Source organism: Nonomuraea sp. NPDC049152 (genome assembly GCF_040648355.1).
GTDB lineage: Bacteria > Actinomycetota > Actinomycetes > Streptosporangiales > Streptosporangiaceae > Nonomuraea.
The window spans coordinates 113,207-169,219 of record NZ_JBEZDO010000017.1 but is presented as its reverse complement, the minus strand read 5'-3'; the positions used below and the strand labels follow the sequence as shown (position 1 = coordinate 169,219).

At 69.1% G+C, this 56,013-nt stretch carries 56 protein-coding genes (2 of these 56 only partly in view); 28 read left to right on the top strand and 28 right to left on the bottom strand.

The annotated features are described in order from the left end of the window. Together AB0B45_RS28885 and AB0B45_RS28880 are read right to left on the bottom strand one after the other, a co-directional pair. On the bottom strand, positions 1-746 hold the 5' portion of the coding sequence (locus AB0B45_RS28885) for a hypothetical protein (RefSeq protein WP_358136663.1). It extends 97 nt beyond the left edge of the window; the window shows 746 of its 843 coding nt (coding positions 1-746); its start codon is at positions 744-746; its stop codon lies beyond the left edge, outside the window. A gap of 6 nt (positions 747-752) precedes the next feature. Further along, complete coding sequence (locus tag AB0B45_RS28880) at positions 753-1,847, bottom strand: hypothetical protein (RefSeq protein WP_358136661.1); 1,095 nt, start codon at positions 1,845-1,847, stop codon at positions 753-755. Between the two features lie 180 nt (positions 1,848-2,027). Here AB0B45_RS28880 and AB0B45_RS28875 point away from each other — a divergent pair, with 180 nt between their 5' ends. From AB0B45_RS28875 to AB0B45_RS28850, 6 genes are read left to right on the top strand one after another with little or no spacing between them, the layout of a single operon-like run. Then, the gene (locus AB0B45_RS28875) at positions 2,028-2,375 is read left to right on the top strand and encodes a WXG100 family type VII secretion target (protein WP_358136658.1); all 348 of its coding nucleotides are present in this window, start codon (positions 2,028-2,030) and stop codon (positions 2,373-2,375) included. 6 nt (positions 2,376-2,381) lie between these two features. Beyond that, entirely contained in the window at positions 2,382-2,693 is a 312-nt protein-coding gene (locus AB0B45_RS28870; protein ID WP_358136656.1) for a WXG100 family type VII secretion target, read from the top strand. A 3-nt stretch (positions 2,694-2,696) separates the two neighbouring features. Next, positions 2,697-3,059: a hypothetical protein gene (locus AB0B45_RS28865; RefSeq protein WP_358136653.1), complete on the top strand. Its 363-nt coding sequence runs from the start codon at positions 2,697-2,699 to the stop codon at positions 3,057-3,059. A gap of 1 nt (position 3,060) precedes the next feature. Continuing rightward, positions 3,061-4,476 (top strand): hypothetical protein, encoded by a 1,416-nt coding sequence (locus tag AB0B45_RS28860; protein WP_358136652.1) that lies wholly within the window; start codon positions 3,061-3,063, stop codon positions 4,474-4,476. Beyond that, positions 4,473-4,883 (top strand): hypothetical protein, encoded by a 411-nt coding sequence (locus AB0B45_RS28855; protein WP_358136649.1) that lies wholly within the window; start codon positions 4,473-4,475, stop codon positions 4,881-4,883. The genes AB0B45_RS28860 and AB0B45_RS28855 overlap by 4 nt, the downstream gene beginning before the upstream one ends. A gap of 10 nt (positions 4,884-4,893) precedes the next feature. Beyond that, positions 4,894-6,342, top strand: coding sequence for a WXG100 family type VII secretion target (locus AB0B45_RS28850; RefSeq protein ID WP_358136647.1), 1,449 nt, complete (start codon positions 4,894-4,896; stop codon positions 6,340-6,342). 34 nt (positions 6,343-6,376) lie between these two features. On the opposite strand, the gene AB0B45_RS28845 is transcribed toward AB0B45_RS28850, so the two are convergent. The 3 genes from AB0B45_RS28845 to AB0B45_RS28835 form a co-directional block, all read right to left on the bottom strand. Then, on the bottom strand, positions 6,377-6,814 hold the full coding sequence (locus AB0B45_RS28845) for a YbaB/EbfC family nucleoid-associated protein (RefSeq protein ID WP_358136644.1): 438 nt from the start codon (positions 6,812-6,814) through the stop codon (positions 6,377-6,379). A gap of 156 nt (positions 6,815-6,970) precedes the next feature. Then, positions 6,971-7,816, bottom strand: coding sequence for a hypothetical protein (locus AB0B45_RS28840; protein ID WP_358136641.1), 846 nt, complete (start codon positions 7,814-7,816; stop codon positions 6,971-6,973). After that, positions 7,816-8,121 (bottom strand): hypothetical protein, encoded by a 306-nt coding sequence (locus AB0B45_RS28835; protein ID WP_358136638.1) that lies wholly within the window; start codon positions 8,119-8,121, stop codon positions 7,816-7,818. Before AB0B45_RS28835 ends, AB0B45_RS28840 begins: the two co-directional genes overlap by 1 nt. A 114-nt stretch (positions 8,122-8,235) precedes the next feature. On the opposite strand from AB0B45_RS28835, the gene AB0B45_RS28830 reads away from it, so the two are divergent. Then, a complete protein-coding gene (locus AB0B45_RS28830; protein ID WP_358136636.1) occupies positions 8,236-8,640 on the top strand; it encodes a YbaB/EbfC family nucleoid-associated protein in 405 nt (134 codons plus the stop codon). Here AB0B45_RS28830 and eccD read toward each other — a convergent pair. Continuing rightward, positions 8,632-10,050 (bottom strand): type VII secretion integral membrane protein EccD, encoded by a 1,419-nt coding sequence (gene eccD, locus AB0B45_RS28825; RefSeq protein WP_358136634.1) that lies wholly within the window; start codon positions 10,048-10,050, stop codon positions 8,632-8,634. The genes AB0B45_RS28830 and eccD overlap by 9 nt on opposite strands. A 63-nt stretch (positions 10,051-10,113) precedes the next feature. Between eccD and eccCa the strand changes: the two genes are divergently transcribed. Genes eccCa through AB0B45_RS28810 form a run of 3 tightly spaced genes read left to right on the top strand, consistent with a single transcriptional unit; the run spans position 10,114 to position 15,448 of the window. After that, positions 10,114-14,094 (top strand): type VII secretion protein EccCa, encoded by a 3,981-nt coding sequence (gene eccCa, locus AB0B45_RS28820; RefSeq protein WP_358136632.1) that lies wholly within the window; start codon positions 10,114-10,116, stop codon positions 14,092-14,094. A 5-nt stretch (positions 14,095-14,099) separates the two neighbouring features. Next, positions 14,100-14,387, top strand: a complete 288-nt coding sequence (locus AB0B45_RS28815; RefSeq protein ID WP_358136630.1) for a hypothetical protein — start codon at positions 14,100-14,102, stop codon at positions 14,385-14,387. Then, positions 14,384-15,448, top strand: coding sequence for a WXG100 family type VII secretion target (locus AB0B45_RS28810; RefSeq protein ID WP_358136628.1), 1,065 nt, complete (start codon positions 14,384-14,386; stop codon positions 15,446-15,448). Before AB0B45_RS28815 ends, AB0B45_RS28810 begins: the two co-directional genes overlap by 4 nt. Here AB0B45_RS28810 and AB0B45_RS28805 read toward each other — a convergent pair whose 3' ends face one another. The 5 genes from AB0B45_RS28805 to AB0B45_RS28785 all read right to left on the bottom strand — a co-directional run bounded on the left by AB0B45_RS28805 (position 15,449) and on the right by AB0B45_RS28785 (position 20,750). Further along, entirely contained in the window at positions 15,449-16,462 is a 1,014-nt protein-coding gene (locus AB0B45_RS28805) for a hypothetical protein (RefSeq protein ID WP_358136626.1), read from the bottom strand. It abuts the gene before it with no gap. Further along, positions 16,462-16,821 carry a hypothetical protein gene (locus tag AB0B45_RS28800; protein WP_358136624.1) on the bottom strand — a complete coding sequence of 120 codons (360 nt, stop codon included), beginning with the start codon at positions 16,819-16,821 and terminating at the stop codon, positions 16,462-16,464. Before AB0B45_RS28800 ends, AB0B45_RS28805 begins: the two co-directional genes overlap by 1 nt. A gap of 86 nt (positions 16,822-16,907) precedes the next feature. After that, positions 16,908-19,019, bottom strand: a complete 2,112-nt coding sequence (locus tag AB0B45_RS28795) for a serine/threonine-protein kinase (protein WP_358136621.1) — start codon at positions 19,017-19,019, stop codon at positions 16,908-16,910. A gap of 102 nt (positions 19,020-19,121) precedes the next feature. Next, positions 19,122-20,273, bottom strand: coding sequence for a S8 family serine peptidase (locus AB0B45_RS28790; protein WP_358136618.1), 1,152 nt, complete (start codon positions 20,271-20,273; stop codon positions 19,122-19,124). 204 nt (positions 20,274-20,477) lie between these two features. Beyond that, the gene (locus AB0B45_RS28785; protein ID WP_358136615.1) at positions 20,478-20,750 is read right to left on the bottom strand and encodes a WXG100 family type VII secretion target; all 273 of its coding nucleotides are present in this window, start codon (positions 20,748-20,750) and stop codon (positions 20,478-20,480) included. A 121-nt stretch (positions 20,751-20,871) separates the two neighbouring features. On the opposite strand from AB0B45_RS28785, the gene AB0B45_RS28780 reads away from it, so the two are divergent. The 4 genes from AB0B45_RS28780 (at position 20,872) to AB0B45_RS28765 (ending at position 25,960) form a co-directional block, all read left to right on the top strand. Further along, positions 20,872-21,591, top strand: coding sequence for an SDR family oxidoreductase (locus AB0B45_RS28780; RefSeq protein WP_358136612.1), 720 nt, complete (start codon positions 20,872-20,874; stop codon positions 21,589-21,591). 47 nt (positions 21,592-21,638) lie between these two features. Beyond that, on the top strand, positions 21,639-23,384 hold the full coding sequence (locus tag AB0B45_RS28775) for a biotin carboxylase N-terminal domain-containing protein (protein WP_358136609.1): 1,746 nt from the start codon (positions 21,639-21,641) through the stop codon (positions 23,382-23,384). Between the two features lie 73 nt (positions 23,385-23,457). Further along, complete coding sequence (locus tag AB0B45_RS28770) at positions 23,458-24,822, top strand: hypothetical protein (protein ID WP_358136607.1); 1,365 nt, start codon at positions 23,458-23,460, stop codon at positions 24,820-24,822. 175 nt (positions 24,823-24,997) lie between these two features. After that, positions 24,998-25,960 carry a pentapeptide repeat-containing protein gene (locus AB0B45_RS28765; RefSeq protein ID WP_358136604.1) on the top strand — a complete coding sequence of 321 codons (963 nt, stop codon included), beginning with the start codon at positions 24,998-25,000 and terminating at the stop codon, positions 25,958-25,960. 6 nt (positions 25,961-25,966) lie between these two features. On the opposite strand, the gene AB0B45_RS28760 is transcribed toward AB0B45_RS28765, so the two are convergent. After that, the gene (locus tag AB0B45_RS28760) at positions 25,967-27,361 is read right to left on the bottom strand and encodes an NAD(P)H-quinone dehydrogenase (protein ID WP_358136602.1); all 1,395 of its coding nucleotides are present in this window, start codon (positions 27,359-27,361) and stop codon (positions 25,967-25,969) included. Between the two features lie 58 nt (positions 27,362-27,419). On the opposite strand from AB0B45_RS28760, the gene AB0B45_RS28755 reads away from it, so the two are divergent. Further along, positions 27,420-27,872, top strand: a complete 453-nt coding sequence (locus tag AB0B45_RS28755) for a gamma-glutamylcyclotransferase (RefSeq protein WP_358136599.1) — start codon at positions 27,420-27,422, stop codon at positions 27,870-27,872. On the opposite strand, the gene AB0B45_RS28750 is transcribed toward AB0B45_RS28755, so the two are convergent. Then, positions 27,869-29,170, bottom strand: coding sequence for an MFS transporter (locus tag AB0B45_RS28750; protein WP_358136596.1), 1,302 nt, complete (start codon positions 29,168-29,170; stop codon positions 27,869-27,871). The genes AB0B45_RS28755 and AB0B45_RS28750 overlap by 4 nt on opposite strands. A 109-nt stretch (positions 29,171-29,279) precedes the next feature. Between AB0B45_RS28750 and AB0B45_RS28745 the strand changes: the two genes are divergently transcribed. The 4 genes from AB0B45_RS28745 to AB0B45_RS28730 are packed head-to-tail and all read left to right on the top strand — an operon-like array spanning position 29,280 to position 33,973. Then, positions 29,280-30,245: an Lrp/AsnC family transcriptional regulator gene (locus AB0B45_RS28745; RefSeq protein WP_358136593.1), complete on the top strand. Its 966-nt coding sequence runs from the start codon at positions 29,280-29,282 to the stop codon at positions 30,243-30,245. Next, complete coding sequence (locus AB0B45_RS28740; protein ID WP_358136591.1) at positions 30,242-31,546, top strand: M20/M25/M40 family metallo-hydrolase; 1,305 nt, start codon at positions 30,242-30,244, stop codon at positions 31,544-31,546. The genes AB0B45_RS28745 and AB0B45_RS28740 overlap by 4 nt, the downstream gene beginning before the upstream one ends. Before the next feature lies 1 nt (position 31,547). Next, complete coding sequence (locus AB0B45_RS28735) at positions 31,548-32,342, top strand: purine-nucleoside phosphorylase (RefSeq protein ID WP_358136588.1); 795 nt, start codon at positions 31,548-31,550, stop codon at positions 32,340-32,342. Further along, positions 32,339-33,973, top strand: a complete 1,635-nt coding sequence (locus AB0B45_RS28730) for a phospho-sugar mutase (protein ID WP_358136586.1) — start codon at positions 32,339-32,341, stop codon at positions 33,971-33,973. Before AB0B45_RS28735 ends, AB0B45_RS28730 begins: the two co-directional genes overlap by 4 nt. Before the next feature lie 4 nt (positions 33,974-33,977). Here AB0B45_RS28730 and AB0B45_RS28725 read toward each other — a convergent pair whose 3' ends face one another. From AB0B45_RS28725 to AB0B45_RS28715, 3 genes are all read right to left on the bottom strand, one after another. Then, positions 33,978-34,796 (bottom strand): MerR family transcriptional regulator, encoded by an 819-nt coding sequence (locus tag AB0B45_RS28725; RefSeq protein ID WP_358136584.1) that lies wholly within the window; start codon positions 34,794-34,796, stop codon positions 33,978-33,980. A gap of 64 nt (positions 34,797-34,860) precedes the next feature. Then, on the bottom strand, positions 34,861-35,469 hold the full coding sequence (locus AB0B45_RS28720) for a PH domain-containing protein (protein ID WP_358136583.1): 609 nt from the start codon (positions 35,467-35,469) through the stop codon (positions 34,861-34,863). Beyond that, entirely contained in the window at positions 35,466-36,536 is a 1,071-nt protein-coding gene (locus AB0B45_RS28715) for an adenosine deaminase (protein WP_358136580.1), read from the bottom strand. Before AB0B45_RS28715 ends, AB0B45_RS28720 begins: the two co-directional genes overlap by 4 nt. A gap of 109 nt (positions 36,537-36,645) precedes the next feature. Between AB0B45_RS28715 and AB0B45_RS28710 the strand changes: the two genes are divergently transcribed. Together AB0B45_RS28710 and AB0B45_RS28705 are read left to right on the top strand one after the other, a co-directional pair. Next, positions 36,646-36,933 carry a winged helix-turn-helix domain-containing protein gene (locus tag AB0B45_RS28710; RefSeq protein ID WP_358136577.1) on the top strand — a complete coding sequence of 96 codons (288 nt, stop codon included), beginning with the start codon at positions 36,646-36,648 and terminating at the stop codon, positions 36,931-36,933. Then, a complete protein-coding gene (locus tag AB0B45_RS28705) occupies positions 36,930-37,166 on the top strand; it encodes a hypothetical protein (protein ID WP_358136575.1) in 237 nt (78 codons plus the stop codon). Before AB0B45_RS28710 ends, AB0B45_RS28705 begins: the two co-directional genes overlap by 4 nt. Here the strand turns inward: AB0B45_RS28705 and AB0B45_RS28700 are convergent. The 4 genes from AB0B45_RS28700 to AB0B45_RS28685 are packed head-to-tail and all read right to left on the bottom strand — an operon-like array spanning position 37,082 to position 39,681. Beyond that, positions 37,082-37,435, bottom strand: a complete 354-nt coding sequence (locus AB0B45_RS28700; protein WP_358136573.1) for a cupin — start codon at positions 37,433-37,435, stop codon at positions 37,082-37,084. The genes AB0B45_RS28705 and AB0B45_RS28700 overlap by 85 nt on opposite strands. Positions 37,436-37,440: 5 nt before the next feature. Continuing rightward, a complete protein-coding gene (locus AB0B45_RS28695) occupies positions 37,441-38,037 on the bottom strand; it encodes a hypothetical protein (protein WP_358136571.1) in 597 nt (198 codons plus the stop codon). A 19-nt stretch (positions 38,038-38,056) separates the two neighbouring features. After that, complete coding sequence (locus AB0B45_RS28690; RefSeq protein WP_358136569.1) at positions 38,057-39,082, bottom strand: nitronate monooxygenase; 1,026 nt, start codon at positions 39,080-39,082, stop codon at positions 38,057-38,059. Positions 39,083-39,084: 2 nt separating this feature from the next. Then, entirely contained in the window at positions 39,085-39,681 is a 597-nt protein-coding gene (locus AB0B45_RS28685; protein WP_358136566.1) for a flavodoxin family protein, read from the bottom strand. Positions 39,682-39,730: 49 nt separating this feature from the next. On the opposite strand from AB0B45_RS28685, the gene AB0B45_RS28680 reads away from it, so the two are divergent. Beyond that, positions 39,731-40,276, top strand: coding sequence for a TetR/AcrR family transcriptional regulator (locus tag AB0B45_RS28680; protein ID WP_358136563.1), 546 nt, complete (start codon positions 39,731-39,733; stop codon positions 40,274-40,276). 45 nt (positions 40,277-40,321) lie between these two features. Here the strand turns inward: AB0B45_RS28680 and AB0B45_RS28675 are convergent, their stop codons facing one another. Beyond that, positions 40,322-41,683, bottom strand: a complete 1,362-nt coding sequence (locus AB0B45_RS28675; RefSeq protein WP_358136560.1) for an MFS transporter — start codon at positions 41,681-41,683, stop codon at positions 40,322-40,324. 144 nt (positions 41,684-41,827) lie between these two features. Here AB0B45_RS28675 and AB0B45_RS28670 point away from each other — a divergent pair, with 144 nt between their 5' ends. The 3 genes from AB0B45_RS28670 (at position 41,828) to AB0B45_RS28660 (ending at position 44,024) form a co-directional block, all read left to right on the top strand. Next, the gene (locus tag AB0B45_RS28670; RefSeq protein WP_358136557.1) at positions 41,828-42,202 is read left to right on the top strand and encodes a MarR family transcriptional regulator; all 375 of its coding nucleotides are present in this window, start codon (positions 41,828-41,830) and stop codon (positions 42,200-42,202) included. Between the two features lie 86 nt (positions 42,203-42,288). Continuing rightward, on the top strand, positions 42,289-43,107 hold the full coding sequence (locus AB0B45_RS28665; protein WP_358136555.1) for an NAD(P)H-binding protein: 819 nt from the start codon (positions 42,289-42,291) through the stop codon (positions 43,105-43,107). A gap of 74 nt (positions 43,108-43,181) precedes the next feature. Beyond that, positions 43,182-44,024, top strand: coding sequence for an MOSC N-terminal beta barrel domain-containing protein (locus AB0B45_RS28660; RefSeq protein WP_358136553.1), 843 nt, complete (start codon positions 43,182-43,184; stop codon positions 44,022-44,024). On the opposite strand, the gene AB0B45_RS28655 is transcribed toward AB0B45_RS28660, so the two are convergent. The 6 genes from AB0B45_RS28655 to AB0B45_RS28630 all read right to left on the bottom strand — a co-directional run bounded on the left by AB0B45_RS28655 (position 44,014) and on the right by AB0B45_RS28630 (position 50,867). Further along, on the bottom strand, positions 44,014-45,291 hold the full coding sequence (locus AB0B45_RS28655; protein WP_358136551.1) for a thymidine phosphorylase: 1,278 nt from the start codon (positions 45,289-45,291) through the stop codon (positions 44,014-44,016). The genes AB0B45_RS28660 and AB0B45_RS28655 overlap by 11 nt on opposite strands. 2 nt (positions 45,292-45,293) lie before the next feature. After that, a complete protein-coding gene (locus AB0B45_RS28650; RefSeq protein WP_358136548.1) occupies positions 45,294-45,689 on the bottom strand; it encodes a cytidine deaminase in 396 nt (131 codons plus the stop codon). Then, positions 45,686-46,984 (bottom strand): ABC transporter permease, encoded by a 1,299-nt coding sequence (locus tag AB0B45_RS28645; RefSeq protein WP_358136545.1) that lies wholly within the window; start codon positions 46,982-46,984, stop codon positions 45,686-45,688. Before AB0B45_RS28645 ends, AB0B45_RS28650 begins: the two co-directional genes overlap by 4 nt. Further along, positions 46,981-48,123 (bottom strand): ABC transporter permease, encoded by a 1,143-nt coding sequence (locus tag AB0B45_RS28640; RefSeq protein WP_358136543.1) that lies wholly within the window; start codon positions 48,121-48,123, stop codon positions 46,981-46,983. Before AB0B45_RS28640 ends, AB0B45_RS28645 begins: the two co-directional genes overlap by 4 nt. After that, positions 48,120-49,712 carry an ABC transporter ATP-binding protein gene (locus AB0B45_RS28635; protein WP_358136540.1) on the bottom strand — a complete coding sequence of 531 codons (1,593 nt, stop codon included), beginning with the start codon at positions 49,710-49,712 and terminating at the stop codon, positions 48,120-48,122. Before AB0B45_RS28635 ends, AB0B45_RS28640 begins: the two co-directional genes overlap by 4 nt. An 81-nt stretch (positions 49,713-49,793) precedes the next feature. Next, on the bottom strand, positions 49,794-50,867 hold the full coding sequence (locus tag AB0B45_RS28630; RefSeq protein ID WP_358136537.1) for a BMP family ABC transporter substrate-binding protein: 1,074 nt from the start codon (positions 50,865-50,867) through the stop codon (positions 49,794-49,796). A 315-nt stretch (positions 50,868-51,182) separates the two neighbouring features. On the opposite strand from AB0B45_RS28630, the gene AB0B45_RS28625 reads away from it, so the two are divergent. Together AB0B45_RS28625 and AB0B45_RS28620 are read left to right on the top strand one after the other, a co-directional pair. After that, the gene (locus tag AB0B45_RS28625; protein ID WP_358136535.1) at positions 51,183-53,042 is read left to right on the top strand and encodes a Xaa-Pro dipeptidyl-peptidase; all 1,860 of its coding nucleotides are present in this window, start codon (positions 51,183-51,185) and stop codon (positions 53,040-53,042) included. Positions 53,043-53,242: 200 nt separating this feature from the next. Next, complete coding sequence (locus AB0B45_RS28620; RefSeq protein WP_358136818.1) at positions 53,243-53,845, top strand: disulfide bond formation protein DsbA; 603 nt, start codon at positions 53,243-53,245, stop codon at positions 53,843-53,845. Positions 53,846-53,934: 89 nt separating this feature from the next. Here the strand turns inward: AB0B45_RS28620 and AB0B45_RS28615 are convergent, their stop codons facing one another. Next, positions 53,935-55,170: a M20 family metallopeptidase gene (locus tag AB0B45_RS28615; protein WP_358136532.1), complete on the bottom strand. Its 1,236-nt coding sequence runs from the start codon at positions 55,168-55,170 to the stop codon at positions 53,935-53,937. Positions 55,171-55,631: 461 nt separating this feature from the next. Between AB0B45_RS28615 and AB0B45_RS28610 the strand changes: the two genes are divergently transcribed. Continuing rightward, positions 55,632-56,013, top strand: partial view of a peptide ligase PGM1-related protein gene (locus AB0B45_RS28610; RefSeq protein ID WP_358136529.1) — the beginning only. It continues 965 nt past the right edge of the window; the window shows 382 of its 1,347 coding nt (coding positions 1-382); the start codon lies at positions 55,632-55,634; its stop codon lies off the right edge, out of view.

Here is a 56,013-nt window from a genome sequence, read left to right as displayed (position 1 = left end):
GCCGGATCGAAGACGGCCTTCGCCTGGACGAAGGCGGGCGGTGTCCCCTTGAGGGGCTTCATGCCGGGGAACTGCGAGGTCAGCGCAATGGCCGTATAGCCCATGGCGGACATCATGAAAGTGATCTTCATGGTCAGCTTCGACATGAGCCCGATGATGTTGCCGACTTGCCGGTAGAGCATCTGCAGGATCTGCAGGGCACGAGCATGAGCGGTTATGAATGTCGGAGGTGTGACGCTCGACGCTGCGGTGAAGGCGGCCAGGGCCACGACGAAGCTGGCAATGGTAAGGAGCAGGTCGGAGAGGAAGTCGTAAGCGGTTTTCGCCGCCTCGAGGCTGCCGCTCACGCCGAGGCGCAGCTCCTGCAGATCCGCGAGCTTGCCGTCGAACTCCAGAGCGAGCTTCTTGAACGAGTCGAACGACATCCCCTGCCAGACCTGCTGCTTCTCCGCCTGCGTCAGCAACTGCTTCAGGGCATCGCGCAGGAGCTTGATGTCGTCCCCCGCCATCGGCGGGTGCCATTCCTCTTTCTTCTTGTCCTCGTTGGTCACCTGCACGAACGATGGCGTCGACTGGGTCGGAGCGTGAGCAGGAGTGGAATCCTTCCAGTGGTCGGCCCCTTCGCCCATCTTCTCGGGATAAGCCACGAGACCCCAGAACAACATGGCCAGCGGAATGACCGCAGGTATGACGGGGATGGTTGACGACACCATGGAGGCGGCGGTGACGAACTTGCCGGATCCCACTGCGATCTACTCCTTGCCGAGGACGGGCGGCGCGATGTCCTGGTCGTCCTCATAGTCGTCGGGGTTGCCCTTCAACAGCTTGGAGCCGTCGCGGTCCTTGTCCTGTTCGCCTGTTCCGCCACCCATACCCGGCGCCATCGGCGAGTACATGGGCATCCCGCCTCCGGTCATGCCACGGGCTCCGGCGCCGCCGAGCGCGCCCGTTCCGGCGCCTGCCCCTGCGCCCGCCCCTGCCCCGTAACTGACGCCGCTCCCGCCCCTCGGGTCGGTGAAGCTCGTTCCCGACTGCGGTGCGCTGGAGTTCGGCGTCCTTCCCAGGAGATCCTGCGCCGAGGGGTCGTATGACGCCAGCTTGCTCTCGATCGGGTTGGCCGGCCGCTGGTTCAGGCCGCTCGTGTCGATCCCCTTCGGATCGGGAATCTGCGGCTGCTGGGGCAGCTTGCTGTCAGGCATCTGCGGCTGGTCGGGCAACTTGTGGTCGGGCAGCTTCTGATCAGGCAGCTTCTGATCAGGCAGCTTCTGATCAGGCAGCTTCTGATCAGGCAACTTGTGGTCAGGCAACTTGTGGTCGGGCAGCTTCTGATCAGGCAACTTCTGATCAGGCAACTTGTGGTCGGGCAGCTTCTGATCAGGCAGCTTCGGGCCTTTGCCGCCGAGCCCGTCGAGGCCCAGGTCCTTGCCGGTGGGAATCTTGGGCCCGCCTCCGAGTTGGGACTTGAGCCCGGAAAGGTCCGGGCCCCCCTTCTCGTCGCCGCCCCTGGTCTTGCTTGCCTCGTCCGCCAGGTCCTTGTTGTCGGCCGCGCCGGCCAGCGCCGTTCGAAACGAGTCCAGGACGTCCTTGCCCTGCTTGAGCGCGTCCACGGTGTTGTCGCGCACGTTGTTGTGGGCGGTGACCAGGCCGTACCCGATCGCGCCGAAGGTTAGTGCGGGCAGATCGATGGACGAGGTCTTGGTGCTCATCGCGTCCAGGTCGTCGCTGTGACTGGAGTAGTCCTTGCCCAGCTGTCTGACGCCACTCGACTGCATCTTGAAGTTCGGGTCGCTCTTCTTGGGGCTCTGCGCGCCGCTCAGCGACGACCAGTCAACCGGATCACCACTCACAAGGTCACATTACGGGCGCCGACCTTCAGACGCCACCGAGACCCACAAATTCACCCCATGAGCTGCATGTATACGAAATTTCCCCAGAAATGTAACCAAACCTTAACCTGAAGTCAGGCCGTTTGTGCGACGCCTGATCATTACTGTGATGGGCGAGAAACCGGAGCACATGGAGGTGACATGGCCGATCAGGCACAAGCAAGTCGGGCGGACCTTGAGCAAGCGATCTCCTTGATCATGAAGTCCCAGGAGAACATCCTGGGGATCCAGCGCAAGCTCGACACCGCCAACGCGGACCTGGCAGCCCACTGGGTAGGCACATCGCGTGCGGCGTTCGTGAAGGTGACCATCGCGTGGCACGAGCGGATGGACGTCATCCTCCAGAGCCTCACCAAGCTCGCCGAGTCGGTCCAGTCGAACAACAAGAACTACGACCTCTTCAACCAGCAAGAGGAAGAGCGGTTCAACAAGATCGCGGCGATGATCGACGCCGACCTCGACGCCAACCTCAAGTCCACCGGGAAGTAGGCCCTGATGGCTGATCACGACATCTTTGACGTCACTAAGATCAACTTTGCCGGTCTCGAGGCCGGTGAGACGGCCTTCGGCGTCGCCTTCAAAGAGCTGGTCGCCGAGCTCGAGGACCTGGAGAACCAGCTCAGCGCCAAGACCGCGATCTGGGAGGGTGCCGCGAAGATCGCCTACCAGGAGGCCCGCGTCGTCTGGCAGACGGGTGCCAAGGACCTGGCCGACGTCGTCCAGCTGCTGTCCCAGAACATCAACATCACCAACATGAACATGCGGGACGTCGAGCGGATCAACACCGCCATGTTCGACGGAAAGTAAGCCATGGGCAGCGACGGCGGGGTCGACGTCAGCCGCCAAGCGGTTCGCAACGCCAGGAACGAGCTCGACGAGATATTCGATCTGTTCGTTCCCGGCGCGACCTCCTACGATGCGGAGGCCGTGGCCTTTCCCGAGAACGGCCCGGTCCGTGGCCTGGCGTCGAACTACGAGGCGTTCGGCGGGATCTGGACGGCCGCGCTCGGCATGCGCAGCAGCTTCACCAACGCGGAGGCGGCAGTGGCGGGCACCTACACGAGCATCTCGAGGACGCTCGGCGCCTCCATCGTGCTGCTCGGAGCGGCCTTGGCCAAGTTCGACGAGGGCGAGCAGAAGAGCACCGAGCACGCCAACACGGCCGAGGTCTGACGTGGCGACTCACACCTCGCCCATCAAAGCGGTGATCATCTGCCCCAAGGACGCCGAGGAAATACCCCTCGACATGCTGAGGGAAGCGCTCAAGAAGACCAGGCCCGATCTCCTCAGGTCCGCCGCCGAGGAGTTCGCGGCCGTCCGCATCAAGCTGGACACCCTGGTCGAGGCCATCGACAAGCATCTCAAGATCCTCGACACAGCCTGGACGGTCGGCGAGGACGCCAAGCAGGTGAAGACCCAGCTGCGCCGGATGCGCGACTCCGCCGTCTCGATCATGGACGCGATCGCCGACGACCCCCCGGGCAAGCCCTCGACCAAGGGCATCGCTCCCGCCCTCGCCGCCTACTCCGACACCGTGGCCGTCTTCCGAGGTGACACGCCAGGCGACGTGGGCAGCGACATCTCCACCCTCGAGGCGGCGGGCCAGTGGGGTATGGGCGGAGCGGGTATCGGATTCCTGGTCGGCGGCCCTCCGGGCGCGGTCATCGGTGGTGTCGTGGGCACGATCGCCGGTGGCATCACCTCTCTCTTCAGCGACGTCCCCTTCTTGAACCTGGTCGGGGAGAGCAAGCAGGAGAAGGAGATGAAGGCGGCCAGGGAGCACCTGACGAAGCTGACGGACGCCACCATGAAGGTGAACGATCTCTTTCCCGCCTCGCTGACCACCGACATCCCTCAGCTGACCGTGCCCCCGTTCAACACGAACAACGTCCCGCCGCCCGGTTCCAACATTCCAGGTGCGGTGCCGGCGACGACCACGAGCCCGTACGACTCGTCCATGCGATCCGGGCTCGACGAGCTCCGCGACGTCGATCTTCGCGGCGTGGATGATCCGGGCGGCGTCGGAGACCTCGGAGACGTCGGCGACGTCGGCGACGGACTCGGCGGCTCCGGAACAGGTGGTCACGACGTGGACGGCAGTGGGATCGACGACAAGATCCAATCGGTCGATCCGAGCGCGCTCGACATCGACGCGAACCCGGGGCGCGTGGACGGCTCTGTGCCCGGCGTCAACGGCGTGGGCAACGGCGCAGGCGAGGGCAACGGCAACGGCACCTCGCTGGGGAAGACCACCAGCCTCTCGGGCTACGACCCGAGTCTCGCCCAGACCGGCATCACCGACCCGACCTCCTTCGGCAACGGCAACTCCTCCGGCAGCGGCCACTCCTCCAATGGCGTAGGCGTGGGAGTGAGCGCCGGCGCTTCAGGGGGAGCCTCAGGTGCGGGAGGCGGCGGTGGAGGACGGGGCGGCATCACGCCCACGGTTCTCCCGCACGGCGGGTCCGGGTCGAAGACCGAGGAGGAAGAGCGGTGGCGCGACACCTGCTACCTGGAGGACGAGGACCTGTTCCAAAGTGACGCCAAGTTCACCATCGGCCGTATCGACCACGTGTCCAAGGACAAGGCATGAAAGAAGTCGAAGAAAACTGGCAACCGCCTGAGGTCCCCCTCCACCCGGACTGGGAGGGGCTCGACGAGAAGGCGCCCCGGTACATGCACCACGACTCGGTCAGGGACGCGGCCCGCAACCTGCGCAAGGACCTCCTGAGCGACTTCGAGGGCAGCGCGCCCGCCGGAGGCAGCGCCACCTGGTCGGGTCCCGGCACGTTCACCCAGGTCGAGGTGCTCGGCAATGTGGGGCCGAAGGACACCGGCACCTGGCCGACGGCCGACTACTTCGGCCAGAACGTCGCCAGAAGCTACGAGATCCTGTTCGGGAAGTACAAGGAACTGGTCGGCAAGATCGAGGCGATCGGCGTCGCCATCGAGAAGGCCGTGGACAACACCGACCAGGGCCACAAGGACAGCAGCGCCTGAGGAGTGCACTGTGGCTGAGTCCACCTGGGCCAATATCAAGATCTACTCGTTCCTCTACGAGCTCGGGGACGAGAAGGGGCTGACGCACGCCCAGATCAAGGCATTCCTGGACAACACAAACCCGGAGAGCCTGCGGCGTGCCGGCGAGGAGTTCGTCTTCGCGGCGGCGAAGCTCGATGACCAGAGCGGGCTGCAGGCCAGGGTCATGCGTACCCACAGGGCGCTGGTGACCTCGTGGCACGGCAAGGACGCCGCCCAGGCGCAGAAGACGCTCAGGGAGATTCACGGCACCGCCAAGGCGCTGCACGACGCGCTGAAGAGCACCGGCGAGCAGCTGAAGAAGTACGCCAAGGCACTGGAGCACTACAAGAGCAACGTGCCGGGCGGCACGATCTCGCTGAACGGCGGCAGCACCGGCTCCAGTCTCTACTCGGACTACGGGTTGAACCCGCCCGCCCCGAGCACCGGCTCCTCGTCGACGTATTCGGTTCCGGAGTGGTTGACGCCGCCCACCTCCGGCAACTCCAAGCCGAGCGTGGCGTCGAACCCGTTGGGTGACATCCTCGCCAGGGAGCACCTGCGCAAGCTCAACAATGAGATCGCCGAAATCAACATGGCGTTGCCCGAGGGCCTGGCGTTCGCACTGCCTGAGGTCAAGCCGCTCGACTTCTCCGGTCACAAGGCGGACAACGTCACCGTCAGAGACGACCGCGTGCCCGACAGCACCTCACGGACGTGGACGTCAGGCTCCGACTCACCGGGCGGCTCGGGCTCTTCCAACACCGGCGGCCCCGGATCCTCCTCCCCTGGTCCGGAACAGCCGGGGGGCGGTCAGGACCCAGGTCCAGGCGACCCCAAGCCGCAGGATCCGCAGCCTCAGGACCCCAAGCCGGAGGATCCCAAGCCGCAGGACCCGAAGCCGCAGGACCCGCAGCCTCAGGACCCGACGCCCGGGACTCCCGAGCCGTCGCCGCAGCCGCCGGGTCAACCGGGCGGTACGCCGGAGACTCCGGGCGGGCAGCCGACCACACCGCCTGTCATCGGCGGCGACGAGTCGCGGGGCACGGACCTGGCCGACGCGACGACCACCGCTCCCAACCCGGTGACGCCGACCACGACGACGACCCCGCCCGCCGACTACCTCGGCCCGAACCCGCCGCCGCGCACGACCACGACGCCGCTGGTGACCCCGAACATGATCGGCCCCGACGGCGTCATCGGCAGGGAAGGCGGCGTCATGGGGTACGGCACCTTCGGTTCGGGCAATCCGGCGGCCGCTCCCGGCGTGCTGCGCGGAACGGGAGGCATGGGCAGCTCGATGTACCCGTTCGCGCCCGGTGGCATGGGCGGCGCGGCGAGCGAAGGCTGTGACGAGCGCGACCGGCAGATCTACGACCCCGAAGGGGACGCCTTCGTGATCAAAACGGACGGGACCAGCCCCGGCCGCATCGGCTGCTGAGCCGGGGACCGGAAGGGGATGGGCGGGCGCGGCGTCAGAGGTCGAGTCTGCGGCTGATGCGATCGAGCTCGCCCATCACGTCCTCGAAGGTCCTGTCGAAGGCCGCGCGCGCCTGCCTGATGTCGTGCATGGATGCTTCGGGGTCGGTGAAGTTCCGCATGGGGTTGTCTTCGCCGAACACCTCGGCCATGAGCTCGCTCGCCTGACGCTGGAGATCGGCGGACGCCTCCTGGAACACCGTCTTGATGAGCTCGGCCAGCTCGCCCGAGCTCAGCCGCATCGCCTTGGGGTGGAGCGTCAGGTCGCGCATGCCTTCGCTGGCGTACTCCACGCTGACCAGGCCATCTTCGTCGGATGCCCGCCCGACCAACGTGGAGAGGCTCTGCTGCATCTCCTCCACGCGGGCCATCTGCGCGTCGGCGCCTTTGATGATTCTGTCCATGTCGATGGTGCCGAAATCCCCGTCCATCATGTCCACTCCATCCCGTTCACACCAAAGATCCAATCAACCTAGCCCTGCTGGCGAACCCACGCAATCACTTGAACCACACGCCGAAGACCGTCCCCGCGACCACAGCTCAGGTGTCGCGGGAACGGCGTTCGGAGGGATACCTAGCGTCTCGGGCGGTCACTTCTCGCGCTTGGGCTCGACCCAGTCGAAGTTCTGGGAACCGGGAGGAAGAGTGCCCTTGACGGCCGGCTCACGGAAGGAGGGGTACTTGCTGGTGTCGATGGTCACGCTGCGGAAGTTCACCGCGGCCGCGCCGCTCGGGGTCACGTAGCTGAACTGGTGCCCCTTCTTGACCACCGTCGACATGAGGCCCCCGGCCTCCTTCAGGACGGCCGACAGGGTCACGCTGAAGATGGCCGTCGCACTGACCACGCTCAGCGACACGGCCGTCTCCAGCAGCCTCCCGGCCACCTGGGCGGCCGGGAACGGCATGAACTGCAGGCGCTTGGCGAAGACAAGGGCCGCGATCACGCCGATACCGAGGTTGATCATTCTCAGCCAGAAGCTCCGGTAGCCGGCGGCCACCTCGTCGATCATCCCGCCCACATCGGACAGAACCGAGCGCAACGCGCCGATCTCCCGGTGGAACTCCCAGACGACGCGCTCGAACTCCAGGCGGTCCATGGCGATCCACCCCTCCTTCGAGGTGGCGATGAGCTGTGGCAGGAGCTGCTTGACGCCGTCGTCGAGGCGAGCGGCGATGCCGCTCTTCCAGTTGCTCGCCGCCTGAGCCATGCCCGGCTCGTTGGCGAGCATGGTGCTCGCGATCGCGATCGCGGGAAGGACACCCGCCGACACCCTGCCGAGCTTCTTCAGGAACTCCATGGCCTTCGGCCCCATCGGCTCGCCCACGGACGAGGCCGGCCAGGGGCCGCCGTGTCTCGGCGGAGCGTAGGGATTGCCGTACCGCGCGACCGTTCGCCGGCTCACCGGCTCGAGGCTGCGCGCCAGGGAGTCGACCATCAGCGGTACCTCACAGCGCTGGCGTCCTCGGCGGCGCGCCAGTTGCGCTGCGCCGTGGCCAACGTGGTCAACCAGCTCTCGGTGCAGCCCTCAGCTTCGGCCATCTTCTTCTCAGCCCACTGCCGCAGCTCCTCGTAGGGGCCCTCCAGGATCATGCCACCGGCGATGCCGAACCCGAGCCCGTCCACGTGGTTCGCTTCGCAAAGGTCGCCGACGAAGGCCAGCGCCCCCTGCAGCTCCTTGTCGATCCTGCTGCACAGATGGGCGATCGCCGTTGAGGTCACATAGATATCAGGACCAGCCATAAGTCCTGATTGTTACCTAAAGATCAGCTGATCCGAGGATCCTTCATGATCGGTTCAGCGAATGTACTGCGAGCGCTTTCCAATGGTTCACTCCGTCTCGATGACCATGGCTGCATGGACAACATCCACCATGAGGACCTCGACCGCGTCATCCTGGACACCGAGCGGCAGATGAGGGACGTCCTCGCGGCAATGAACGGCCTGTCCGAGATCACCGGAGCGGGTGAGAGCCGCAGCGGGCTCGTGCATGCCACCGTGGACGCCGAAGGCAAGCTCACCGACGTGAAGCTCAGCGGCAGGGCGATGCGCCTCGAGGGCCACGAGCTCGCCGAGGAGATCATCGAGGCGGTGCGTGCCGCCCAGGAGAACCACGACAGCAACGCCCGCAGCCTGTTCGCCATGCCCGTCGGCGGGAAATTCGACGCCGAGTCGCTCAACCGGATGGTCGAGGATCTGCAGGACTCCTTCCTCAAGGAGAGCGGGGACCGGATCGCCCGCATGCGCGACCGCCTAGCCTGACAACCCCCGTATCCAGGCGTAGACCTCCAGAACACCGAGCGCGAGCGGGAACAGCGCGACGAGCAGCATGACGTCCACGATGTCGCCGGCCCTCCCCCAGAACGGCGAGAGCCGGCCCGTGGGCAGCCACAGCCCCAGGCTGAGCATGATCATGGCCACCCACAGCAGGCCGATCACCACGGCGGCGGCTCCCACGGTCCCAGCGCCCACGCTCTGCGCCACCGCGAGCGAGATCAGTCCCGCGAGGCCGGAGGTGATCAGCCAAAGGCGCTGGCCGAGCCCGTGGAAGACGCGGGCGCGCAGCATGAGCGTCAGCGAGAGCGTCGCCGCCATGGCGACCGCCATCCAGCCGCCTTCGGCCACCAGGAAGGCCAGCGCGCCGAGCCCGGACAGCGCGACACCGATGACCAGGCCGGTGGCATACCCTCGGGCCTGCTGGGTGCGCTCGAGCACCGATGCGCTGTCGAGCAGCTGGTTGTCGGCCCGCAGTTCCTCGGCGTTGGTGGGCAGCGCGGGCAGCGGCACCCTCGCCATCCTGAACGACAGAGTGGGAATGAGCGGAGTGAACGCCATCAGTACGGTGGCCGTGATCGCCGCGGTGCCCGCGGCGTGAGCGTCGAAGATCATCACAACGGCGGCGGCTATCGCCCCCGCGACCGACGCGATCGCGACTCCGAGGTAGCCGGGCACGCCCTCGGCGATCGCCGCGGTGCCGATCGTGGCCGCCAGCGCCGTACAGGCGAGAGCGGCGAGCAGGTGCGGAGCGCCGAAGCCCCCGCCCAGCGCGTACAGGCCCGCCAGGAAGGCGTACGGCAGCGAGGCGTACCCGATCAACGCGCCCGCCCAGGCCTCACCGACCGCCCTGGACAGCGCTGCGCCCGCCATGACGAGCAGGAGCGCGAGCACGCCCGCGACCGCGGCGAGCCCGCCCACCGGCTCTCCCGCCAGCACCAGGCCGACCGAGCCCAGCGCGAGCAGCACGGTGGCGCCGCCAACGCCCATCAGCCTGGTGTGCTTCGGCTCCCATTTGCCCGAGCCGCCGTTGACGCCCGTGGCCACCACGTCGGCGACGTCGTCGAAGAGGGCGGGAGGCATGGCCGCCTCTCGCGGCCGCAGATACAGCACCTCGCCGTCGAGCACCCCGAGGGTGGCCAGGCTCTGTCCGAGGTCGAAGGGGGCACCGCCGAGGCGTTGCAGGACCCAGCCGGGAGCGGAGGCGGACTCGCCGCCGGCCTCCCCCACCGCGCGCAGAATGCCTGGCAGCACGTGCGGGAGAGGGATGTCGGTCGGCAGCGCCAGATCGGCCCGCCTGCGCGGCGCGACGATCGTGACGTGGCAGAGCGGGGGCACGGGCGCGTGGATTTGCGGGAGTGCGCCTTGCTGCATCGGCTGGTGCGCAATCGATGTCACGTTTCCGACGATAACGGCATCTGATAAGAAAGGGATTCCTGTGACAGGAGGGTTGTCCGGCCAGTGAGCATCGTTGTCGTGCGCCGCCCCGAGCGCCGCCCCAGCCCCAAACCGCCGCGCGGAGAGATCCTGCTGGAGTCTCCGCCGGAGATTCCCGAGGTCCAGCCCGCCGGCCTCATGGGTATCCTCACCTACGTGCCCATGCTGGCAGGGGCGGGTGCCATGGGCCTGATGTTCACCGCGGGCGGCCATTCCAGCCCGCTGATGTACGTCGCCAGCGGCCTGTTCGGCATCTCGATGCTGGGCATGACCATGGGACAGATGGGCCGCAATTCGGGCGAGCGCAAGAACCGGCTCAACGGCCTGCGCCGCGACTACTTCCGCTACCTCTCGCAGATCCGCAGAAAGGTGCGCAAGGCCGCCGTCCAGCAACGCGAGGCGCTGGAGTGGAGCGGCCCCGCTCCCGACACGCTGTGGTGGGTGGCCATGGGCCCGCGGCTCTGGGAGCGCAGGCCGCGGGACGAGGACTTCGGCACGGTACGGCTCGGCACCGGCGTGCAGAAGCTGGCCGTCCAGCTCATCCCGCCCGACTCCAAGCCCGTGGAAGACCTCGACGCCCTGTCGGCAGGCGCGTTGCGCAGGTTCGTCAGGGCGCATTCCACGGTCTCCGAACTGCCCGTCGCGGTGGCGCTCAACGCGTTCGCCAGGATCCACCTGAGCGGCGAGCCCGTCTCCGTCCGAGACCTGGTGCGGGCGATGATCGCCCAGCTCGTGGTATTCCACTCGCCGGAAGACATGCGGATCATGGTGTGCGCGTCCAAGGAGTGGATGCCGCACTGGGACTGGGTCAAATGGCTGCCGCACGCCCTGCATCCCGAGCAGACGGACGCGGCCGGCCAGGTCAGGTTGATGGGGGAGGACCTCGGCTGGCTCGACCATGTGGTCGGCGAGGAGCTGAGAGAGCGGGCCAGGTTCAAGCCGGGCGGGGCGGCCGACGCGCTGCCGTACTACGTGGTGATCGTCGATGGCGGGCACGTTCCGCACGACTCCCAGCTCGGCATGGACGCCATTCATGGCGTGACCGTAATCGACCTGTCGGAGTCGACCGGGGTGGTCGAGGAGCGAAGCACGCTGCGCATGGACATCCAGCCCGACGGCTTCCACATGGTCAAGATCGATCACGCGGGCAAGCGGTCGACCAACCGTCTCGGCGACCCCGACGCGCTCGACTTCCTGCGGGTGGAGGGGCTGGCCAGACAGCTCGCGCCGCTGCGCGCCTCCGCGGCCTCCGGCGGAGAGACGCAGGACGTGCTCGGCACGAACACCTCGCTGACCGATCTCCTCGGCGTGGGCGACCCGAGCCGGCTGAACCCTGCGGTGACGTGGCAGCCGCGCGCCGGCCGTAACAAGCTGCGCGTGCCCATCGGTCTGGGCTCCGACGGGCGCGTCGTCGAGCTCGACATCAAGGAGTCGGCGCAGGGCGGCATGGGCCCGCACGGCCTGGTGATCGGCGCCACGGGCTCCGGCAAGAGCGAGTTGCTGCGCACGCTGGTGCTGGGCCTCGCGATCACCCATTCCTCCGAGATCCTCAACTTCGTCCTGGTCGACTTCAAGGGCGGCGCGACCTTCCTGGGCCTGGACACGCTCTCTCACGTGTCCGCGGTCATCACCAACCTCGAGGACGAGCTGCCGCTGGTCGACCGCATGCACGACGCCCTGCACGGGGAGATGGTCCGCAGGCAGGAACTGCTCCGCGCGGCGGGCAACTACGCTTCCCTTCGCGACTACGAGCGCGCCAGGGAACAGGGGGCGGACCTCCAGCCGATGCCGACCCTCTTCGTGGTCCTCGACGAGTTCAGCGAGCTGCTCTCGGCCAAGCCCGAGTTCATCGAGCTGTTCGTGATGATCGGACGCCTGGGCCGCTCGCTCGGCGTCCACCTGCTGCTGGCCTCCCAGCGGCTGGAAGAGGGCAGGCTGCGCGGGCTGGACACCCACCTGTCCTACCGGATCGGTCTGCGCACGTTCTCGGCCATGGAGAGCAGGGCCGTGCTCGGCGTGGCCGACGCCTACGAGCTGCCCTCCGCACCCGGCAACGGGTATCTCAAGTTCGACACGACCGGCATGACCCGGTTCAAGGCCGCATACGTCTCGGGCGCCTACCAGGCCGACTTCTCCCAGGCGGCGGCCCAGGGCGGCCACGCGCCCGGATACCAGGTCGTCGAGTACGGCCCTGCCCACATGCCCGTTCCCGAGCAGGAGGAGCCGAAGGTCCTTCCTGTCGGCGACGAGGATCAGAGCACGAGCCAGCACAGCCTGCTCGACGTCGTGGTGGGAAGGCTGGAGGGTGCCGGGCCCGCCGCGCACCGCATCTGGCTGCCGCCGCTGGCCGAGCCGCCGACCCTCGCGCACCTGCTGCCCCCGCTCTCGGTGACGCCCGAGCTGGGCCTCTCGCCCACCGGGTGGGCGGGCAGGGGCCGGTTGCACGCCGTCGTCGGCATCATCGACAAGCCCTTCGAACAGCGCCGCGACCCTCTGTGGCTGGACCTGTCGGGCGCGGGCGGTCACGTGGGTATCGCGGGCGGCACGCAGAGCGGCAAGAGCACGACCATTCGTACGCTCGTCACCAGCATGGCGCTCATGCACACCCCGCGGGAGGCGCAGTTCTACTGCCTCGACTTCGGTGGTGGCGCGCTGGCCTCCCTGGACGCGCTGCCCCACGTGGGCGGCGTGGCCACCCGCCTGGACGGCGACCGCGTCCGCCGTACGGTGGCCGAGATCTCCGCCCTCCTCGAGCAGCGCGAACGGCACTTCGCCGAGCGGGGCATCGAGTCGATCGTCACCTACCGGCGGATGCTGGCGGAAGGCGCCATCGAAGGTGACGGCTGGGGCGACGTGTTCCTGATCGTCGACGGGTGGCTCACGCTCCGCCAGGAGTTCGAGAACCTCGAACCTGTCATCACGGACCTGGCCGCGCGCGGGCTCGGTTATGGCATCCACATCGTCGCCACCACCAACAAGTGGTCGGAGTTCCGGCCGAGTATCCGCGACCTGTTCGCCACCAGGGTCGAGCTCAAGCTCGGCGACGCCTACGAGTCCGAGGTCAACAGGAAGAAGGCGCTCGCCGTACCCGAGGGTGTGCCGGGTCGCGGCCTCACCAAGGACGGTCTGCACTTCCTGACGGCACTGCCCAGGATCGACGGTGTGCAGAGCGCGGAGGACCTCGCGGCTGGGGTGCGCGGGCTCGTCCACGCGATCAGGGACTCGTGGCAGGGCCCCCCTGCCCCGCCCATCAGGTTGCTGCCTCCCGTGCTCCCGGCCACCGTGCTGCCGGCACCCGAGCAGACCGGGCCGCGGGTGGTGCCGATCGGCATCGACGAGGCGACGCTGTCGCCCGTCGCCCTCGACTTCGAGGCCGACCCGCACTTCATCGTGGTGGGCGACACCGAGAGCGGGAAGTCGAACCTGCTGCGGCTCATCGCGGAGGGTCTGGTCGCCAGGCTGACCCCCGGCGAGGCCAGGATGATCGTGATTGACTACCGTAGGTCGCTGCTGGACTCGGCGGTGACGGACCACCGCATCGGGTACGCCGCGTCCAGCGCGGCCGCCGCCGAGTTGATCAAGGACACCCGCGACGCTCTGGTCAACCGGCTGCCTCCGGCCGACATCACTCCCGATCAGCTGCGCGAGCGGAGTTGGTGGAAGGGTGCCGACCTGTACATCTTCGTCGACGACTATGATCTCGTCGCGACCTCAGGCAACCCCCTCGGCCCCCTGGTCGAGTTGCTGCCTCAGGCTCGCGACATCGGCCTGCACCTGGTGATGTCACGCCAGATGGGCGGCGCGGGCAGAGCCCTGTTCGACCCTGTCATCCAGCGGTTGAAGGACATGGCCAGCCCCGCGTTGATCCTCTCGGGAAGCAAGGACGAAGGGTTCCTGTTCGGCAACGTGCGCCCGCACCCGCTGCCACCCGGCCGCGGTTACCACGTCGACCGCCGCCAGGGCGCTCGCCTCATCCAGACCGCCTACCTGACCGCTCAGGAGTGAACCCGGTGGACATGCACTTCCAGGCGCTCGACAAGTGCCGCTCCGACGCCAACAAGGCGGCTGGGCAGTACGAGAGCCTCGACCGCGCCATGCCGGAAAAGGCGAAGACCCCGACCGACTCCTCCATCTTCGGCCAGGTGGAGGCCAGGCAGTCCCTGACGACCGCGATCGACACCGCATGGAGCACGCTCTCGGGCGAGCTCGGCCAGGCGAGGAACAAGCTCAAGGGCGTCGAACGCGCGCTGGACAAGGTGCAGGACAACGTGCGCGAAGCGCACAAGGCGACCTCATGAGCTCCCGCGACACACTGCTGGGCTACGCCAAGGAGGTCAGCGGCAAGCCGGAGGAGATCCGCAACATCGTGGCCGACTGGCGTGCCGCGGCGGGCGACGTCAACGAGTTCGCGAGCGGCGTGGGCGCCGCGGTCCGCAACGTGGACTCGGCCTGGCAGGGCGACTCGGCCCAGAACTTCGTCAGTTACATGTCGGAGTACGGCAGGGCCGCCGACCACCTCCACGACGCCCTGGCCGCCTGCGCGACGGCCCTGGAGAGCGTGGCCACCGAACTGGCCGACGCCAAGCCCAAGATCGACGGCCTCGTCAGCGACGCGAGCGTCGAAGAGGCGACGTACAAGAAGGAGCACCCCAACGCCACCCCCGAGGAGACCTCCGCCAAGTCCGAGGAGATCTACAAGGAGAAGGCGAACACGGCCGCGGAGCACGTGGGCAAGGTCCGCACGGCCGTGTCCGAGGCGAACAAGGCCATGGGCAAGCTGGGGTCCGAATTCCTCAACAGCAAGACCACGTTCGCCGCCATCACGGAGGCCGAGGCGAAATCGTTCGTCCCTGTGCACGGCAAGAAGGTCGACTGGCAGCGCACTCCCGGCTATCGCCCCCCGAAGGTGACCAAGGGCGGAAACGGGGGCTCCGGCGGCGGCTTCGGCGGCTACGGCCCCAGCGGTCCCCCTCCGCCGGCGGGTGGCGGGCCCGCGCCCACCGGCAAGATCAAGGAGTGGATCGAGGAGGCGACGAAGATCCTCGCCGCTCAGGGCTATTCGGTCGCGAAGATGAACGCGAACGACATCTGGATGATCATCCAGAATGAGTCGGCCGGCAACCCGCACGCCATCAACAACTGGGACTCCAACGCCGAGGCCGGAACCCCGTCCAAAGGCTTGATGCAGACCATCGATCCGACCTTCAGCCAGTGGTCGCTGCCCGGCCACAAGGACATCTGGAACCCGGTGGACAACATCATCGCCGGCGTCCGTTACGCCATCGCAGAATACGGATCGGTCTCCAACGTGCCCGGCGTCGTCGCCGTGAAGAAGGGGCTCGACTACCGGGGCTACTGATCAGCGCACGAACCGCCAGCCGGGCGGGAAGATCACCGCCCGCAGCCCGTGGCCTTCCAGCTTGGCGGCCCACTGCTCGGGCGTCGTCCAGACCTCGTCCTCGCCCTTGATGACGTTCTCGGTCGGCGTGTATCCGACGCCGGAGCCGAAGAGCCTGGCGGCCATCTCGCTCCCCCGGCCGGCCGGCCCCGGCAGACCCAGTTTGGCTATGTCGTAGCCGACGATGTATCCGGTGTTGGCGCCGACGACCGTGCCGAACTCCTCGGCGTTCTCCTTCCAGCCCCCGACCGGCACGCCCCACGCCTTCTTCGAGAGCGCATGGGCGCCGACCGAGCCGGCCGCGTAGGCCGCGCCGTCGATCAACGCGTAGTTGATGGTGGTGAGCAGGTACTTCGGGAAGGCCATGCCCAGGATCCGCGCGGCGCTCTGCGCGAACATGATCTTCATCATCTGGGCCATCTTGGCCAGCTTGACGATCTGCCAGGCGGCCCACGCCCTGGCCACCGCGAACAGCGCCGTGGTGAGCGGCTGGAAGGCCACCATCCAGAGCACCTGCATGATGGCGTCGTCGATTTCAGCCAGTCGCTTGCGGACGTCTTCGACGAGGGAGGCGTAGGCGTCGCAGCCCACCGCGAGGACCCTGCAGTCCTTGGCGAACGCGACGGGGAACAGCGCGATGCTCGTCGTGTAGAGATCCTTGAACGCCTGCACGGACAGGCCCTCGTTGTGGGCCCAGACCGACGTCGCCGCCGCGTCGGCCCGGTCGGCGATCCCGCCCTCGGGTTTCGTGCCCCCGTCGAGGTCGTCGGCCAGCGTCCTGAAGACGTCGGCGGCCTGGCGCAGTTCGCCTGGATCGATCTCGGGCGCCACGACTCCCGCGTAGATCCTCAACAGGATCATGGAACCGGCGCCCGCCGCCATCGTGATCGCCAGGAGGCGGTAGGGCGCCATCGGGTTGGCCATCTTGAGCAGGCCGTTCTTCCTGATCGACGGCTCGAACTTCGGAACGGCCATCAGCGGGCCTCCTTGGGAGGCCAGGTGTAGACGGGAACCTCGTCGATCTTCATGTCGTCGGCGATGCCCCAGTCCACCGTGGAGACGTTGCGCTGGACCGCGCGCAGGCCGTCGCCGCAGTCCTCGTACACCTCGGCGAACTCACGGATGAGCCTGGGGATCTCCTCGCACTTCGGTTTGAACCATTCGAGGAACGCCCTGTCGACCTCTTCGTCGGTGGACCACTCCGCCACCTTGGGCAGCGCGCGCAAGGCTTTCGACACCGCGTTCCGCACGGCTGCCCCGGCCTCGTCGAAGGCAGGAGCCGCCCCCTTCTTCAGCTGCTGATGATTGATCCGCTGAGGAGGCGGCTGTGCCATCGATCGCTCCCGTCGTCCCGGTTGCGATCACGATCTACTCAGGACATTAAGTCAAATGCCGTGATCCGTTACGTTCGTGTATACGTTCAGCTGCAGTTACCCCAGTCGGAACCGGTGCTGCCGGAGCTCGTGCTACCCGAGTACTTCACGCACTTGCCCTTGGCGGGCAGCTTGACGGGACCCGCGTAGAACTCGAAGTTGCCGCTGTCTGTCTGGCTGCCGCCGCCCTGCACCTCGAGCGTGGCGCTGACAGGGGTGGCCTTGCCGATGTCGGTGGTCTTCATGGTGACCACGCAGTTCGTTCCCGTGCTGCTGTTGTACATCTGATAGGTGGTACCGCCGGTGAAGGAGCTCTGGCGCTGCACGTAGAAGCCCGGGCCGCACACCTGGCTCGCGGTGTGGGGGTTCTTCTCCACGGGGGGCGGCGTGGGGCTCTTGGTCGGGGACGGCGGAGGCGGCGGCGGGGTGGACTTCGTCGGGGATGGCGTCGGCTTGGCGCTCGTCTTGGTGGGAGTCGGTTTCGGCGAGGGCTCCGTCGGCTTCGGCGTCGGAGTCTGCTCCTCCGTCGGCTTCGGCTTCGGGGTAGGCGTGGGCGTGGGCTCCTCCGACGGCGTCGGCTTCGGGGTAGGCGTGGGCTCCTCCGACGGCGTCGGCTTCGGCGTCGGAGTCTGCTCCTCCGTCGGCTTCGGCTTCGGGGTAGGCGTGGGCGTGGGCTCCTCCGACGGCTTGGCCGACTCCTTCTCGGTCTGCTTCTCCGAGTGCTTGGGCGTGGCGGTCGCGGTGACGGTCACCGTGGGCGACGGCTGGGTCACCTGCGGCTGCACGGTGGGAACCGCCAGCGACTGCGTCGGTACAGGGACAGAGGTGAGCACCGGCACCTGCGGGCTGTCCGAGGTGTACTCACTCGGCAGCACCAGTGGCCCGACGCCGCCGTCGTCCTGCGCCGTCGAAGGCGTCGCCCACGGCACGGTCACCACGGCGGTCGGCTGCCCCTGCCCTGGAGTGTCATCTGACGGCCCCATGCCCACGTCTCCGCCCACGGCCTGGGACTGCTGCTGCTTCTCGATCGCCTTGCCTTCGGCGGTGGCAGGCGTGATCCCGCTGACGGTGGTGTACTGGCTCGCCCCCCACAGGCCCGCTCCCGAGAGCAGTGCGATGACGCCGACGCCTGCGGCGAGGCCGAGCGGGAACGACTTGCGCCGTACACCCTGCGGCCGGCCCTGGGGGGTGACCTGCGCCGACAGGACATGGTGCGGCTCCTGCTGGCGCGTCCCCTGCTGGGTTGGGATGCCTGGCGGGCTCCAAGCGGGCGGCGGCGGGCCCCAGTCCGGCAGCCGATCCGGCATCGGTCCCTGCGGCACCTGTTGTACGGGCACGCCCTCGATCGGCGGCCCGTCGTGGGCCATCACCGCGCCCTCGACAGGAGGCAGTTGGAGGGTCGATCCCGCCACCAGCTTGTCGGCGCTCTTGTCGCCGAGGAGTTGCAGCAACGCGGTGTAGGTCGTGGGCCGCTGGCCGACGTCCTTGGCCAGCGCGGAGACGACCACCTTGCGTAGCGGCTGCGGGAGCGGACCGACGTCGGGCTTCGCGTTGAGCACGGCCTCCATGTCGTGCCCGAAGGGCGGCACACCCGTGGCTGCGAAGACCACCGTGGCGGCCCAGCTGAAGATGTCCGCGTACGGGCCGTGCTGGAGGCCGTTGAGCTGCTCGGGCGCACGATAGCCGATCTCGCCGACGGGCTCTCCGATGCCGGCGTCGGTCACCCGCGGCCCGTCGGGCCCGAGGATCACGTTCGTGGGGGTCAGCCCTCTGTGCGCCTGACCCGTCAGATGGATGGCGGTGAGCGCGGTGAGCATGCCGACCGCGACGCGCTCCAGCGCGTCACCATCGAGCGGGCCCTCCGCCTGCACGGTCTCGGCCAGACTGCGGCCTTCCACGTGCTCTCTCACCAGGTACGGCACGCCGTCCGCCAGCCCGGTGTCCAGCACGCGAGCGACGTAGGAGCTCGACACCCGCTTGGCCGCACGCATCGTGTCGACGACCTCGGGGCCCTCCTCGGCAAGGAGCTTGACCACGCGGGTGGGCTGATCTTCGGACTCCTGGCCCAGATAGACGACGCCTCGCGGCCCCTCACCCAGTCGGCCCTGGATGGAATATTCGCCGATTTGCTCAGGATCGCCTGGACGCAGGGGGTGCATCTCGGTCCTTTCACACCTCAGATCATGATCTCGGCATATTCAATCAAATCCACCCCATCTGCCACACCAGTTTCTGACACTTCATCGTCAGGACACCGTCGATTAGTGGACCCGCCATGCGCGCCTTCTGCCCATGGGAACGAGGATGCGCGCGGCCACCACCAGCCCGATCCCCGCCAGCGCACCCGCTCCCAGGATGAGAGCCAGCCTGATCGCGTCGTGGTCCGTGGGCGGAACCTTGCTCACGACGTCGGCCGGCAGCGGCGTGGCCACGGGGGGAGCCAGCGCGGGGCCGTTCTCCGACGGGAGGATCGCCGTGACGGCCAGCAGCGGGTTCACCATTCCCGCACCGGTCCCCTCCCCTCCGGCCCCATCGGCGGTCTGCATGATGCGCCGCCGCACCTGCTCCTGGCCGAGATGGGGGAAGCGGGCCCGCACGAGGGCGGCCACCCCGGCGACGTACGGCGCGGCATAGCTGGTGCCGTTGAGATCGGTGGCGTACGCCTTGCCGGGCCACGTGCTCACCAGGCCCGCGCCAGGCCCGATGACGGAGACCGGGGTCGCGGCGTTGGAGAAGTCCGTGCGCCGGCCGTCAGGACCCGCCGAACCCACCGAGATCACCCCTGGATATCCGGCCGGGTAGGCGGGAGCGGGGGTGCCGTCCTCCTTCTTGATGTTGCCTGCCGCCGCGACGACCACCACGTTGTTGCGCAGCGCGTAGTCGATGGCGGCCTTCAGGCCGGGAGTGCCGTCCTCCATCGTGATCGAGATGTTGATCACGTCGGCCTTGAGGTCGGTGGCCGCTCTGATGGCCTTGACCAGCAACTCGGGGTCACCGCGGTGCTCCTCGTTCGCCTGCTTGAACGACAGCAGCCTGACGCCTGGAGCCACGCCGTAGAAAGCGACACCCTTGGTCCATCGCGCCCCGATGATGCCCGCGACCGCGGTGCCGTGGCCTACGCAGTCGCGGAAGCCGGTGCCCGTGAGGTCGGCCTTGCCGGCGAGGCGGAGCTGCGGGTGGTCGAGGTCGACCCCGCTGTCGACGACGGCGACCGTCACGCCCTGGCCGCTCGTGATCGGCCAGACCCGTTTGGGGTCGAGCCTGCGTTGCGCCCACGACTCGGCGATCGCCATCGTGCCTCGGGGCGGGTCGCATTTCTCGGGCGCGCCGACGGCCAGCGCGGGCGTGGTCAGCGCGGGCACGGCCACGATCTGCAGCGCCAGCACCCCGGCCAGGAGTCCTCGTCCGATCATGAGAATGGAGCCTAGCTTGCCCCTTTTGCCAGGATGCAGTCATTCTTCGCGAAAACGGGACCAGGCCCCACACTCCACGGACGGTGGCCCTCCACTCGAACCCGAGCCCGCACCGGGCCGAGCACCCGGGCCCTCCTCTCGGAAATCTCCGACCCGGAGAACCCGGCCCGGCACCCACCTGATGCCGGGCTGGGACCTCGGGGGTCAGCGGGTGGCCGACTCGATGTTGCCGCGGTAGGTGTTGATCACCCGAGCCGCCTCCTGCAGTTCCTCCGACATCCGCTGGAACGCGGCCCGGTAGTTCTGCCACGCCCCGCCGAACCGCTCGGCCCCCGGCCCCGTCCACGCGGTGCCGACCTTGGCCGCCTCGCGGTCCAGTGCCGCCATGGTGCTGCGCACCGCCTCGGCCTGTTGGGTGAACTGGGTGGCCATCTGCTGCATCTCCGCGGGGTTGCCACCGAGCAAGTTGTGCGTCATGCGCTCCTCCAGGGTCGACCGACGGGCGCCCTCACGATAGGCAGGCAACCCCGCCGTGGCCCTCGGTTATGCCGAGCGGCTATGGTCCTGCAGAGGATTGTTCGGACAATGGGGGGAAAGCATGCGCGAGGTCGTGGTCACCGGCGGCGGAACCGGTATCGGCTACGCCATCGCGGCCGCGTTCGCCGCACAGGGGGACAAGGTCACGATCACCGGCCGCCGCGAGCACGTGCTGCGTGAGGCGGCGGAGAAACTGGGCGCCTCCTTCGTCGCCTTCAACGCCGCCAGCCCCGTCGCCGCGCAGGAGGCGCTCGCCCACCTGCCCAGGACGGTGGACGTGCTGGTCAACAACGCGGGCGGCAACACCAACCTCGACAGGCAGAAGCGCGAGGACGACCTCATGGACCTGGCCGAGGCCTGGTGGGCGAACCTCAACGCCAACCTCCTGTCGGCGGTCCTCGTCACCACCGCGCTGCTTCCCCGCCTGGTCAAGGGCGGCAGGATCATCTCGATCGGCTCCATCGCGGCCCGCGGCACCGGCTCAGGCTCGTACGGCGCGGCAAAGGCCGCCCTCGAGTCGTGGACCGCCGACCTGGCCGCCGAGCTGGGCTCCAGGGGCACCGCCAACGTGGTGTCGCCGGGGCTGATCCTCGACACCGAGTTCTTTCGCGGCCGCCTGACCCCGGAGGGCGTCAAGCACCGGGTGGACAGCACCCGCAACGGCCGCGCGGGCGCCCCTGACGACATCGCGGAAACCGTCCTGTTCCTCGCCTCGCCTGGTGCCGGCCACTTCACCGGGCAGGTCCTTCACGTGAACGGTGGCGCGTACCTGGGCAGGTGACCGCCCCTAGACTCCTTTGCAGGCCGGTGGAGAAAGGAATGACGTCGGTGCGGAAAGTTCTGATCGCCAACCGGGGCGAGATCGCCGTCCGGATCGCCAGGGCGTGCGAGGACGCCGGTCTGGCGAGCGTCGCCGTCTACGCCGAGCAGGATCTCGACGCGCTCCACGTCAGGGTCGCCGACGAGGCCCACGCGCTGGGCGGCCAGTCGCCCGCCGAGACCTACCTCGACATCGCCAAGCTGCTGCGCGTCGCCGCCGAGACGGGCGCGGACGCCGTCCACCCCGGCTACGGCTTCCTCGCCGAGAACGCCGGCTTCGCCCAGGCCGTCATCGACGCGGGGCTGACCTGGATCGGCCCGCCGCCCGCCGCCATCGCGGCGCTCGGCGACAAGGTGCAGGCCAGGCACATCGCGCAGAAGGTGGGCGCGCCCCTGGTCGCGGGCACCAAGGACCCCGTCTCAGGGGTCAAGGAGGTCGTCGCGTTCGCGCGCGAGCACGGCCTGCCCATCGCGATCAAGGCCGCGTACGGCGGCGGCGGCCGCGGCCTCAAGGTCGCGAGGACCATCGAGGAGATCCCCGACCTGTACGACTCGGCGGTCCGCGAGGCCGTCACGGCGTTCGGCCGCGGCGAGTGCTTCGTCGAGCGGTACCTCGACCGGCCCCGCCACGTCGAGACCCAGTGCCTGGCCGACTCCCACGGCAACGTCGTCGTGGTCAGCACCCGCGACTGCTCGCTCCAGCGCCGCCACCAGAAGCTCGTGGAGGAGGCGCCCGCGCCGTTCCTCTCCCAGGAGCAGGTCGACCTGCTCTACACCAGCTCCAAGGCGATCCTCCGCGAGGCGGGCTACGTCGGCGCAGGCACCTGCGAGTTCCTCGTCGGCCAGGACGGCACGATCTCCTTCCTCGAGGTCAACACCCGCCTCCAGGTCGAGCACCCGGTGACCGAGGAGGTCGCGGGCGTCGACCTGGTGCGCGAGATGTTCCGCATCGCCGACGGCGAGGCCATCGGCTACGACGACCCCGCCCTGCGCGGCCACTCGATCGAGTTCCGGATCAACGCGGAGGACCCGGGCAGGAACTTCCTGCCCGCTCCCGGCACCCTGACCGCCATGCGCACCCCCGCGGGCCCCGGCGTACGGCTCGACGCGGGTTACGAGGCCGGGATGACCGTCCCGCAGACCTTCGACTCGCTCGTCGCCAAGCTCGTCGTCACCGGGCGCACCCGTACCGAGGCCCTCGAACGCTCGCGCCGCGCCCTGGCCGAGTTCGAGATCGACGGCATGCCGACCGTCCTGCCGTTCCACCGCGCGGTGGTCGATGATCCCGCCTTCACCGCCGAGCCGTTCGCCGTCCACACCCGGTGGATCGAGACCGAGTGGTCGGGCGGCATCCCTCCGTACTCGGGGGACGTGGACTCCGCCGAGCCGGCCGCCAGGGAGACGGTGACCGTGGAGGTCGGCGGCAAGCGTCTGGAGGTCGTCCTGCCCGCGGGGTTCGCGTCCGCGAGCCGTACACCGGCCTCGGCCAAGCCGTCGCGCCGAGCGTCGGGCGGCGCCAAGAAGGCGGTGGCGAGCGGGGACGCCCTGGTCAGCCCCATGCAGGGGACGATCGTCAAGATCGTGGCAGCCGACGGCGACACGGTGGCCGAGGGCGACACGGTCGTCGTCCTGGAGGCGATGAAGATGGAGCAGCCGCTCACCGCCCACAAGGCGGGCACCATCACGGGGCTGGCCGCGACCGTGGGGCAGACCGTCACCCCGGGGGCGACCATCTGCGAGATCAAGGACGCTTAGCGGGTAGGTTTCACAGTAGAGGAACTTTGCCGACTGCTCATTCGTCCTGAAGGACGAAGGAGGCTTGCTGCCCATGACCCATTCGCTGCGCCGGACGACGGCCGCGATCGCGGCTCTGATCGCCGGTCTGTTCGCCGTTTTCGCGCTTTCGCCCGCCGCGCACGCCGCGGCTCCACCCGACGCCGCCACGGTGGTTTCCCACTGGAAGGACCAGAAGGACCGGCTCTACGTCGGCTCTGGTTCCCCGTTGACGTCGGACCAGCAGGCGGAGATCCGCTCCACGCTGCAGGACGCCAAGACGCCCGTCTACGTGGCGGCGTTCCCCGACGGCACCGTCACCGACCCCGCCACCTATATCCCCGCTCTCGGCAACGGGCTGAAGAGCGCGGGTAAGACGGGCAAGTACGCCGTCGCGGTCCTCGACGGCAACTCGCTGCTCGCCGCCGCCAACTTCGGCAAGAAGGGGCTGGCCGGCCAGCTGGCCAACCTGTCCACCAGCAACAACGAGGACGTCGTCGCCGGCATGAGCGACTTCGTCGAGCGCGTCAACCTCGCCGCCCAGGGCAAGAAGACCGCTCTCGACTCCGGCAGCGCCGCGGGCTCGGGCGGCTCCGGCACGGGCGCGCTGGTCGGCCTCGGCGTGCTGGCGCTCGTCGGCGGTGGCGGCTACTTCCTCTACTCCAAGAACAAGAAGAAGAAGCTCGCCGAGCGGCGCGCCGCCGAGCTGGCCGCGGTCAAGACGACCGTCGAGGAGGACGTCACCAAGTTCGGTGAGGAGATCACCGAGCTCGACACCGACGTCAAGCTCGCGGGCTCCGGCGGCCAGAACATCACCGAGTGGCAGACCGCCCTCGACTCCTACGAGAAGGCCAAGACGCAGCTGGATGGCGTCACGCAGGCCGAGCAGGTCCGCGACGTCACCACGACGCTCGAGGACGGCCGCTACGCGCTGGCCGTGGTGAAGGCCAGGGTCAACAACCAGCCCATCCCCGAGCGGCGGGCGCCCTGCTTCTTCAACCCGCAGCACGGTCCGTCGGTGCGTGACGTGCGCTGGGCCCCGCCCGGCGGCGCTCCGCGCGAGGTCCCCGCCTGCGCGGCCGACGCCATGGCGGTGGAGAGCGGCTACGACCCGGAGACCCGCCAGGTCATGGTCAACGGCCAGTACCGTCCCTACTACGACGCGGGCCCCGCCTACCAGCCCTACGCCTACGGCTACTACGGCGGCTTCGGCGACATCATGACCATGATGTTCGTCGGCACCATGATGGGCAGCCTGCTCGGCGGCGGCTTCGGCGTGGGCGGCTACGCCGAGGGTTACTCCGACGCCGGTGGCGGAGGTGACTTCGGCGGTGGCGGCGACTTCGGTGGCGGCGGCGGCTGGGGTGACTTCGGCGGCGGCGACTTCGGTGGTGGCGACTTCGGCGGCGGCGACTGGTAACAGGCTCCGCCTCCTGATCTGATCGACAAGGCCCCCGGTGACCGTTCACCGGGGGCCTTGTCGCGTGCGGCGGGAGGCGAGGACCGACAACGCGCGCTATGGGGGGACAAGTTTGTAAAGTAGGGGCAAAGTGATCCGCCTGGCAGACCTCGGGGCCAGTGTCTAGGAGGCCCTGTTGCGCCGTCTGATCCCCCTCGCGCTCCTCGCCGCGCTCGTGGCACTCCCCGCGACCGTGGCGCTCCCCACGACCGCTGTGCTCGCCCAGGCGGGCCCCTGCCGTCCCGCCGACCGGGTGAATCTGCGCGGGGTGGACTTCACCAAGGGCCGCCCGCTCCCCTCGTCGCTGCGCTGCGCCAACCTCACCGGAGCGAAGCTCGACAGCGTCGACCTCACCCAGAAGGACATGACGGGGGCGATCCTGCGCCGGGCCTCCTTGAAACAGGCCAACTTCACGCAGGTCACCGCGAAGTACGTCGACTTCAGGGAGGCGGATTTGAGCGAGGCCGACCTGGGGCAGATGCACGCCGACTACGCCGACCTGCGCGGCGCGATCCTCGTGGACGTGGACGCCGGCCAGGTCCAGTTCCCCAGGGCGAACCTCAGCGGCGCGCGGCTCACCAGGGCCGTTCTCGTCCAGTCGAACCTCACGCTGGCCAAGCTCGTGGGCGCCGACCTCGACGACGCCAGGATCGGCCAGGCCAACGCCCGCAGAGCGGACTTCACGAAGGCCAAGCTGCACGAGGCCGACATGGGCACGATCCAGGCGCCCAACGCCGTCTTCCGCGACGCGGACCTGCGCGAGGCGCAGTTGAGCTCCGCGGAGCTCGACGGGGCCGACCTGCGCGGCGCCAAGGTCCAGGACACGGACTTCACCTTCGCCGACGACCTCGACCTGACGGGCGCCATCGGCAGACCGAAGAACCTGCCCGACGGCGTGAAGGGCTTCTCCACGGCCGCCCCCTCGCCGAGCGCCGGAGAGGACCGCGTCGTGAGCCTGGAGATCGGGACGCAGCCGCCCACGGCGGGCCGCGGCGTCTCCGTCGGGCTCGTGCTGGTGGTCGTCGGCGCGCTCGGCCTGGCCGTCACCCTCACCCTGTGGGCGAACGCCTCGCGTCGCCCCCGCGTCTACCGCGCCTGACGGCCCTCAGATCCCGATGGCGGCGGTCGGCTGCATCAGCCTGCGCGCCGCCTCGGTGATCGACCCGGACAGCGAGGGGTAGACCGCGAAGGTGTGGGCGATCTGGTCCACGGTGAGCCGCTGCTGCACGGCGACCGACACCGCCAGGATCAGCTCGGAGGCCCTGGGCGCCACCACGACGCCGCCCAGCACGATGCCGGTGTGCGGGCGGCAGAAGAGCTTGACGAAGCCGTCGTTGAAGCCCTGCATCTTCGCCCTGGCGTTGGTCGACAGCGGCAGCTTGACGACGTTGGCCTCGATCTCGCCCGCCTCGATCTGCTTCTGCGACACGCCGACGGAGGCGATCTCGGGGTCGGTGAAGATGTTGGAGGCGACGGTCGCCAGCCGCAGCGGTTGCACGGCCTCGCCGAGCGCGTGCCAGACCGCGATGCGGCCCTGCATGGCCGCGACGGAGGCCAGCATGAGCACGCCCGTGCAGTCGCCCGCCGCGTAGACGCCGGGCGCGGAGGTCCGCGACACCTTGTCGACCTGGATGAACCCGCCCTTGTCGAGCGTCACCCCCGCCTCCTCGAGCCCGAGGCCCGAGGTGTTGGGGACCATGCCGACCGTCATCAGCGCGTGGGAGCCCTCGGCCGTGCGCCCGTCCTCCAGCGTGACCACGACCCCGTCGGCCGTGCGCTTGGCGGAGGAGGCGCGGGAGCGGCCCATGACGTTCATGCCGCGCCGCCGGTAGACCTCTTCGAGCACCTCGGCCGCGTCGGCGTCCTCGTTGGGCATCATGCGGTCGCGGGAGGAGACCAGCGTGACCTCGGAGCCGAGTGAGCGGTACGCGCCGGCGAACTCGGCCCCCGTGACACCGGAGCCGACGACGATGAGGTGCTCGGGCAGCTCGTCGAGGTCGTAGAGCTGCCGCCAGTTGAGGATGCGCTCTCCGTCGGGCTCGGCGCCCGGCAGGATGCGCGGCGTGGCGCCGGTCGCCACGATCACCACATCGGCCCTGATCGTACGGTCACCCGCCCGCACCACCTGCGGGTCGACCAGCCGCCCGCGCGCCTTGATGATCTCAACGCCTTCGGCCGCGACCCGCGACCCGATGTCGGCGGACTGGGCCTGCGCCAGCTCCTTCACCCGCTTGTTGACCAGCGGCAGGTCGACCTCGGCCACCCCGACGTCGCCGTCGGCGCCACCGGTGTAGTGGATGCCGAGGGACGGCGCGTCGTGCAGCGCCTGCTTGCGGACGGAGGTCGCGATCATGGTCTTGGAGGGGACGCAGTCGGTCAGCACGCACGCGCCGCCCGGACCTTCCTCCTCGACCATCGTGACCTGTGCGCCTAGTTGCGCGGCCACCAGAGCCGCTTCGTAGCCGCCTGGTCCGCCACCGATGATCACGATCCTTGTCACGTGTCCCATTGTCCCGCATATCGCGACCCGACGACGAACGGGGCTACCCTTGGTGGCTGTGCCTGTCTACGCAGCCTATGGCTCCAACATGGACCCGAAGCAGATGGCCATGCGTGCTCCCCACTCGCCGATACGTGGTGTCGGCTGGTTGCAGGGCTGGCGCCTGACGTTCGGTGGGGAGGACATCGGCTGGGAGGGCGCGCTCTCCACGATCGTGGAGGACCCCGACGAGCACGTCTTCGTCGTGCTCTACGACGTGCCCGAGTGGGACGAGAACTCCCTCGACCAGTGGGAGGGCGCGAGCCGCGGCCTCTACCACAAGGTGCGGCTTCGCGTGCAGACGCTCGACGGCGAGGTCGTCGCCTGGTTCTACGTGCTCGACAGCTACGAGGGCGGCCTGCCCTCCGCGCGCTATCTCGGCATCCTGGCCGACGCGGCGGAGCAGGCAGGCGCCCCCGACGACTACGTGAAGGAACTGCGCGGCAGGCCCTGCAGGTCCCTGGGCGGCTAGGACAGCGGCTGGTCCTTGGTCTCCTTCAGCGCGAAGATGTAGACCAGGGTGGAGACCAGCGCCAGCGCCGACATGTACCAGGGGAAGAACCCCGAGTTGCCGGCGTCCTTCAGCGCGGTGCCGATCAGCGGCGCCGTGCCGCCGAAGATGGCGACGGTCAGGGAGTAGGGGAAGCCCGCGCCGGAGGCCCGCACGCGGGTCGGGAACAGCTCGGAGTTCACCGCGGCCGAGATCGAGGTGAAGCAGCCGAGGAAGACCATGCCGATGAGCTGGATGATCAGCAGGCTGGAGAAGGAGTTCGACAGCGCGCCGAGCAGCGGCACCGGCAGCAGGGTGAAGGCCAGGCCGAAGGCGATGAGCATCGGCCTGCGGCCGATCCTGTCCGAGAGCATGCCGAGCAGCGGCTGCAGCACCATGAAGAACAGCAGCGAGATGGTGCCGACCTGGAGCGACATGGCCTTGTCGAAGCCGACGTTCTGCTGGGCGTAGGTGGGCAGGAAGGTCGTCCACGTGTAGTAGGCGACGGTTCCCGCCACGGTGATGCCGACGATCAGGGCGGCCTTGCTCGGGTAGCGGGTCAGGAACTCGAAGAGCTTGGGCCGCTCGACCTTGCCCTCCTGGATCTCCTGCGACACGGCGGAGGTCTCGTCGGCACCCCTGCGGATCCACAGGCCGACGAGGCTGATCACGGCGCCGATGAGGAACGGGATGCGCCAGCCGTAGGAGTCCATGTCGACCTTGGACAGCATCGTGGCCAGCAGGGCGGCCAGGCCCGAGGCGAGGAGCTGTCCGATGGTGGTGCTGACGTACTGGAAGCTCGAGAACAGTCCCCTGCGTCCTGGAGGGGCCGACTCCACCAGGAAGGTGGTGGCGGCGGCGAACTCGCCGCCGACCGACAGTCCCTGGATGAGCCTGGCGAGGGTCAGGATGATCGGCGCGAGCACGCCCGCGGCCTCGTAGGTCGGGGTGACGGCCAGCAGGAGTGAGCCGCCGCCCATGAGCATGATGGTGAACGTCATGGCCGCCTTGCGGCCGAACCTGTCGGCGAAGGAGCCGACGAGCAGGCCACCGAGCGGCCGCATGAAGAAGCCCACGGCGAAGATCGCGAACGCGCTCAGCACGGGGACGAGCGGGTTGTCGTTCTCCGGGAAGACCTGCGTCGAGAAGTAGATGGCCAGGAAGCTGTAGGCGTACCAGTCGTACCACTCGACCACGTTGCCGACGTTGGCCGCCAGGAGCTGGCGGCCGCGGCTTCGGGGGATGCCGAGTGGCGAATGCTCAAGGGAGGGGGTTGCCACTGGGGCTCCTTTGCTTCGCGTGCGGGGATGGCTTACTGTGCATCCGGACGACCGAAACAGTCAAATGTCTCGCCACATATTTACAAACCCGACATGGAGACAGCCCGAGGTGGACGTTCTCGACCGGCGCCTGGTCGCCGCGCTGCAGGTCAGCCCCCGCGCTTCGTGGGGCGAGATCGGCAGGGCGGTGGGCGAGCACGAGCGCACGGTCGCCAGGCGGCTCCAGCGGCTGATCTCCGACGGCGCGGTCCAGGTCACCGCCATCTACGACGACCTGCGCTCGGGCCACGGCCGTCCCGTCCACCTGCACGTCCAGGTACGGCCCGGCACCGCGGGCGCGGTGGCCGACGCGCTGGCGGGCAGGCCCGACACCCGTTCGGTCTACTCCGTGACAGGCGCCGCCGACATCGGAGCCGAGCTGGTCGCCCCCACCAGGGCCGCGCTCCACGAGATCCTCAACGTCGAGGTGCACGGCATCGACGGCGTCGCCGGCACCCAGACCCAGGTCGTGCTGCACACCTTCCGCACGGTGGCCGAGTGGCACGCGCCGTACCTCACCGACGAGGAGGTCGGGCTCCTGCGCCCCGAGGGGGCGACGGTGGAGCTGCCCGACCACGACGGCCTGTCCCCGCTGGAGAGCGAGGTGGCCGAGCTCCTGGTCGCCGACGGCAGGATCGGGTTCACCGCGATCGCCGAGCAGCTGGGCATCTCGGTGCCGACCGCCAGGCGCAGGGTGGCCTCCCTGCTGGAGCGCCGGCTGCTGATGCTGCGCGCGGAGGTGGAGCCCTCGCTGCTCGGCCTGGACGTCGAGGCGCAGCTCTGGCTGCGTGTCCGCCCGCACGGCCTCGACCAGGTCGGTGAGAGACTCACCAAGGATTCCGGGGTCCGCTACTGCGCGGCGACCTCGGGCACCTACACCATGCTCGTTCAGGTGGCTGTCGCTCACGAGGCCGACCTCTACCGGTTCCTGACGGAGGTCGTCGGCCCGCTGGACGACGTCACCGACGTCAACGTCACCCTCATCACCCGCGCCTACAAGCGTGGATTCCTCCGCAAGAGCCTGGAGTACTCATGACCCCCGCCGAACTGGAAGTCGCCGAGCTGACCGCCGAGCTGATCCGCGTGGACAGCAGCAACTACGGCGACGAGAGCGGCCCAGGCGAGCGCGCCGCCGCCGAGGTCGTCATGGCGCGCCTGGCCGAGGTCGGTATCGAGGCGCACTACAGCGAGAGCGCTCCCGGCAGGGGCAACGTGGTCACCAGGATCGAGGGCACCGACTCCTCGCTCCCGGCCCTGCTGGTCCACGGCCACCTGGACGTGGTGCCCGCCAACGCCGCCGACTGGAGCGTCGACCCGTTCGCAGGGGAGATCCGCGACGGCTACATCTGGGGCCGCGGCGCGGTCGACATGAAGGACATGGACGCGATGATGCTCGCCGTCCTGCGCCAGATGGTCCGTGAGGGCAGGCGGCCGAAGCGCGACATCGTGTTCGCGTGGGTGGCCGACGAGGAGGCGGGCGGCGTCTACGGCGCCAAGTACCTCACCGCCAACCACCGCGACCTGTTCGACGGCGTCACCGAGTCGATCAGCGAGGTGGGCGGCTACTCGCTGGAAGTGGACCCGTCGCTGCGCCTCTACCTCATCGAGACGGCGCAGAAGGGCCTGTCCTGGATGAAGCTGGTCGCCGACGGCACGGCGGGCCACGGCTCGATGCTCAACGGCAGCAACGCGGTGACCGAGGTGGCCAAGGCGGTGGCGCGGCTCGGCGGCCACGAGTGGCCGATCACGCTCACCCCGACCGTTCGGCGGTTCCTGACCGAGGTGTCCGAGGCGTTCGGCCTGCCGTTCGACCCCGAGGACCCTGGACCCGTGCTGGAGAAGCTGGGCCCGCTGGTCCGCTTCGTCGGCGCGACGCTGCACCACACCACCAACCCGACGATGCTGGAGGCCGGGTACAAGGCCAACGTCATCCCCGGCCAGGCGAGCGCGGTCGTGGACGGCCGGTTCCTGCCCGGCTACGAGGAGGACTTCTTCAAGACCGTCGACGAGCTGCTGGGGCCGAACGTGCGCCGCGAGTTCGTCCAGCACGACATCGCGTTGGAGACGACGTTCGACGGGGCGCTGGTCGAGTCGATGATCGCGGCGCTGAAGGCGGAGGACCCGACCGCGCGGGCGGTGCCGTACTGCATGTCGGGCGGCACCGACAACAAGACCTTCTTCGCCGACCTCGGTGTGCGGGGGTTCGGGTTCGTTCCGCTGCGTTTGCCGAAGGACATGGATTTCGCGGGGATGTTCCACGGTGTGGATGAGCGTGTCCCGGTTGAGTCGCTGCAGTTCGGAGTGCGGGTGCTCGACCGACTCCTCCTAAACTACTGAGATGACCTATGTTCACGCCCAGGAGGCCGCTGCCGCCCTGAGGAAGGCCACCGAGCTCGACGTCTTCGACGTGGCGCTCGTGATGGGATCGGGCTGGGTGCCCGCCGCGGACGCGATCGGCGAGACGCTCGTCGAACTGCCCGTGACCGACCTGCCGGGCTTCAACCCGCCCGCTGTGGCCGGCCACGCGGGGAAGGTCCGTGTCGTGCGCACCCCCTCGGGGCGGCACGCGCTGATCTTCCTCGGCCGCACCCATCTGTACGAGGGCCTCGGCGTCGAGCCGGTCGTCCACGGCGTGCGCACGGCGCTCGCGGCGGGCGTGCGCACGGTGGTGCTGACCAACGCGGCGGGCGGGCTGCGACCCGAGACGCAGGCCGTCGGCGAGCCCGTCCTGATCAGCGACCACATCAACCTGACCGGCGCCAACCCGCTGACCGGCGCCACCTTCATCGACCTGACCGAGGTCTACTCCAAGCGGCTGCGCGCGCTGGCCCGCGAGGTCGACTCCTCGCTGGCCGAGGGCGTCTACGTCGCCTTCCGCGGTCCGACCTACGAGACGCCCGCCGAGATCAGGATGCTGCGCACGCTCGGCGGCGACATGGTGGGCATGTCCACGGTCCTGGAGGCGATCGCGGCCCGTGAGGGAGGTGCGGAGGTGCTCGGCATCTCGCTGGTCACCAACCCTGGCGCGGGCCTGGTCGGCGAGCCGCTCAACCACGAGGAGGTCCTCGAGGTCGGCCGCGTCACCGCGACGCGGATGGGCGGGCTGCTGGCCAAGGTAGTCGACAAACTATGAGCGCGGCGGGCGCGACCACCGACATGAGACAGGCGGCGCTGGCCTGGCTCGCCCAGGATCCCGATCCTGACACCAGGGCCGAGCTGGAGAGCCTGCTCGACGACCCCGAGGCGCTCGCCGACCGCTTCGGGGCCAAGCTGGAGTTCGGTACGGCGGGCCTGCGCGGCGAGCTCGGCGCTGGCCCGAACCGGATGAACCGCGTCACCGTGATGCGCGCCGCCGCCGGTCTGGCCGCCGTGCTCGGCCCCGGCAGGCACGTGGTCATCGGCTACGACGCCCGCCACAAGTCCGACGTGTTCGCCAGGGACACCGCGGCCGTGCTGACGGCGGCGGGGCTGCGCGCCTCGCTGCTGCCCGAGCCGCTGCCAACGCCCGTCCTGGCTTTCGCCGTACGGCATCTCGGCGCGGACGCGGGCGTGACGGTCACGGCGAGCCACAACCCGCCCCGCGACAACGGCTACAAGGTCTACTGGGGCGACGGCTCGCAGATCGTGCCGCCGGTGGACGGCCGGATCTCGGCCGCGATCGACGCGGTGGGACCCGTCGACGGCCTGCCGCTCGGCGAGGGAGAGGTACTCGACGGCGCCATCGTCGAGGCCTACTTGGCCGCCGTCACCGAACTGCCGCTGGGCCAGGCCCGTGACCTGCGCGTCGCCTACACCCCGATGCACGGCGTCGGCCACGGCACGCTCGTCAGCGCTTTCCGCAGGGCGGGCTTCGACGAGCCCGCGACGGTCGAGCAGCAGCGCGACCCCGATCCCGACTTCCCCACCGTGGCCTTCCCCAATCCAGAGGAGCCAGGCGCGATGGACCTCGCGCTGGCGCTCGCCACGAAGGTCGAAGCGGACCTGGTGCTGGCCAACGACCCCGACGCCGACCGCTGCGCGGTGGGCGTGCCGCTGGGCGGCGGCACGTTCAGGATGCTGACGGGCGACGAGGTGGGCGCGCTGCTCGGCGAGCACGTGATCACCCACACGCGCGGCGACCGGCTGGTGGCCACCACGATCGTGTCCTCGACACTGCTCGGCAAGATCGCTCAGGCCCACGGCGTGCGCTACGCCGAGACGCTCACCGGGTTCAAGTGGATCATGCGGGCGGGCGAGGGGCTGGTCTACGGCTACGAGGAGGCGCTCGGCTACAGCGTCGGCGGCGAGCACGGCCTGCCCGTCCACGACAAGGACGGGATCGGCGCCGCGCTCACCGTCGCCGGCATCGCCGCCGAGGCCAAGCTCACCGGTCGCACGCTTCTCGACCTGCTCGACGAGCAGGCCAGACGGTACGGCCTGCACGCCACCTCGCAGCTCTCCTTCCGCGTCGCGGACCTGTCGCTCATCGCTGACGCCATGGCGCGGCTGCGGGCGACGCCGCCCGAGACGTTGGGCGGCATGGCCGTGGAGTCCTGGGACGACCTGTCGGAAGGCGAAGGCGGGCTGCCGCCGACCGACGGCCTGCGCTACCGCCTGGGAGGCGGCGCGCGCGTCGTCGTGCGTCCCTCGGGAACCGAGCCGAAGCTCAAGTGCTACCTGGAGGTCGTGGTCCCCGTGACCGGAGAGGTCGCCGAGGCCCGCGCCGCCGCGGCCGAGGACCTCGAAGCGCTCAAGGCGGACCTGCGCTCGGTCATGGGGCTGTGACCGGTCAGGCCTTCGCGATCTCCATCTGCAGCTCGTGCACCCACTCGTCCAGGTCGGGCGGGCAGTGCAGGGAGACCTCGCGGGCCAGGCCGAGCGCCTGGTAGCCGTTCTCCTCGATCCAGTGGGCGAGCGTCTGGAAGGTGGGGCCGACGTTCTCCATCCGCCCCCGGTGGATGATGGTCGCCGCCGTCTCGATGCCGGGCAGGGCCACGACCTCGAAGTCGTGGCCCTCGCCCGAGTCGAGGTTGACGGGGAAGGTCGCGTGCACCATCACGGAGCCGTCGTCCTCCGGCAGGTAGTAGGCGATGCCTGGACCCTGCATGGGCACGCCGGCCGCCTCCAGGCGCTCGCACATCTGCCGGTAGAGCGGCTGGATGACCGGGCTGATGTCCTCGCTCTCGTAGCTGGCCGCCCTGGCGCTGAGCTGGGCCACCCTGACCGGCGCGACCTTCTTGACCACGACGTCGTCGGTGCTCATGAAGCCCTCCTTCTCGATCGTCCGGAGCCTCGCCTCCACTCCGCGCAATCTGGCCACGTCGGCGCTGATCTGCGCCGCCAGCTGGGCGCGGCGCAGCCGTACCATGCCGTGCAGTTCTTCGGCGCTCACCTTCTCGTCGAGGATCGAGCCCACCTGTTCCAGGGTGAAGCCGAGATCCTTGAGCGCGACGACGCGGTTGAGCCTGGCCAGCTGTCCCGCCTGGTAGGAGCGGTAGCCGGTGACCGGGTCGACGTGGGCGGGGCGTAGCAGGCCGATGGCGTCGTAGTGGCGCAACATGCGCACCGACACGAGGCCGAGCCTGGCGAAGTCTCCGATGCTGAACATGACTCCTCCAGGTCTAGGGCCTCACACGGTGTCAGGGTCAACCGGCGCCCCCAGGACCGGAGGGTCAGAGCAGGACGGCGACCGCGACCAGGGCGAGAGCGGCCACGACGGCCACGATCGCGTCGGGTGCCCAGACGGCGGCCCTGACCTGGCCCGATGGCTCGTCGCGGCGCTTGGCGGTCTCGACGCGTTCGGTGATCTGCTCGGCCACCCAGTCGGCGTGCGTCTTGCCCGTCATGGCCTCCTGGGCGGCCCGCTCCCCCTTGGAAAGGACGGGCTCGGTCCGGTAGCGCCCGCGCTGCTCGCGCGGCGCGCCGCGGCGGTTGGCCCTGGCCCGCTCCCTCGCCGAGGCCTGCGGCGTCCACGCCCGCAGCACCTTCTCACCGTGCGTGATGTTGATGGTGTGGGAGACCTGCACGTCGTCGATGGCCGACCACGGCAGGAACGTGGTGCGCAACGGGTTGCGCACCCGCAGCCCGTCCTGCGTGACGACGGTGGCGGGCCGCAGCGCCGTGACGTAGACGACGGCGGTCAGCACGCCCAGGACCGCCCCCGCCACCAGTGACGACTTGCCGCTGTAGCGGATCGTCAGGTCGAAGGCGTTGAACGCCACGAACGCCACCCAGATCCAGCCGAGGACGAAGGCGGTCGCCGAGCGGTAGGTCTGCTTCATGCCTGCCACTTGAGCTGCGCGAATCCCGGTTTGATGACGCCGTTGATGAGCGAGAGCCGCTCGTCGAACGGGATGAACGCCGACTTCATCGCGTTGACCGTGAACCACTGCAGGTCGTCCCAGCCGTAGTCGAAGGCCTCGACCAGCTTGGCGAACTCCTCCGAGACCGAGGTGGAGCTCATCAGCCTGTTGTCGGTGTTGACGGTCACCCTGAAGTGGAGGCGGCGCAGCAGCCCGATCGGGTGCTCGGCGATCGAGGCGGCGGCCCCCGTCTGCAGGTTGGAGGTCGGGCACATCTCCAGCGGGATCCGCTTGTCGCGGACGTAGGCGGCCAGGCGGCCGAGCTTGGCCGTGCCGTCCTCGGCGACCGAGATGTCGTCGATGATCCGCACGCCGTGGCCGAGCCGGTCGGCGCCGCACCACTGGATGGCCTGCCAGATCGACGGCAGGCCGAAGGCCTCGCCGGCGTGGATGGTGAAGTGCGCGTTCTCCCGCTGCAGGTACTCGAACGCGTCGAGATGCCTGGTGGGCGGGTAGCCGGCCTCGGCGCCGGCGATGTCGAAGCCGACCACGCCGACGTCGCGGTAGCGGACGGCGAGCTCGGCGATCTCCATGGACCGCGCCTGGTGCCGCATCGCGGTCAGCAGCGTGCCGACCTTGATGCCGGGGACCTGGCGGAAACCCTCGAGCACAGCCTCCACGACCTGGTCGAGGCTGAGCCCTGTCGTGGTGTGCTGCTCGGGCGCGTAGCGGACCTCGGCGTAGACGACGCCGTCGGCCGCGAGGTCCTCGGCGCACTCGGCGGCCACCCTGATCAGCGACTCGCGGGTCTGCATGACCCCGACCGTGTGGTCGAAGGTCTCCAGGTAGCGCACCAGCGACCCGGAGTCGGAGGCCTCCTCGAACCACTGCCTGAGGTTGTCAGGGTCGGTGGTGGGCAGCCGGTCGTAGCCCGACTCGCGGGCCAGATCCACGATCGTCTCCGCCCGCAGACCACCGTCGAGATGGTCGTGGAGCAGCACCTTCGGCGCCCGGCGGATCTCGTCATGACTGGGTCGCTGGCTCATTTCGTCATCCTATCGCCACCGGTCCCACATTTGACGGGCCCCCTTCCACATGTCAGACTTTTATTACAGGTGAAAGGAGGAGCCGCTGACCAGCGAAGAGCTGCTCGCGGTGCTGGCGGCCGTCGGCCACCCGCTGCGACTCAGGATCGTGGCCGAGCTGGCCGGGGGCCGGGTGCACGTCAGTGAGCTGGCCAGGCGCCTCGGCATCTCGCGCCCGCTGCTCTACATGCACCTCGAACGCATGGAGAAGGCCGGCCTGGTCGCAGGCGACCTGGAGCTGTCGCCAGACGGCAAGGCGATGAAGCTCTACGCGCTGCTCCCCTTCGACATCCACCTGACGGCGGGGACGATCCTCGACGTGCTGCAATCCGATGAGCAGGAAGGGCCGACCGCTTGAAGGACATCATCATCCCCGGCGTGGTCATGGTGACGCTCGGCGTCGTCGCCCTGCTGGCCGTCGCCGTCCTGCTGGACGCGGTCGTGGTGCGGGTGCTGATCCCCGCGGCGTCGCTGCTGCTGGGCAGGAGGAGCTGGTGGCCGGGGCCCTACTCGTCGCGGTTGGCGGTGTCGGGCGAGAACGCGGGCAGGCAGACCGCGACGTACTCGGCGCCCTCGGGACCCACGCTGTAGCGGATCTTCTCACCGGGCTCGGACACGAACGACTGGCCCGCCGACACCTCGGTCACGCCCTCGGCGTGCTCGATCACGACGTAGCCCCGCAGGACGACCGTGTACTCGGTGAACTCGGGTGTCTGCGCGGGCTCCTCCCACCCTGGCGGCGCCGTCATGTGCGCGATGGAGACGGCCTCGTCGCCGCTGTTGACGCGGCCGATGTGCTCGTCGATGACCTTGCCGCCTGGAACGGGGATACGGGTCGCCCCTTCGATCTTTCTCACCACGTCTGTCAGTGTGCCACGTCTATCACCAGGCGGTCGGGCCCGGTCAGCTCCGACACCGAGAAGGGGGCCCGGTGATCGAGCACCAGGCCGACGCCGACCACACCCTCGAAGTCGCCGGTCTTGACGACGTTCTGCACGTTGCCGAGCGCCGCCTGGAAGATCGGCCCACCGGTCCAGGTGGGCGCGCCGTCGTCGCTGTGGGCGTTGGCGGGCTTGAGCGTGACCTGCAGGTAGGCGCCGCCCTTCACCTCGATCGGCTCGCCCGAGCCGTCCTGGACCAGCTCGTCGACCCACCGGACGCTGTAGTTGGAGACGTCGCCCCCGAGGTCGATGACGACCCTGTCGAAGGGCCCGTGGTCGGCGAACCTGACCGTCTTCACCAGGACTGCCTCGCCGGGGTCGCCCTCGACCTCGACGTCCTTGGTGCTGGTCGGTACGGCGGCGCCGGGGGCCGCCGTCGACGAGGGCGCCCCGCCGGCGGGGGCGGTCGACGCGGAGGGCGCCGCGCTGGGCGCGACCGAGGCGGTCGGAGGCGCGCCGGTACCGCACCCGGCCAGTACGGCCAGCCCGACCACGAGGGCGCCAACGCGCGAAGAAGGCATACTCCCTAGATGCCCTGAGTCACTCCCCCGTATGCCCTCCCAGATCGGACAGGTATTCCGCCGCCTTCCGCCGCCTGACGAGCGGCGCCGCCTGCCCCGACCACAGGTTGACGTGGTCGGCGCCGCCCGCCCTGCGGATCGGCAGCATGAGCTGGTTCTGCACGGGATAGGGCGGCACGGCGTCCTCGAACCCGGCCATCTCCCTGACCAACCTGTTGGGGATGGCGCGTGCCGTACGGCCGGAGAAGAGCCTGGTCAGGACGGTCACCCGAGCCTCCTCCCCCAGCAGTGCCCGCAGGTGCGCCTCACCCGCCGCCGACTCCTCGGTGACGAGGAAGCCGGTGCCGACCTGGACGGCGTCGGCGCCGAGCGCAAGCGCCGCCACGACGCCCCGCCTGTCGGCGATGCCTCCCGCGGCGATGACCGGCGCAGACACCTTGTCTGACACCTGCGGAACCAAGGAGAACGTGCCCACCAGCGACTCGCGCACCGGCCGCAGGAACGCGCCCCTGTGCCCGCCCGCGTCGCTGCCGGAGGCGACGATCGCGTCGAGTCCCGCCTCGTCCAGCGCGATCGCCTCGTCGACGGTCGTGGCGGTGCCGATCGTCACGATGCCCCTCCGCCTGGCCTCGGCGAGCACGTCGGCGGGCGGGACGCCCATCACGAAGCTGATCGCGGGCGGGCTGGCCGCGAGCAGGGCGGCGGCCTGGTCGGCGAAGACGGGAGAGGGCGACAAGGTGGGCGGCGTGAGGCCGAGCGCGTCGTAGTACGGCCGTAGCCGCTCCACGTCGGCCTCGGTAGCGACCGCGCCCTCCTCCTCGGGGTGCGGGACCCAGAGGTTGACGGCGAAGGCCCGGCGCGTCGCCGCCTTCAGCTCGGCGACGAGGGCGGTGAGCCGGTCGGGGGCCAGGATGTGACCGCCGTACGAGCCGAGACCGCCCGCGTCGGAGACGGCGGCGGCCAGCGCCACCGACGACAGCCCTCCGCCGAAGGGCCCCTGAACGATGGGGTGTTCGAGGCCGAGCAGGTCTTCCAGTCGTCCCATGGTCAGGCCACCGCCAGGGCGCGCCGCCCGTGGGCGAGCTGGACGGCCGTGGTGGCCACCCTGCGGCCGAGGTGCTCGGCCGTGCGCAGGTCGGACTCCGAGGGAGCCGCTTCGGGGCCCAGGTCGGAGGGCGACTGGGCCATCGCGCCGATGAACGCGCCGAGACGGTTGAGGTCCTCGTGCGAACCGTCCGAGCTGTAGAGCCAGCCGGGCGGCAGACCCAGCGTCACCCAGTGCATGCCGTGCTGGGCGGCCAGCAGCGCCATCGAGGTCAGGGTGTGGAGCTTGTCGCCGTTGACGCCGGCGGAGTTGGTGAAGGCCGCGCCGACCTTGTCCCGCCATCCCATCTCGGCCCAGATTTTGGAGCTGGCCTCGGCGAAGGCCTGGAAGGCGGCCGACTGGCTGCCCATGTAGGTGGGCGAGCCGAAGACGATGGCGTCAGCCTCGGCCAGCGCGTGCCACAGGCTGTCGTCCATGGTGGCCACCTCCCTGAGGTCGGCCGTGGCTCCCGGCACGGAGTCGACGCCCGCCGCTACGGCGTGGGCCTGTCGGGCCGTGTGGCCCGAGCCGCTGTGATATGCGATCGCAACCTTGATCATGTGGCCAGAGTAGACGACCGGTCAACTATTTTTCAAGTATGCTACCCCCATGGGACGACAGAGCAACGCCCGCGAGCGCCTTCTCGACGCCGCCTGCGAGCTGATCCACAGCCGTGGCTACGGAAGCATCGGCGTCGCGGAGATCTGCGCGAAGGCCGACGTCAGGAAGGGCAGCTTCTACCATTTCTTCGAGTCGAAGCAGGCACTCACTCTCGAGGTCATCGACGAGCACTGGCGCAAGCAGCGGGCCGACTGGGTGGGCACGCTCGCCGGCGCGGGGCTCGAACGACTCTTTCGCGACCAGACCGAGGCCCAGCGACTCTCCAAGGAGAGCAGCGGTGTGATCAACGGCTGCCTGCTGGCGAACCTGGCGCTGGAGCTGAGCAACCAGGACGAGGTGGTCAGGGCCAGGCTGGAACAGATCTTCGACGAGCAGGTCGACCTGGTCCACGGCGCCCTCGGGCCCGGCGGCGAGCGTTCCACGGCCAGGGCGCTGGTGGCTCAGCTGGAGGGCATGGTGCTGTTCGCCAAGATCTCCAACGACCCTTCGGTCCTGGACGATCTGTGGCGCCAGGCTCGACTGCTCATGACATGAGAGAACGGCCCCCCTTCGCAGGGAGGCCGTTCTCGGTTGAGGTGATCAGACGGTTTCGTAGACCTTGGCCTCTTCAGCCTCGACCGCGGGAGCCTTGCGGAAGCTCAGCCCCGTGGCCGAGATCAGCAGGCCCACCACCGCCAGGATCAGCGGCACGGTGATCGAGGTCTTGAGCGAGTCGATGGTGATGCCGGACTGCGAGCCCGAGGTCAGCACCGCGGTGACCACGGCCAGCACGATCGCCCCGCCGACCTGGCCCGAGGTGTTCAGCAGGCCGGAGGCCAGGCCCTGCTCGTCATCGTGCACGCCGTTGGTGGCCTGGATGTTGAGCGAGGGGAAGGACAGCGCGAACGCGATGCCCAGAAGCACCATGCCGGGGATGACCAGGCCGCCCAGGCTCGGGTTCTCGTCGATCCCGAGGAAGATGGCGTAGCCGCCGGCCAGCGCGGCCGAACCGATGACGATGAGCTTGGCCGTGCCGAACCTGTCGGCGAAGTCGCCCATCTTGGTCGAGGTCACCGCCACGAGCACACCGGCGGGCAGGAACGCGAGCGCGGTCTGCATGGCCGACCAGTGCAGCAGGTTCTGGAAGTACTGCATGGCCACGAACTGGAAGCCGACGTAGGAGCCGAACAGGATGACCAGGCCCAGGTTGGCCCTGACGATCGGGGCCGAGCGGAGCAGGCCGAGCCGTACCAGCGGGTGCTTGACCCTCAGCTCGGCGAAGACGAACAGGCCCAGCAGGGCGAACGACACCACGAGCGAGCCGAGCGTGCGCAGGGACAGCCAGCCCGCCTCGGGCGCCTGGACGACCGTGAACACCAGCAGCAGCATCGAAGCGGTGATCAGGAACGCGCCGATCAGGTCGTAGCCGCCCTCGGCCCGCTCCTCCTGGCCCTTGGGCAGCACCTTGACGGCGGCGACCAGCGCGATGATCGCGACCGGTACCGGCATCAGGAACGTCGCCCGCCAGTCGAGCTCGGTGAGCAGACCGGACAGCACGAGGCCGAGCGAGAAGCCGCTGGCGCCCGAGGCGGTGAACACGCTCAGCGCCCTGTTGCGCTCCGGCCCCTCGGGAAAGGTCGTGGTGATGATCGACAATGCGGCCGGGGCGGTGAACGCCGCGCTCATACCCTTGATGAAACGGGCCGCGATCAACAGCGTGCCGTCGTCCACGATGCCACCGAGCAACGAGGCCACCGCGAAGACGCCCAGCGCGGCCAGGAAGACCCTGCGCCGCCCGAGCAGGTCGGCGGTCCTGCCCCCGAGCAGAAGAAGACCGCCGTAACCCAGTACGTAGCCGCTGACCACCCACTGGAGAGAAGAAGGAGAGAGTCCGAGGTCGGACTGGATGGCCGGCAGCGCGACGCCGACCATCGACACGTCAAGAGCGTCAAGGAAGATCACAGCGCAGAGCACGGCGAGCGCGCCCCACCCAGCAGTACGAGCAGAAGTGGAGGACATGAGGACAGAGACTACATGCATCTGCATTTAATGCAACCGAATTTAATGCGGTTGCATGGAAGTTTACCTGATGGTATTCTCCGCGTCATGGACGAGGAGGCCGTGGTCCTGGCCTGGCACGATGTGCTGGCCAAACACGCGAAAACCATGTGCGCGCTGGAGCGTGAGCTCGGCGAGAAGCACGATCTCGGCGCCAGCGAGTTCGAGGTGCTCGATCGCATTGTCTTCAACGACTGCAAGAAGTTCCGCGTGCAGGAGCTCGCCGACGAGGTGCACCTGAGCCAGAGCGCCCTCTCGCGGGTCGTCGCCCGCCTGGAGAAGGCCGGGCTCGTCAGCCGCGGAGCCTGCCACATGGACCGGCGAGGCGTCTTCGTCTGCATCACCGACGAGGGACGGGCCCGGCACGCGGCCGCGCTGCCCACCCATCGGGCGGTTCTGACCGGCGTCTTCGTCCCGGCGTAATCCCTCTCCAAATGCGGAATCAACCTTTCCGCGTTGCTTCCTAGTGTTGCTCCTGACACCGCAGCCAAGCGTCTAAGGAGCACGTGATGACCATCCTCGTGACCGGGGCCACCGGTACCGTCGGCCGCCACATCGTCGCCCAGCTGGCCGAGGCGGGCCACCCCGTGCGCGCCCTGACCCGCGACCCCGGCAAGGCCGCCTTCCCCGAGGGCGTGCAGGTCGTGGCGGGCGACCTGGCCGCCACGGACACCCTGCAGGCGGCCTTCGACGGCGTGACGGCGGTCCACCTGATCAACTTCGGCGGGGACGATTACGCGCCGCTGCCGAACGGCCAGGACATCGTCGAGCTGGCCCGCAAGGCGGGCGTGCGCAGGGTGACCGTCCTGGGCGGATGGGACGAGAGCACGCTCGAGCCCGCACTCAGGGCCGGTGACCTGCCGTGGACGCACATCCGTCCGACGGAGTTCATGTCGAACTCGCTGAAGTGGGCCGACGCCGTACGCACCGAGGGTGTGGTGCGCGAGCCGTTCGGCGACGCGACCACGGCCCTGGTGCACGAGGCCGACATCGCGGCCGTCGCGGCGACCGCGCTGGTGGAGGACGGGCACGGCGGTAAGGTCTATCCCCTGACCGGGCCCGAGCGGCTGACCACGCGCGACAAGGTCCGTCTCATCGGTGAGGCGCTCGGCAGGGAGATCGAGTTCGTCGAGCTCACTCCGGAGCAGGCCAGGGAACGGATGGCCGCGGAGGGGACGCCGCAGGAGATGATCGACTTCCTGATCGACGTCTTCGGCAACGTGCCCGAGGAGTCCAACATCGTCAACTCCGTGGTGTACGACGTCACCGGCCACGCCCCGCGCACGTTCGCCCAGTGGGCCGCGGAGAACGCCGGCAAGTTCCGCTGAGCCCGTCGAGACGGGCGCATCCCCTTTCAGTCAGGTCCGTAGCTCCATTATGGTCATGACGAACGAGAGGATGCGTGATCGTGGAACTCGGCACAGTCGAACGGATGCGACGACACCCCGTCAAAGGCCTGCTGGGCGAGGACGTCGCCGAGGCCGAGCTGACCACGCTCGGCCTCGCGGGAGACCGGCGCCTGGCCCTGCTCGACAGCGAGACGGGCAAGGTCGCCAGCCCCAAGAACCCCCGTCTGTGGCGCGCCATGCTCACCCTCGCGGCCGTCACGGACGGCGGCCGCGCGCGCATCACCCTGCCCGACGGCAAGACCGTCCACAGCGACGACCCCGACATCGACGAGGTGCTGTCGCTCGCGATCGGGCGGAGGGTGACGCTCACCGGCACGCCGCCCGAGGGCGCCACCCTGGACAGGGCCGTCCCTGAAGAGGTGCTGGCCTCGGGCGTCACCGCCGAGGTGGGCGTCGAGCAGGGCAGGCTGGGCGGCGGAGCGCCCGGCACGTTCTTCGACTACGCGCCCGTCCACCTGCTCGCCACCTCGACGCTCGCGGCCGTCGGCGCCGCGGGCCCCTCCGGCTCGCCCGCCGACGCCATCCGTTACCGGCCCAACCTGGTCATCCGTACGGCAGGCGAGGGCTACGTGGAGAACGGCTGGCTGGGCAGTGAGGTGGCCGTCGGGGACGAGGTCGTGCTGCGGATCACCGTGCCGACGCCCCGGTGCGCGATCCCCACCCTCGAACACGGGACGCTGCCGCGGGACACCTCGGCGCTCAAGGTGCCCGCCGCGCACAACAGGGTCGAGCCGCTGCCGGGGATGGGGCCGCGAGCGTGCGTGGGCGCTTACGCCGAGGTCGTGCGCCCCGGCCTGGTCCACGTCGGCGACCCGATCCGCATGCTCAGGCCGTGATGCGGTCGATGACCAGCGGGAGCAGGTCCGAGTTCGAAGCGGGTCCGACCTCGTAGGCGCCCTCCAGCGCCTCCAGCGCCCGCGAGAACCGGGCCGTCTCGTCGGTGTGCAGGGTCAGCAGCGGCTGCCCCTCCCGCACCAGGTCCCCCGGCTTGGCGTGCAGCGTGATGCCCGCCCCGAACGACACGGGATCCTCCTTACGCGCCCTGCCCGCCCCCAGACGCCAGGCGGCCAGCCCGACCCCGTAGGCGTCCAGCCGCGTCAGCACGCCGGAGGCGGGGCACGACACAGTCATCGTCTCCGCCGCCCTGGGCAGCACCCCGTCCGGGTCCCCGCCCTGCGCGGTGATCATTCGGCGCCACGCGTCCATCGCCGAGCCGTCCTTCAACGCCTCGGCGGGGTCCTTGCCGGACACGCCGGCGGCCTCGAGCATCTCCCTGGCCAGCCGTACCGTCAGCTCCACGACGTCCGAGGGCCCGCCGCCCGCGAGGACCTCGACCGACTCGGCGACCTCCAGCGCGTTGCCCACGGCCAGGCCCAGCGGCCGGTCCATCGCGGTGAGCAGCGCGACGGTGCGGACGCCCGCGTCGGCGCCGAGGGACACCATGGTGGCGGCGAGCTCGCGGGCCGAGTCGACGTCCTTCATGAACGCGCCCGAGCCGACCTTGACGTCGAGGACCAGCGACCCGGTCCCCTCAGCGATCTTCTTCGACATGATCGACGAGGCGATCAGCGGGATCGACTCGACCGTTCCCGTCACGTCGCGCAGCGCGTACAGCTTCTTGTCGGCGGGGGCGAGGCCTGAGCCCGCCGCGCAGACCACCGCGCCCGCGTCGCGCAGCACGGAGAGCATCTCCTCGTTGGACAGCGACGCCTGCCAGCCGGGGATCGACTCCAGCTTGTCCAGGGTGCCGCCGGTGTGGCCGAGGCCGCGGCCCGACAGCTGGGGGACGTAGGCCCCGCACGCCGCCACGAGCGGCGCGAGCGGCAGAGTGATCTTGTCGCCGACGCCGCCGGTGGAGTGCTTGTCCGCGGTCGGGCGGTCGAGCATCGACCAGTCCATGCGCTCGCCGGTGCGGATCATCGCCTGGGTCCAGTCGGCGATCTCGCGCCGGTCCATGCCGTTGAGCAGGATCGCCATGGCCAGGGCGGACATCTGCTCGTCGGCCACGTCGCCGCGGGTGTAGGCGTCGATCACCCAGTCGATCTGCGCGGTGGTGAGCGCGCCACGGCCGCGCTTGGTGACGATGACGTCGATGACGTCCATGGTCAGGCCCCTCTGGAAAGATCGTCGGGCCCGAAGGCGTAGGGCAGGATGTCGCCCATCCGCCTGGGCCCGTCCGGCGTCTCGACCAGCAGCTCCTCGCCGCCGAACTCGAAGAGGAGCTGGCGGCAGCGCCCGCACGGCATGAGGAGCTCGCCGTGGCCGTCCACGCAGGTGAAGGCGACCAGCCGGCCGCCGCCGGTGGCGTGCAGCGCCGAGACGAGGCCGCACTCGGCGCACAGGCCGAGGCCGTAGGAGGCGTTCTCCACGTTGCAGCCGGTGACGACGCGCCCGTCGTCGACCACGGCCGCGGCGCCCACGGGGAACTTGGAGTAGGGCGCGTAGGCGTTCTGCATCGCCTGCGTGGCCTCGTCCCTGAGCGCGTCCCAGTCGATGCTCAATGCTGCTCCCCGCGGCGGTAGCGCACGCCGTCCGCCTTGGGCATCCGCAGGCGCTGGGAGGCGACCAGGAGCACAAGCAGCGTCAGGACGTGCGGGGTGATGAAGACGAACTCGTTCGGCAGGCGGTCGACCGTCATCCACAGCCACAGCAGGACGACCATGCCGCCCGCTGCGAAGGCCATGATGGTGTACTCCTTCGCGCCCGCGACGGCAGCGGCGGGCGTCTCGCTCCGCGACGACAGCAGCAGTCTGATCTTGTTGCCCACGTAGATGAGCAGCAGGATCGCGCCGAACAGGAAGAAGCCGGTCACGGCCGCCGAGCTGCGCAGTTGCAGGCTGTTGGCGTAGCCGAACAGCGAGGCGCCCACGGCGAGCCCGCCTGGCCGCCAGTTGCCGAAGATCATGGCGGCGAGACCGATGAAGCCGCGGCCCTGCGTCTGGCCCTCGACGTACTTGGAGGTGAAGAAGACCAGGAACACGCCGCCGAGCCCGGCCAGCGCGCCCGAGATGACGGTCGCGATGTACTTGGTGAGGTAGACGTTCACGCCGAGCGACTCGGCCGCCCACGGGTTCTCGCCCGCCGAGCGCAGCCGGAGGCCGAACGCCGTCCACCAGAGCACGAAGTAGGTCAGCGGGATCAGCGCGACGGCCACGATGACCAGGAGGCCCACGTCGTGGGTGAGCCCGCGCAGGATGCCGGCGACGTCGGAGACGAGGAACCAGTGCGTGTTCTCCACCGCGCCGAGCAGGTCGGGCCCCGAGGAGAACAGCGGCAGGCTCACCTCGGGCGCCTTGGAGGCCAGCGCGGGCGAGGTGGTGATGCCCGCTCCGGCATCGGCGGCGGGGGTGCCCTCGGCGTACAGGACCTCGGACAGGAACCTGGTGATGCCTGGGCCCAGCAGGTTGATCGCGACGCCGCTGATGATGTGGTCGACGCCGAAGCCGACGGTGGCGATCGCGTGTATCAGGCCGCCGATCGCGCCCGCCACGAGCCCCGCGACCAGCGCGGCGGCCCAGCCCCACTGGTAGCCCGCCCAACCGGCGAACCAGGTGCCGAGCACCATCATGCCTTCGAGACCGATGTTGACCACACCGGCCCGCTCCGCCCACAGACCGCCGAGACCGGCCAGTCCGATGGGTACGGCCAGCACCAGCGCCGCCTGGAAGGTGCCGGACGAGGTGATGTCGACCTTGCCGGTGATGACCCTCACCAGGGAGAGCAGCAGGATGAGCACCGCGACGCCGATCAGCGTGAGGTGGTACTTCCTGACCTTGCGTGCCTCGACGGCGCTCATGCGGCCACCTCTACGCGGTTAGTCGTGGCGAGCTCGCGTGCGGCCCGCCGTTCCTCCTGGCGGAGCGCCATCCGGCCGGTGATCTCGTTGGCGATGACCACCAGCAGCACGATCGTGCCCTGCATGATCATGATGACCGAGGGCGGCACGTCCGCGAACTGCAGCGGCCCCTGCGCCCTGTCGAGGAAGCCGAACAGCAGGGCCGCGATCGCGATGCCGACCGGCTTGTTACGGCCGAGCAGCGCCACGGCGATGCCGAGGAAACCGAGGCCCGCCGTGAAGCTGGAGCCGTAGTTGTGGGTGCGGCCGAGGATCTCCGGCAGGCCGATGAGGCCCGCGATCGCGCCGGACAGCACCATCGCCGAGATGATCATCTTCTTGGGCTTGACGCCCGAGGCGAGCGCGGCGATGGAGTTGAGGCCGCTGGCTTTGACGTCGAAGCCGAAGCGGGTGCGCTCGAGCACCACCCACAGCGCGATGCCGAGCACGATCGCCACGCCGAGGAAGCCCCACAGGCCCGCGCCGCGCGGGGCTGGCAGCCCGAACATCGTGAACAGGAAGTTGAAGTTCGGGAACCAGCCCGACTGCGGGATGTCGGCGGTCTGCACGGTCAGCTGGCCCGCGGGCCGCGGCCCCTGGAAGGGCCCGCGCACCAGGAAGGCGGCCAGGGCGATCGCGATGTAGTTGAGCATGATGGTCGAGATGACCTCGTTGACGCCCCTGCCGACCTTCATCAGGGCGGGGATCAGCGCGTAGAGGCCGCCGACGGCCGCGGCCACGACGATGATGACCGCGATCTGGATCGGCGCGGGCGCGGAGAAGCTCGCGCCCACGTAGGCGGCGCAGACGGCCGCGATGCGGTACTGCCCCTCGACGCCGATGTTGAAGAGGTTCATCCTGAAGCCCACCGCCACCGCGAGACCGGCGATGAACAGCGGGACCGCCCTGTTGACCACCGTGGCGATGCCGTTGACCACGGTGTTGGGAGTCTCGCCGAAGTCGAAGAACGCGCCGAACGCGGCCAGCGGGTCGGCTCCCGCGGCGAGGATGGCCACGCTGGAGATCACCATGGCCAGGACGATGGCGACGACGGCGCCGCCCACCGTCAGAAGCACGCGATTGAGCCCTGCGGGCATCATGACCCTTCCTCGGTGATGGCGCCTGTCATGTAGCCGCCGAGCTGCTCGGGCGTCACCTGTGCCGGGTCGAGCTTGGCGACCAGCCTGCCCCTGTAGATCACGTACAGGGTGTCGGACAGGCCGATCAGCTCGTCGAGGTCGGCCGAGATCAGCAGCACGGCCAGGCCCGCGGCCCTGGCGTTGCGCAGGTGGTCCCAGATGGAGGCCTGGGCGCCGACGTCCACGCCTCTGGTCGGGTGCGCGGCGATGAGGAACGAGGGCTCGCCGCTCATCTCCCTGCCGACGATCAGCTTCTGCTGGTTGCCGCCCGACAGGGCCAGCGCGAGGGTGTCGACGCTGGGGGTGCGCACGTCGTACTCCTTGACGATGCGCTCGGTGTCGGCCTTGGTGGCCTTCCTGTCGATCCAGATGCCCTTGCGGGCGGGCTTCCTGGTCTGGTGGCCGAGAACCCTGTTCTCCCAGAGCGAGGCCTCCAGCAACAGGCCCTGGCGGTGGCGGTCCTCGGGGATGTAGCCGATGCCCGCCTCACGACGCTTGAGCGTGGACCACTCGCTGATGTCCTCGACGCCGAGCGTGATCCGGCCGTACGCCTCGCGCATGCCCATGATCGCCTCGATGAGCTCGGACTGGCCGTTGCCCTCGACGCCCGCGATGCCGACGATCTCGCCCTTGCGGATCTCGAACGACACGTCGTCGAGCAGCAGCCGCCTGCCCCGCGTGAACTCCTGGACCGAGACCCCCTTGGGCAGCGGGCGGAAGCCGTCGGCCTCGATGGTCAGGCCGGAGATCGCCAGCTGGACGGTGTCGGTGACCGTGGACTCGCGGGTCTCGGGAGTGGGCAGCTCGCTGCCGACCATCAGCTCGGCGAGCTGGCGGGCGCTGGTGACCTGGCTGCGCGGCAGGCTCGCTACGGTGGTGCCGCGACGGATCACGGTGATCTCGTCGGCGATGCTGAGCACCTCGTCGAGCTTGTGCGAGATGAAGATGACGGTGAGACCCTCGGCCTTGAGCTCGCGCAGGTTGTCGAAGAGCTCCTCGACCTCCTGCGGCACGAGGACGGCCGTGGGCTCGTCGAGGATGAGGATGCGCGCGCCGCGGTAGAGGACCTTGAGGATCTCCACGCGCTGGCGGTCGCCGACGCCGAGGTCCTCGACCAGGCGGTCGGGGTCGACGCGCAGGCCGTGGGCCTCGGCCAGCTCACTGATACGCCTGCGGGCGCCGGCCACGTCCAGGCGGCCGCCGCTCTTCGGCTCCGCGCCGAGGACGATGTTCTCCAGCACGGTCAGGTTGTCGGCCAGCATGAAGTGCTGGTGGACCATGCCGATCCCGGCCGAGATCGCGTCGCTCGGGGTGCGGAAGCTGACGTCCTGGCCGTTCACCCTGATCTGGCCCTCGTCCGGCTTCTGCATGCCGTAAAGGATCTTCATCAGGGTCGACTTGCCCGCGCCGTTCTCACCACAGATGGCGTGGACGGTGCCCGCCTCGATGGTGATGCGGATGTCATGGTTGGCGACGACGCCGGGAAAACGCTTGGTGATGCCCTCCAGCTCGACGGCGGGTTTCGCCGGGGCGAGGGTGTCCGAGCTCATACGGTCTCCTGGAGAGCCGGGATAGAGCGAAGGCCCGGGGCACGCCCGGGCCTTCCATGGCCTCGTGGGTTCCTACCCAGATTACGGCTTGCTCGGAACGGTGATTTCGCCGTCCACGATCTTCTTCTTGGCGGCGTCGATCTGCTCCTTGATGTCGTCGATCTCGCCACCGGTGGTGGACAGACCCACGCCGTCGACCTTCAGGTCGTAGATCTCGTTCTTGCCGCCCTTGGCGCCGCCCTGGAACGCCTTGATGAACTGGAACACGCCGACGTCGACGCGCTTGATCATCGAGGTCATGATGACCGGCTGCAGCGCGGCGTCCTTGACGGTCTGGCGCTGGTCGGAGTCGACGCCGATGGCCACCTTCTTGGCCGCGGCGGCGGCCTGGAACACACCGGTGCCCGAGTCGCCCGAAGCGTGGTAGACGATGTCCGCGCCGTCCTGGTACATCTTCTCGGCGGCGATCTTGCCCTTGTCGGGGGCCTTGAAGCCGCTGAAGTCACCGTCGGGGGTGAGGTACTTCACGTCGAGCTTGGTGTCGGGCTTGGTGGCCTTGACACCGGCGGCGAAGCCCGCCTCGAACTTCTTGATCAGGTCGTTCTCGACGCCACCGACGAAGCCGACGTGGTTCGCCTTGCTCTTCAGCGCGGCGGCGACGCCCGCCAGGTAGGAGCCCTGCTCCTCGGCGAACAGCAGGCCCGTCACGTTCGAGGCGTTCGAGGCGGAGTCGACGACGGCGAACTGGACGTCCGTGTACTCCTCAGCCGCCTTCTTGATGTCCTCGCCGTAGGCGAAGCCGACGCCGATGATCGGGTTGTAGCCCGCCTCGGCCAGCTGGCGCAGCAGCTCACCGCGGTTGGAGCCGTCAGCAGCGGGGCTGAGCTCCTTGATCTCCGCGCCGAGCTCCTTCTGAGCCTGCTCCAGGCCCGCGTAGGCGGCGTCGTTGAAGGACTTGTCACCGCGACCGCCGACGTCGAAGGCGAGACCGACCTTCAGCCCGCTGGCCTTCGCGGGCTCGCTGGCCGCACCCGTGTCCGGAGCGGCGGAGCTGGTCGCGCCGGTGCTCCCGCCACCACCACATGCCGCGGCCGCCATGAGCATGGCACCAGCGACGGTGCCGACCGCAATCCTGCCGAATCGCTTGCTGAGCAAGTCGACTCCTTCCATTTCCCCGCCGTCCAACTTTCATCGCACGCGCGAAGAAACGCACGGCAACCCTGCACGGAAGATAGTTGTTCGGCCATGACAGTCCAAACCGGCACACAGGTCCGCAACCGCTCCGTTATCGACATCAGGCGCGTCTGTGACCTGAGAGCGGGCTAGGGGCACCTGACCTGCAGATTATGAGTGGGTTCCGGATCTCCCAAGACGCCTTTACCCAACTTTGCCATAAGTCAAGATCTTGCCGTCAAGCTTGAGATTTCGTTGGATGGCTAGAAATTTCACATACCACCTGGAGCACCCCCCATGCGCATCCGGAGAACGATCGCGGTCCCGCTGACCGCCGTGCTGATCGCGGCGGCGGGCGCGAATCCCGCCTTATCCGACACAGGGCCCACCCAACCCATCTACTCCAGAGCAGACGCCGTCAAGCAGACCGTCTTCGTCGAGGTCGAAGGCGTCGACAGCGACCGCGACGGCCAGAACGACAGAGTAGCGGCGGACTTCCTCCGCCCGAAGGAAACCGACTCGGGACTCAAGGTCCCGATCATCATGGAGGCCAGCCCCTACTACGCGGGCATCGACGGCAGCGTCCCCAACCACAAGGTCGACGTCGACGAGAACGGCAACCCGCTCCCCGGCATCCGCGCCGCCGAGACCAAGGCCGCGGTCGAGACCTTCCCCGGCTACTACGACAACTACTTCGTCCCCCGCGGCTACGCCGTGGCCAGGGTCGAGAGCCTCGGCAGCGGCAGGTCCACCGGCTGCCCCACCACGGGCGACGCGCAGGAGACCGCGGGCCCCAAGGCCGTCATCGACTGGCTGAACGGCAGGGCCAAGGGCTTCGACGCCGCGGGCAACCCCGTCACCGCCTCGTGGTCCACGGGCAACGTCGGCATGATCGGCGTCTCCTACAACGGCACGCTGCCCAACCAGGTGGCCGCCACGGGCGTCGAAGGGCTCAAGACGATCGTGCCGATCGCCGCCATCTCCTCCTGGTACGACTACTACCGCGCCAACGGCGGTGTCCTCGCGCCGGGCGGCTACCAGGGCGAGGACGCCGACGTCATGGCGAAAGCCGTACTCACCAGGGCGGGCAAGGAGATCTGCGCCCCCGTGATGGACGAGCTCACCGCCGCCCAGGACCGGATCACCGGCGACTACAGCGACTTCTGGGCCGCGCGCGACTTCCTCGTCAACGTCGACAAGGTCAAGGCCAGCGTCTTCCTCGTCCACGGGCTCAACGACTGGAACGTCAAGACCAAGCAGGCCGCCCAATGGTGGCAGGCTCTCGCCAAGCGGCACGTTCCCCGCAAGATCTGGCTGCACCAGGGCTCGCACGCCGACCCGTTCAACGTCAGGACCGTCGAGTGGCTGCGGCAGCTCCACCTGTGGTTCGACCACTGGCTCTACGGGATCGACACGGGCATCATGAGCGAACCGCAGGCCGACGTGGAGATCGGGCCAGGTCAGTGGGGGCAGCACGCCACCTGGCCGCTGCCCGGAACGCTTCCCGTACGGCTCTGGCTCGGCTCCTCCGCCAAGCTGGGCCTGCTCCCCCGGCCGCTGTCCGGACGCGAGTCCTACGTCGACCAGAACACGCGCACAGCCGAACAACTCGTCGAGTCGGCGCCCGCCGCCGATCCCAACAGGCTCGCCTACCTGACCAGCCCGCTGCAGACCGACGTCAGGATCTCCGGCACGCCCAGGGTCTCGGTGCGGGCGTCGTTCAAGGACGGGGCCTCGCCGTACCTGACCGCGTTGCTCGTCGACTACGGCACCGACACCAGGTCCAACGGGCGGTTGGTGAACACGGGACAGCAGTACTGCTACGGCGAGGCGGTCCCCGGCGAGAGCGGCTGCACGTCCATCTACCGGCACGGAACCGTCTCGGCGCCCTACAAGATCGTCTCACGGGGGTGGCTCGACGTGCGGAACCGGAACGGCGCGGACCGGACGGATCCGATCAGGGCGGGCAAGCCCTACACGTTCCGCTGGGACTTCCAGCCGCAGGACTACCTGTTCAAGAAGGGACACAAGATCGGGCTCGTGCTGACGTCGACGGACTACGACTTCACGCTGCGCTACCCGGCGGGGACGAAGGTGGAGCTCTCACCGGGGGTCTCGTCGCTGGAACTGCCGGTCGTCCTCGGCCGCCTCTCCTAGGCGGCGACCTTCCGGAGAACGGCGAGCGGCTCCCATGGCCGCTCGCCGTCCCCATGACTGCCGCCCACGTGGCGACCCGGCCTTGGCCCATTCAGATGGTCAGAGATTGGCACTTCAGCGGGCCATGGGCGCGGGCGTTGGATGGGTGGCCGGACGGATGACCATGAGATGAGGAGCGTGGCCCGGTGACTGTCGCCGATATGTGGTTCGATCCCAAGTGCCCCTGGGCATGGAACACCTCACGCTGGCTGTTGGAGGTCGAGCGCGTCAGGGACGTACGGGTTCGCTTCCACGTGATGAGCCTGTGGCTGCTCAACCGGGACCGCGAGGGGCTCGAACCGTGGTACGAGCGGTGGCTGTCCGACACGCTCGGCCCGGTCCGCGTGCTCATCGCCGCCGAGCAGAAGTACGGCACACCGATGCTGCGAGAGCTGTACACCGCCTTCGGCAATCGCATCCACCACGACAAGGCGCCGATCGACCGGGAACTGTACATCAGCGTGCTCAGCGAGCTCGGCGTGGCCGTCGAGCTCGCCGACGCGGCTGAGGTCACCGACTACGACGACGCCCTCAGCCTGAGCCATCGTGCGGGACTCGACCCCATGGGCGAGGACCTGGGCACCCCGGCCGTCCACGTGCCGGGCGCGGACGGGCGGTCCAGCGCCTTCTTCGGTCCTGTGGTCAGCCCCGTACCGCGAGGCGAGGCGGCAGGCCGGCTGTGGGACGGCATGGTGCTGGTCACCGGCACTCCGGGATTCTTCGAGCTCAAGCGCGGCCGTACCGAATCCCCGCGCGTCGGCTGATCGATCGGCGGAATGCGCTGATCGCGCCCTGCCGCACCCGGGCCCACTCGCGGAGCTCGCCCGTGCGCAGGCTCATGCCGTTGAGCCCGTCAGATGAGTTCGACCACCGTCTGCTCGGCCACCTGGCCGGGACGGTGACCGTCCCAGAGGGCGGTCAGCGCGGTCGCCGCCATGAAGCGCACCCCGCTGCCGATCGCGCTCTCGTCGACGTCGAAGGTGCCCTGGTGGATGTCGTAGTCGAGCCCGCCAGGCGAGCGCGTGCCGAGTCTGGCGAACGCGCCGGGGATCGACTCGAGGTACCACGCGAAGTCCTCCCCGCCCAGCGACTGCTGCGTGGGAACGACCGTGCCTGGCCCGAGCGCCCGCTCGGCGGCCTCGGCGAGCATCTGGACGCTGTCCTCGTCGTTGACGACCGGCGGGACGCCGCGGCTGTAGTCCATGGTCGCCTCGACGCCGTACGCGCCCGCGACCGACTCCAGCAGCGCCTTGATGAGGTCGGGCGCGGCGTGCCACGCCGACTCGTCCAGGCAGCGGACGGTGCCCTCGGCGATGCCGTCGTCAGGGATGGCGTTGGCGGCGGAGCCCGCCTCGACGCGGCCCCACACCAGCGAGAGCGACGAGCGGGGGTCGACCCTGCGGGAGAGCCCGGCGGGCAGCTCGGTGAGGATCTTGGCCAGGGCGAAGACGAGGTCGGCGGTCAGGTGTGGCCTGGCGGTGTGGCCGCCAGGGCCGCTGACGCGGATGGCGATCTTGTCGCAGGCGGAGGTGATGGGACCGGCCTTGAGGCCGACCTGGCCGACGTCGACGCGGGGGTCGCAGTGGAGGCCGAAGATGCGCTCGACGCCGCTGATGCCGCCGTGGGCCATGACCTCGAGCGCGCCGCCCGGCAGCTCCTCGGCGGGCTGGAACAGCAGGCGCACCCGCCCCGGCAGCAGCCCTTCGGCGGCCTGGCGGGCGAGGAACAGCGAGGTGCCGAGCAGGATCGTGGTGTGCACGTCGTGGCCGCAGGCGTGGCAGACGCCCTGGACGGTCGACCGGTACGACACGTCCTTCTCGTCGGGAAGGGCGAGCGCGTCGATGTCGGCGCGGAGCGCGATCGTGGGCCCGTCGCCGCTGCCGACCTCGCAGATCAGACCGGTGCCTCGGGGGAGCACACAGGGGTTGAGACCCGCGGCCGTGAGCCTCTCGGCGATCTTCTGGGTCGTGCGGTACTCGGCGAAGGCCAGTTCTGGGTGCATGTGCAGGTCGCGACGGAAGGCCACCAGATCCTGCTCGTTCTCCGCCAGGAACGCGTCGAGTTCCCCCCGCAGCTCACGTCCCTGCATTAGTCACCGTCCTGTCACGTGCGACAGCGCCGTCGCACGGCTCATTGCGCCGTATCCTCCTGCGATCACGCGATTCAGCCGCCCGGTCGGGGAAGCTGCCCGGTGAAGCGAATGCCACACACCCGAGCGATGAGCGGGATTGGCCGTAAGCCCGATGGCGATGCCATCGACTTTATCTCCCCTGCTGACCTTCGCGCGGACAACTACACCAAAAGTTGGGCTGAGGCATGCCCGTAACCGCAGGTCGTCACGCTGTGTGGGGGCTTACGTGGTCCGGAAATAGTCACATCGGATCAGTAAATTGTCACCCGTTGTGGCCACTGCCAAACGTTGGCCCCGTTCCAAATCCTGTCACCTTCTGTCCTGGTGATCACACTGCGGCGATGCATGCCAATGAGAAGAATGCGTGTTTCACTCGCTATATGATCACTAATATCCCGTTCGGGGGGAAGCATGCACGCTTGAGCATCTTCGAGCCGAGCGAGGGGACCCTGGTGGTCGTACCCTCGCTCTCCCTGCCGCAGGATGAGCTCCGCCGCATCAAGGCAGCAAGGTGTTACGAGGAGCGTCTGCTCTTCCTCCTGCTGACCCTGCGCGCGCCGGGCATCTCGGTGGTCTACCTCTCCTCGACGCCGATCGATCAGGAGATCGTCGACTACTACTTCAGCTTCCTCCCCGATCCGGACGACGCGGCCAGGCGGCTGCATCTGATCACGGTGAACGATCCGCACAGCCAGCCACTCACCAGGACCCTGCTCGACCGACCCGAGGTGATCGACCGGGTACGGAGCGTCATCGGGGACGACGCGTGGCTGGTGCCGTTCGTCATGAGCGAGCTGGAAG

Excerpts from the sequence above, each read along its gene's own strand:
- AB0B45_RS28800 (WP_358136624.1), bottom strand. The coding sequence starts at position 16,821 with ATGGCACAGCCGCCTCCTCAGCGGATCAATCATCAGCAGCTGAAGAAG.
- AB0B45_RS28840 (WP_358136641.1), bottom strand. The coding sequence starts at position 7,816 with ATGGTCGACTCCCTGGCGCGCAGCCTCGAGCCGGTGAGCCGGCGAACG.
- AB0B45_RS28870 (WP_358136656.1), top strand. The coding sequence starts at position 2,382 with ATGGCTGATCACGACATCTTTGACGTCACTAAGATCAACTTTGCCGGT.
- AB0B45_RS28785 (WP_358136615.1), bottom strand. The coding sequence starts at position 20,750 with ATGACGCACAACTTGCTCGGTGGCAACCCCGCGGAGATGCAGCAGATG.
- AB0B45_RS28715 (WP_358136580.1), bottom strand. The coding sequence starts at position 36,536 with ATGAGCCAGCGACCCAGTCATGACGAGATCCGCCGGGCGCCGAAGGTG.
- AB0B45_RS28670 (WP_358136557.1), top strand. The coding sequence starts at position 41,828 with ATGGACGAGGAGGCCGTGGTCCTGGCCTGGCACGATGTGCTGGCCAAA.
- AB0B45_RS28770 (WP_358136607.1), top strand. The coding sequence starts at position 23,458 with ATGACCCATTCGCTGCGCCGGACGACGGCCGCGATCGCGGCTCTGATC.
- AB0B45_RS28855 (WP_358136649.1), top strand. The coding sequence starts at position 4,473 with ATGAAAGAAGTCGAAGAAAACTGGCAACCGCCTGAGGTCCCCCTCCAC.
- AB0B45_RS28865 (WP_358136653.1), top strand. The coding sequence starts at position 2,697 with ATGGGCAGCGACGGCGGGGTCGACGTCAGCCGCCAAGCGGTTCGCAAC.
- AB0B45_RS28795 (WP_358136621.1), bottom strand. The coding sequence starts at position 19,019 with ATGCACCCCCTGCGTCCAGGCGATCCTGAGCAAATCGGCGAATATTCC.
- AB0B45_RS28725 (WP_358136584.1), bottom strand. The coding sequence starts at position 34,796 with ATGTTCAGCATCGGAGACTTCGCCAGGCTCGGCCTCGTGTCGGTGCGC.
- AB0B45_RS28625 (WP_358136535.1), top strand. The coding sequence starts at position 51,183 with ATGCGCATCCGGAGAACGATCGCGGTCCCGCTGACCGCCGTGCTGATC.
- AB0B45_RS28730 (WP_358136586.1), top strand. The coding sequence starts at position 32,339 with ATGAGCGCGGCGGGCGCGACCACCGACATGAGACAGGCGGCGCTGGCC.
- AB0B45_RS28640 (WP_358136543.1), bottom strand. The coding sequence starts at position 48,123 with ATGATGCCCGCAGGGCTCAATCGCGTGCTTCTGACGGTGGGCGGCGCC.
- AB0B45_RS28680 (WP_358136563.1), top strand. The coding sequence starts at position 39,731 with ATGGGACGACAGAGCAACGCCCGCGAGCGCCTTCTCGACGCCGCCTGC.
- AB0B45_RS28830 (WP_358136636.1), top strand. The coding sequence starts at position 8,236 with ATGGACAACATCCACCATGAGGACCTCGACCGCGTCATCCTGGACACC.
- AB0B45_RS28685 (WP_358136566.1), bottom strand. The coding sequence starts at position 39,681 with ATGATCAAGGTTGCGATCGCATATCACAGCGGCTCGGGCCACACGGCC.
- AB0B45_RS28690 (WP_358136569.1), bottom strand. The coding sequence starts at position 39,082 with ATGGGACGACTGGAAGACCTGCTCGGCCTCGAACACCCCATCGTTCAG.
- AB0B45_RS28780 (WP_358136612.1), top strand. The coding sequence starts at position 20,872 with ATGCGCGAGGTCGTGGTCACCGGCGGCGGAACCGGTATCGGCTACGCC.
- AB0B45_RS28735 (WP_358136588.1), top strand. The coding sequence starts at position 31,548 with ATGACCTATGTTCACGCCCAGGAGGCCGCTGCCGCCCTGAGGAAGGCC.
- AB0B45_RS28635 (WP_358136540.1), bottom strand. The coding sequence starts at position 49,712 with ATGAGCTCGGACACCCTCGCCCCGGCGAAACCCGCCGTCGAGCTGGAG.
- AB0B45_RS28695 (WP_358136571.1), bottom strand. The coding sequence starts at position 38,037 with ATGCCTTCTTCGCGCGTTGGCGCCCTCGTGGTCGGGCTGGCCGTACTG.
- AB0B45_RS28740 (WP_358136591.1), top strand. The coding sequence starts at position 30,242 with ATGACCCCCGCCGAACTGGAAGTCGCCGAGCTGACCGCCGAGCTGATC.
- AB0B45_RS28810 (WP_358136628.1), top strand. The coding sequence starts at position 14,384 with ATGAGCTCCCGCGACACACTGCTGGGCTACGCCAAGGAGGTCAGCGGC.
- AB0B45_RS28805 (WP_358136626.1), bottom strand. The coding sequence starts at position 16,462 with ATGGCCGTTCCGAAGTTCGAGCCGTCGATCAGGAAGAACGGCCTGCTC.
- AB0B45_RS28720 (WP_358136583.1), bottom strand. The coding sequence starts at position 35,469 with ATGAAGCAGACCTACCGCTCGGCGACCGCCTTCGTCCTCGGCTGGATC.
- AB0B45_RS28845 (WP_358136644.1), bottom strand. The coding sequence starts at position 6,814 with ATGATGGACGGGGATTTCGGCACCATCGACATGGACAGAATCATCAAA.
- AB0B45_RS28645 (WP_358136545.1), bottom strand. The coding sequence starts at position 46,984 with ATGAGCGCCGTCGAGGCACGCAAGGTCAGGAAGTACCACCTCACGCTG.
- AB0B45_RS28835 (WP_358136638.1), bottom strand. The coding sequence starts at position 8,121 with ATGGCTGGTCCTGATATCTATGTGACCTCAACGGCGATCGCCCATCTG.
- AB0B45_RS28655 (WP_358136551.1), bottom strand. The coding sequence starts at position 45,291 with ATGGACGTCATCGACGTCATCGTCACCAAGCGCGGCCGTGGCGCGCTC.
- AB0B45_RS28620 (WP_358136818.1), top strand. The coding sequence starts at position 53,243 with ATGTGGTTCGATCCCAAGTGCCCCTGGGCATGGAACACCTCACGCTGG.
- AB0B45_RS28790 (WP_358136618.1), bottom strand. The coding sequence starts at position 20,273 with ATGATCGGACGAGGACTCCTGGCCGGGGTGCTGGCGCTGCAGATCGTG.
- AB0B45_RS28615 (WP_358136532.1), bottom strand. The coding sequence starts at position 55,170 with ATGCAGGGACGTGAGCTGCGGGGGGAACTCGACGCGTTCCTGGCGGAG.
- AB0B45_RS28875 (WP_358136658.1), top strand. The coding sequence starts at position 2,028 with ATGGCCGATCAGGCACAAGCAAGTCGGGCGGACCTTGAGCAAGCGATC.
- AB0B45_RS28665 (WP_358136555.1), top strand. The coding sequence starts at position 42,289 with ATGACCATCCTCGTGACCGGGGCCACCGGTACCGTCGGCCGCCACATC.